This is a genomic window from Sphingomonas sp. PvP055, assembly GCF_040546365.1.
Lineage (GTDB): Bacteria > Pseudomonadota > Alphaproteobacteria > Sphingomonadales > Sphingomonadaceae > Sphingomonas > Sphingomonas echinoides_A.
Window position 1 is genome coordinate 1 of record NZ_JBEPNS010000004.1, and the last position, 56,934, is coordinate 56,934.

At 64.5% G+C, this 56,934-nt stretch carries 41 protein-coding genes and 2 pseudogenes; 27 read left to right on the plus strand and 16 right to left on the minus strand.

Going from position 1 to position 56,934, the window contains the following annotated elements; translation table 11 throughout:
• Both ABIC16_RS20765 and ABIC16_RS20770 read right to left on the minus strand, forming a co-directional pair.
• Positions 1–1,154 (minus strand): tetratricopeptide repeat protein (locus ABIC16_RS20765; RefSeq protein WP_354292817.1); only part of this gene is annotated, 1,154 nt, incomplete at its 3' end.
• 58 nt (positions 1,155–1,212) lie between these two features.
• Positions 1,213–2,301 carry a class I SAM-dependent methyltransferase gene (locus ABIC16_RS20770; protein WP_354292819.1) on the minus strand — a complete coding sequence of 363 codons (1,089 nt, stop codon included), beginning with the start codon at positions 2,299–2,301 and terminating at the stop codon, positions 1,213–1,215.
• Positions 2,302–2,662: 361 nt separating this feature from the next.
• Between ABIC16_RS20770 and ABIC16_RS20775 the strand changes: the two genes are divergently transcribed.
• Both ABIC16_RS20775 and ABIC16_RS20780 read left to right on the plus strand, forming a co-directional pair.
• Positions 2,663–5,503, plus strand: a complete 2,841-nt coding sequence (locus ABIC16_RS20775; protein ID WP_354292821.1) for a glycosyltransferase family protein — start codon at positions 2,663–2,665, stop codon at positions 5,501–5,503.
• 33 nt (positions 5,504–5,536) lie between these two features.
• A complete protein-coding gene (locus ABIC16_RS20780; RefSeq protein ID WP_354292822.1) occupies positions 5,537–6,454 on the plus strand; it encodes an NAD-dependent epimerase/dehydratase family protein in 918 nt (305 codons plus the stop codon).
• A 24-nt stretch (positions 6,455–6,478) separates the two neighbouring features.
• On the opposite strand, the gene ABIC16_RS20785 is transcribed toward ABIC16_RS20780, so the two are convergent.
• On the minus strand, positions 6,479–8,395 hold the full coding sequence (locus ABIC16_RS20785) for a glycosyltransferase family 4 protein (protein ID WP_354292824.1): 1,917 nt from the start codon (positions 8,393–8,395) through the stop codon (positions 6,479–6,481).
• Positions 8,396–8,590: 195 nt separating this feature from the next.
• On the opposite strand from ABIC16_RS20785, the gene ABIC16_RS20790 reads away from it, so the two are divergent.
• The 13 genes and pseudogenes from ABIC16_RS20790 (at position 8,591) to ABIC16_RS20850 (ending at position 27,017) form a co-directional block, all read left to right on the plus strand.
• A complete protein-coding gene (locus ABIC16_RS20790) occupies positions 8,591–11,086 on the plus strand; it encodes a glycosyltransferase (RefSeq protein ID WP_354292826.1) in 2,496 nt (831 codons plus the stop codon).
• Positions 11,087–11,158: 72 nt separating this feature from the next.
• On the plus strand, positions 11,159–14,119 hold the full coding sequence (locus tag ABIC16_RS20795) for a hypothetical protein (protein ID WP_354292828.1): 2,961 nt from the start codon (positions 11,159–11,161) through the stop codon (positions 14,117–14,119).
• 56 nt (positions 14,120–14,175) lie between these two features.
• Positions 14,176–17,040, plus strand: a complete 2,865-nt coding sequence (locus ABIC16_RS20800; protein ID WP_354292830.1) for a hypothetical protein — start codon at positions 14,176–14,178, stop codon at positions 17,038–17,040.
• 37 nt (positions 17,041–17,077) lie between these two features.
• Positions 17,078–18,067, plus strand: coding sequence for an FAD-binding oxidoreductase (locus tag ABIC16_RS20805; RefSeq protein ID WP_354292832.1), 990 nt, complete (start codon positions 17,078–17,080; stop codon positions 18,065–18,067).
• Positions 18,068–18,079: 12 nt separating this feature from the next.
• A pseudogene (locus ABIC16_RS20810) lies at positions 18,080–18,214 on the plus strand (NTP transferase domain-containing protein); the annotation flags it as partial.
• 319 nt (positions 18,215–18,533) lie between these two features.
• Positions 18,534–18,854: a sugar phosphate nucleotidyltransferase gene (locus ABIC16_RS20815; RefSeq protein ID WP_354292833.1), complete on the plus strand. Its 321-nt coding sequence runs from the start codon at positions 18,534–18,536 to the stop codon at positions 18,852–18,854.
• Complete coding sequence (rfbG, locus tag ABIC16_RS20820) at positions 18,851–19,957, plus strand: CDP-glucose 4,6-dehydratase (RefSeq protein WP_354292835.1); 1,107 nt, start codon at positions 18,851–18,853, stop codon at positions 19,955–19,957. The genes ABIC16_RS20815 and rfbG overlap by 4 nt, the downstream gene beginning before the upstream one ends.
• Positions 19,954–21,267 carry a lipopolysaccharide biosynthesis protein RfbH gene (gene rfbH / locus ABIC16_RS20825; protein WP_354292837.1) on the plus strand — a complete coding sequence of 438 codons (1,314 nt, stop codon included), beginning with the start codon at positions 19,954–19,956 and terminating at the stop codon, positions 21,265–21,267. Before rfbG ends, rfbH begins: the two co-directional genes overlap by 4 nt.
• On the plus strand, positions 21,267–22,190 hold the full coding sequence (locus tag ABIC16_RS20830; protein ID WP_354292839.1) for an NAD-dependent epimerase/dehydratase family protein: 924 nt from the start codon (positions 21,267–21,269) through the stop codon (positions 22,188–22,190). The genes rfbH and ABIC16_RS20830 overlap by 1 nt, the downstream gene beginning before the upstream one ends.
• 49 nt (positions 22,191–22,239) lie before the next feature.
• Positions 22,240–22,578: a tetratricopeptide repeat protein gene (locus ABIC16_RS20835; RefSeq protein WP_354292841.1), complete on the plus strand. Its 339-nt coding sequence runs from the start codon at positions 22,240–22,242 to the stop codon at positions 22,576–22,578.
• A 239-nt stretch (positions 22,579–22,817) separates the two neighbouring features.
• On the plus strand, positions 22,818–24,299 hold the full coding sequence (locus ABIC16_RS20840; protein WP_354292843.1) for a hypothetical protein: 1,482 nt from the start codon (positions 22,818–22,820) through the stop codon (positions 24,297–24,299).
• Positions 24,254–25,030: a glycosyltransferase family 4 protein gene (locus ABIC16_RS20845; RefSeq protein ID WP_354292845.1), complete on the plus strand. Its 777-nt coding sequence runs from the start codon at positions 24,254–24,256 to the stop codon at positions 25,028–25,030. The genes ABIC16_RS20840 and ABIC16_RS20845 overlap by 46 nt, the downstream gene beginning before the upstream one ends.
• Positions 25,031–25,106: 76 nt before the next feature.
• Positions 25,107–27,017 carry a glycosyltransferase family 2 protein gene (locus tag ABIC16_RS20850; protein ID WP_354292847.1) on the plus strand — a complete coding sequence of 637 codons (1,911 nt, stop codon included), beginning with the start codon at positions 25,107–25,109 and terminating at the stop codon, positions 27,015–27,017.
• 57 nt (positions 27,018–27,074) lie between these two features.
• Here ABIC16_RS20850 and ABIC16_RS21215 read toward each other — a convergent pair.
• A pseudogene (locus ABIC16_RS21215) lies at positions 27,075–27,260 on the minus strand (transposase); the annotation flags it as partial.
• Positions 27,261–27,582: 322 nt separating this feature from the next.
• On the opposite strand from ABIC16_RS21215, the gene ABIC16_RS20860 reads away from it, so the two are divergent.
• Entirely contained in the window at positions 27,583–30,795 is a 3,213-nt protein-coding gene (locus tag ABIC16_RS20860) for a hypothetical protein (protein ID WP_354292849.1), read from the plus strand.
• Positions 30,796–30,900: 105 nt separating this feature from the next.
• Entirely contained in the window at positions 30,901–33,159 is a 2,259-nt protein-coding gene (locus tag ABIC16_RS20865; RefSeq protein WP_354292851.1) for a tetratricopeptide repeat protein, read from the plus strand.
• Between the two features lie 214 nt (positions 33,160–33,373).
• On the opposite strand, the gene ABIC16_RS20870 is transcribed toward ABIC16_RS20865, so the two are convergent.
• Positions 33,374–36,097, minus strand: coding sequence for a glycosyltransferase (locus ABIC16_RS20870; protein ID WP_354292852.1), 2,724 nt, complete (start codon positions 36,095–36,097; stop codon positions 33,374–33,376).
• An 87-nt stretch (positions 36,098–36,184) separates the two neighbouring features.
• Entirely contained in the window at positions 36,185–36,847 is a 663-nt protein-coding gene (locus tag ABIC16_RS20875) for an ABC transporter ATP-binding protein (RefSeq protein ID WP_354292854.1), read from the minus strand.
• A gap of 119 nt (positions 36,848–36,966) precedes the next feature.
• On the opposite strand from ABIC16_RS20875, the gene ABIC16_RS20880 reads away from it, so the two are divergent.
• Positions 36,967–38,214 (plus strand): hypothetical protein, encoded by a 1,248-nt coding sequence (locus ABIC16_RS20880; RefSeq protein ID WP_354292856.1) that lies wholly within the window; start codon positions 36,967–36,969, stop codon positions 38,212–38,214.
• Between the two features lie 44 nt (positions 38,215–38,258).
• Entirely contained in the window at positions 38,259–38,444 is a 186-nt protein-coding gene (locus tag ABIC16_RS20885; RefSeq protein ID WP_354292858.1) for a hypothetical protein, read from the plus strand.
• A 707-nt stretch (positions 38,445–39,151) separates the two neighbouring features.
• Here the strand turns inward: ABIC16_RS20885 and ABIC16_RS20890 are convergent.
• The 6 genes from ABIC16_RS20890 to ABIC16_RS20915 all read right to left on the minus strand — a co-directional run bounded on the left by ABIC16_RS20890 (position 39,152) and on the right by ABIC16_RS20915 (position 45,062).
• Positions 39,152–40,321 carry a KpsE/RkpR family capsule polysaccharide export protein gene (locus ABIC16_RS20890; RefSeq protein ID WP_354292860.1) on the minus strand — a complete coding sequence of 390 codons (1,170 nt, stop codon included), beginning with the start codon at positions 40,319–40,321 and terminating at the stop codon, positions 39,152–39,154.
• Positions 40,322–40,379: 58 nt separating this feature from the next.
• A complete protein-coding gene (locus tag ABIC16_RS20895; protein ID WP_354292862.1) occupies positions 40,380–41,189 on the minus strand; it encodes an ABC transporter permease in 810 nt (269 codons plus the stop codon).
• Between the two features lie 53 nt (positions 41,190–41,242).
• Positions 41,243–42,538, minus strand: coding sequence for a glycosyltransferase family 4 protein (locus tag ABIC16_RS20900; RefSeq protein ID WP_354292864.1), 1,296 nt, complete (start codon positions 42,536–42,538; stop codon positions 41,243–41,245).
• Positions 42,539–42,805: 267 nt separating this feature from the next.
• Entirely contained in the window at positions 42,806–43,777 is a 972-nt protein-coding gene (locus ABIC16_RS20905) for a GDP-mannose 4,6-dehydratase (protein WP_354292866.1), read from the minus strand.
• A 2-nt stretch (positions 43,778–43,779) separates the two neighbouring features.
• Positions 43,780–44,796, minus strand: a complete 1,017-nt coding sequence (gmd, locus tag ABIC16_RS20910; RefSeq protein WP_354292868.1) for a GDP-mannose 4,6-dehydratase — start codon at positions 44,794–44,796, stop codon at positions 43,780–43,782.
• 41 nt (positions 44,797–44,837) lie between these two features.
• A complete protein-coding gene (locus tag ABIC16_RS20915) occupies positions 44,838–45,062 on the minus strand; it encodes a hypothetical protein (RefSeq protein WP_354292870.1) in 225 nt (74 codons plus the stop codon).
• Positions 45,063–45,357: 295 nt separating this feature from the next.
• Between ABIC16_RS20915 and ABIC16_RS20925 the strand changes: the two genes are divergently transcribed.
• Positions 45,358–46,674, plus strand: a complete 1,317-nt coding sequence (locus ABIC16_RS20925; RefSeq protein WP_354292872.1) for a polysaccharide biosynthesis/export family protein — start codon at positions 45,358–45,360, stop codon at positions 46,672–46,674.
• 643 nt (positions 46,675–47,317) lie between these two features.
• Here ABIC16_RS20925 and ABIC16_RS20930 read toward each other — a convergent pair.
• Both ABIC16_RS20930 and ABIC16_RS20935 read right to left on the minus strand, forming a co-directional pair.
• Positions 47,318–47,881 carry a recombinase family protein gene (locus tag ABIC16_RS20930; protein ID WP_354292874.1) on the minus strand — a complete coding sequence of 188 codons (564 nt, stop codon included), beginning with the start codon at positions 47,879–47,881 and terminating at the stop codon, positions 47,318–47,320.
• A 184-nt stretch (positions 47,882–48,065) separates the two neighbouring features.
• Positions 48,066–48,260, minus strand: coding sequence for a hypothetical protein (locus tag ABIC16_RS20935; RefSeq protein ID WP_354292876.1), 195 nt, complete (start codon positions 48,258–48,260; stop codon positions 48,066–48,068).
• A gap of 184 nt (positions 48,261–48,444) precedes the next feature.
• Between ABIC16_RS20935 and ABIC16_RS20940 the strand changes: the two genes are divergently transcribed.
• The 6 genes from ABIC16_RS20940 to ABIC16_RS20965 all read left to right on the plus strand — a co-directional run bounded on the left by ABIC16_RS20940 (position 48,445) and on the right by ABIC16_RS20965 (position 53,949).
• Positions 48,445–48,636, plus strand: coding sequence for a hypothetical protein (locus tag ABIC16_RS20940; RefSeq protein ID WP_354292878.1), 192 nt, complete (start codon positions 48,445–48,447; stop codon positions 48,634–48,636).
• Positions 48,637–48,671: 35 nt separating this feature from the next.
• Positions 48,672–49,127, plus strand: coding sequence for a 3'-5' exonuclease family protein (locus ABIC16_RS20945; RefSeq protein ID WP_354292879.1), 456 nt, complete (start codon positions 48,672–48,674; stop codon positions 49,125–49,127).
• Between the two features lie 413 nt (positions 49,128–49,540).
• A complete protein-coding gene (locus tag ABIC16_RS20950; protein ID WP_354292881.1) occupies positions 49,541–50,737 on the plus strand; it encodes an AAA family ATPase in 1,197 nt (398 codons plus the stop codon).
• A gap of 62 nt (positions 50,738–50,799) precedes the next feature.
• Positions 50,800–51,840, plus strand: a complete 1,041-nt coding sequence (locus tag ABIC16_RS20955) for a ParB/RepB/Spo0J family partition protein (RefSeq protein WP_354292883.1) — start codon at positions 50,800–50,802, stop codon at positions 51,838–51,840.
• 37 nt (positions 51,841–51,877) lie between these two features.
• Positions 51,878–53,077 (plus strand): replication initiator protein A, encoded by a 1,200-nt coding sequence (locus ABIC16_RS20960; RefSeq protein ID WP_354292885.1) that lies wholly within the window; start codon positions 51,878–51,880, stop codon positions 53,075–53,077.
• Between the two features lie 611 nt (positions 53,078–53,688).
• The gene (locus tag ABIC16_RS20965; RefSeq protein WP_354292887.1) at positions 53,689–53,949 is read left to right on the plus strand and encodes a hypothetical protein; all 261 of its coding nucleotides are present in this window, start codon (positions 53,689–53,691) and stop codon (positions 53,947–53,949) included.
• A gap of 491 nt (positions 53,950–54,440) precedes the next feature.
• Here ABIC16_RS20965 and ABIC16_RS20970 read toward each other — a convergent pair whose 3' ends face one another.
• The gene (locus ABIC16_RS20970; RefSeq protein ID WP_354292889.1) at positions 54,441–55,409 is read right to left on the minus strand and encodes a hypothetical protein; all 969 of its coding nucleotides are present in this window, start codon (positions 55,407–55,409) and stop codon (positions 54,441–54,443) included.
• Between the two features lie 21 nt (positions 55,410–55,430).
• Here ABIC16_RS20970 and ABIC16_RS20975 point away from each other — a divergent pair, with 21 nt between their 5' ends.
• Complete coding sequence (locus ABIC16_RS20975; RefSeq protein WP_354292891.1) at positions 55,431–55,655, plus strand: hypothetical protein; 225 nt, start codon at positions 55,431–55,433, stop codon at positions 55,653–55,655.
• 80 nt (positions 55,656–55,735) lie between these two features.
• Here the strand turns inward: ABIC16_RS20975 and ABIC16_RS20980 are convergent.
• The coding region (locus ABIC16_RS20980; protein WP_354292893.1) for a hypothetical protein at positions 55,736–56,934 on the minus strand (1,199 nt) is incomplete at its 5' end.

The window sequence follows — 56,934 nt, forward strand, 5'->3', positions numbered from 1 at the left end:
GCGGGGCGGGGCGCGGCACAATAATAAGCGATGACCGATCCCAGTTCGCGCCGCTCGGGCGCATAGTTGAGAATTGTGCCCGAGCGGGACGTCGCCATGCCTCCGAACGGCGAATGGAGCCGCAGCGCGCCATCCCGCAGGCACCCGAGTTGCAGCCGCCGGGCGGCGGCGATCAAAGTGAGGCGCTCGGCAGTGGCCGTGGTCATGAAACCGCGGTGCGCCACGCCCAGCGACAGCGGCAGATCGAAGCCGTCGAGAACCAGCGCGTCCGGGGTAACGAGGGCGGGGCCATAATGCGCCGCCGCCTCTTCGCTGCCGAGCGCCATCACCTGCGACGGCCGTTCGAGGCGCAGCACCTCGTCTAGATGCGGGGATGCGCGCACCGTGGCGGCGAGCGACGAATTGATGGCCTGCGCGGCGAATAGTTGCGTCCATAGGGCCCGAACGTCGCCCCTTGCCTCGAAAAGTGCGTGGAGTCGGCGGGCCTCTTCGTCGCCAGCTTCGGCATCCTCGGCCAGTTGCCGCAGTTGGCCGAGGGGCAGCGCCCGATTCGCCCCGATCGAGGCCTGTACCGCTATCTTCCTGAGGGCGCGCGCACCGGCCTCGTCGAGCGCCGGTTGCCTGTCAAGGAAGGCGAGGGTGCGGTCGCAGGCGTCGGCCGGGCGGCCGTGCAGCATTTCGAACAAAGCGGCGGTTTCTGTGACCGCCCCGTCATTGGGCAGGGACCGGGCAGCCCGATCGATGAGGCTGATCGCATCGTCCTGCCGGCCTTGGCCCCAGATGGCGTGGGCGAGGTGGACGAAGATTGGCGATGTGGCGAGACCGGCATCGACGGCACGGCGCAGGACTGCTTCCGCTCCGCTGCGATCACCGGTCTGCATCAGCGTCGCCCCGATCTGGAGGCAGGCGTCGGGCGAGGGGGCGGCATAAGCGAAAGCGGCCCGGAAATGGGCGTGGGCGGCATCCGGCTCACTGCGATCGCGATAATCGACGCCTGCTCGGATGTGGGCGGCCGCCATCATCGCATCGGGCCCATCGCCGCGACGGAGACGCCCTTCGAGGACCAGCCATTCGGGGCATTCGGGCGCACGGACGGTGGACGCGGCGCCAAACGCCACGTCCCACAGGTCCAGGAAGAGATCGGCAGGGGACATCGCTGCTGCCTAAGGTGAGCGCGACGGCGGTGGCAAGTCCCGCCGGCGGCCCACCGTCTCAGGCCGGAACGGAATGGAAGCGCGGGTTCACCCAGCCCTGCACGCCGTCGATGCGGGTGGTGGGCACGCCGTTCTCCAGGCTGAAGATTGCCGGTCGCTCGATCTCCATCCGCCAGCCATGGTCGAACAGTACGGTCATCAGCGCGCCTTCCAGCATGCGCGAGTGCGTGCCGATCAGGATGTGGCCGACCCGCTCCGTCAGCAGTTCGGCCGTTTCGTGGACGAGCGGGCCCTCGCCACCCTGGATGTCGATGTGCAGCAGGTTGATGAAGGGGCGGTCACCGATCACGTCGCGCAACGCGATCATCTCCAAGCTCTCGTAGCTGCCGTTACCGACGACTTCGTCGCGCTGCTGTTCGGTGGCACCGAAGATCGGCTCTAGCCCCCAATTGTCCTCGCCTTCCTGGCGCCGTGGAAAGAGGGCGATGCCGGACGAGCCTGCCGCCACGCCGCGCACGACATGATATTCGTCCGCCTCGATACCGTTAGACGCCATCGTCCGGTGGCAGAGATCGACGTGAAGGGGATCACCCTCGACGCCGATCAGTTCAATTTTCAGGCCGCGCCGCTTGGCCACGACGCCTGTGTTGGCCATCCAGCAGCCCCAGCCGCAGCCCAGCTCGATCATCGTGAACGTGTCCGTGGCCGCCTCGACCGGGCGGAGGGCGGCGGCCCATTCGGCCATGTCAGCATGATAGTTGGCCGGGATCGGTATCTGGTCGAGCGTGCCGCCGGTATCTGCCAGGAAGGGGAAGACCTCCACCGGCACGGCGACGCCGAGGAAATTGACGTTGTGCCCCGCGCGGGGCTGGCGGCTATGATCGATATTCCGCTCGACGATGCCGCGCACGTCGACGTTGCTGTTGTAGTGCAGCAGCGGATTAGGCAGCTGGAAACCCAGTCGAGACAGGGCTTCCTCGGACATCGCGATGTCATGCACCATCTGTGCGTGCGAGGGCTGGTGCATATGCCCCTCGAGCACCTCGCCGGGCACAGGTGCACGGCCGAGAATGACCCGATAGGCTTCGACGACGGCTTCCCGCTCCAGCGGCGGCGCCGCCTGGGCCGGGTCCGATACATGGTCCAACGCTGTTTCTCCTGATGCCAGGTGCGATCTGACAGATGGGCTGTCGCCTGACAATCTGCCAATTGCTAGACGGCGACAGCGGGCGTGCGCGATCTACCTAGGATAACAATTTCCATATCAACAATTTTAGTCTAGCCGTCTGCAGCCATTATCCCTTCCGCTTCTGGCATCGAAAGGCAGCAGGACGAAGATGACGAAGCGTGCCTTTTCCACCGGCACTTGCCGAACGGCCGATGCTGGCATTTCTCTCTGACACGATCGCTGCCATGCGATTTCGCCCGGCGCGACAGGCATGGCGGATATCGGGGCGCGGATATGCCATCCCTCGATAGACGCAACAAACCAACGGAGACTTCCAACTATGCGTCCTGCCTTTGCGCTGCTCCATACATGGCCGGATCTGAAGAATGCGGAATATGAGGTTCTCCAGCGCATCCTGAAGGCGGCCGATCATTGCGACGTGGACGTGGTGGTGATCGACAACAATGCCCGCATCTTGTGGTCGACCTCGCAGTTCAAGGCGATTCCGGGCGAGACGCTGGACGGCAAGGACGTCGATTTCCTCCTGTCGCTACACTTTGAATCGCCCCGGATGGTGGATGCTTATTCCTACTACACCCTCTGGCAGCCGATCAGCTTCTACATGGATTTTGGCTACCAGAAGAGCATCGACAAGATCTGCACGCACAACGACCTGATCTCCTGCGCGTCCGACATCGCCGATGCGCATGGCCTGAACCTGATGGCCGGCGTCGGCCGCCGCCCGGCCGAGCCGCTGCCGCGGATGTTCCACACGCTGCCGGAACCCTATCTCGAACCGCGCATCACCAAGGATGCGCGGCTGTTCTACATCGGCATCAACTGGGAACGGATCGGCCGGCCCAAGGGCCGCTTCCACGATGTTCTGATTGGCCTCGACAAGAAGGATCTGGTCGACATCTACGGACCCGAAAGCGTGCTTGGCGTGGCGCCCTGGGAAGGGTTCGACAGCTATCAGGGCGAATTGCCGTTCGACGGCGAGAGTGTGAAATATGCGATCAACCGCTCGGGCATCTGTCTGGTGCTGTCCTCGCTGCCGCACAAGACCACCGGCATCATGAGCAACCGCCTATTCGAGGGACTGGCCGGGGGTGCCGCTATCATCGCGACGCCCAATCCGATCATCGACAAATTCTTCCGCGACGCCGTCTATCTGGTCGACGACAGCCGGGGGGAGCAGCATCTCGGCCAGCAGATCCTCGATGCCGTCTGGAAAATCCGTAGCGATCCGGACGAGGCGCGCCGCCGCACGCTGGAAGGCCAGCGCATCCTGCGCGAGCATTGCCGGCTTGAGGACAGCATTCTCCAACTGGTGGCCGAGACGCCCAAGCGGATCGCGCGCCACGAGGCCAGTTTTCTGGCGGAAGCGCCGATCGGCGTGTGCCTGATCTGGCGCGGCGGATCGGCGGAGGCGCTCGGCAAGCGGCTGGAGGAGCTTGCCGCCCAAAAGCGCGTGACGCTCGACGTGCATCTGCTGTGCGATGCCGATTTCGCGGCCCGCGGCGGCAAAACCGTCCCCGGGCTCGCCACCGGCAGCATCGCCACGATCACGGTGCATCCGATCGCCCTGTTTCCGAAGGCCGAGACGTTCGACGGGATCGTGCAGCCCGCCGAACGGACCGGGCCGCAACTCGCGGCCGTCCTCCGTGCGATCGATGCACCCTATTTCGCGATCCTGAACGAGGAGGACGGCCTGTTCTCCGAGCATTTCGCGAGCCTCGCAAAGGTGCTGGAAACCGATCCGTCCGCCGCCTTCGCCTGCTCCGGCATGCTCGTCGATCAGGAGGATGCGATCGGCCTCCGTTCCCGCCGGGTCGAGGGCAGCGATTTCACCGCTATGCGGTCCATCCTGCTCGTCAACGGGGAAAGCCAGGCAGGCCGGTTCCTCTACCGGTCGAGCCTGATCGACGACGGTTCCGCCGATCTGCTGAACCTGCTGGACGGCGAGGAGCATAGCTATTTCAGGCTGGCCGCCTGCCTGGCCGGGCCGCTCGCCCAGACCGGCTATTCGACCTATCTCCTCGACCAGACGATCCTGTCCAATGGACAGCGGCCGTCAGAGACGATCGAGTTCCAGCGGCAATATATCCGCGACCGGTTCAAGCGGGATGCACGCTGGCTGGCGCGTCTGGCGGCAGGCGGCGATCTGCCGCAGTTCGTCTACGCCTATGGACCCGGCTCGCCGATCAGCTGGAGCGAGCAGGTCGCCCCGGCTCAGGCCCACCAGCGGATCCCGGCGAACCAGTCGCTGCCTACTAAGGCGGGCGGCCGGGGCGTGCCCTGTCTCGCGGCGGGTTTCTCCGCGCCCGAGGCCGATTACACCTGGGTCTGTGCGGAACGCGGCATCGTCGAATTCTCGATCCAGCCGGATGACGTTTCGGCCGATGCGAATTATGATATTCTGCTGACGATGTTCGGTCGCCGCTCGTTCGAAGCCGGGCGCGAGCAGCATTGCACCTTTGCCCTCAACGGCAAGATCATCGCCTATCAGCGCATCCCCGAAACGCCCGGTGTCGTCCGTCTGGCCGTGCCGATGCAGCAGATGGGCCGCCCCGTCCGCTTCCGGCTCGAACTGATCCCGGATCATGCTGAGCAAGTCTGCAATGCCGAGGGCAGGGTGATCGATGCGCGCCGATTGAGTGTGGCGCTGGCGAGCATCGAGGTTCGGCAGGAGATCGGCGCGAAGTTGCCTGTGCTGGGCGCGGGCGCCCTGCACCCCTGCCACGAGAAGGGCGCCGGGGTCGATGCGCTGTTCTCCGGCTTCTATCCGCCGGAGGGCGACTTTACCTGGATGGCGGGGTGCCAGGCGGCGCTGCGTTTTGTCCTCGATGCGGTGCCGACGCGCCCGGTTCTCCGCATCCGGATGGAAAGCCGCCCCGGCTTCGAGAGCAAGCAGCCGCTCGAGGCGATGTTTGTCCTGAACGGGACGAAGCTGGGAACATATCGCCTCGCCGAACCGGCCGAGCTTCTCAAGATTCGGCTGAGCGATGCGTGCGGCAGCGGCGGACTGATGCGGCTCAATATCGAGATCAGCCATGCCGAGGCAGTGTATGACGCTAGCCACCAGATCATCGACAACCGGCTGCTGGGTGCGGCCATCGTGGAATTCGGTATATTCAATGAAGACGAAGATAGCGACGATGTGTCTGAAATACTGGGATAATGTCGCGTCTACGCAAGGTGCGGGGGGAATAAGATGATAGTGGTAACCGGTGGCAACGGCGTGCTTGGCAAGGCCTTGTCTGAACAACTGGCCGAGGGAGGCGAGCCCGTCACCCTCGCTTCCCGTCATCGCGTCGATCTCGGTGATTCCGCAGCCACGCTCGCCTTCTTCAAGGCGGTGAAGCCGCGTCTCGTCTATCATCTGGCGGCGCGCGTGCACGGCTTGGGTGGCAACGCGCGCTACCCGGCCGAAATGTATACGGACAATATCCGCATCAATACCAACGTCATCGATGCCGCGCATCAGGCCGGATGCGAGAAGATCGTCGCAGTCAGCACCGTCGCCATCTATTCGTCAGATGCCCCAAAACCGGTCGACGAAAGCTCGATTTGGTTCGATCAGCCCCATCACGGGGAAAAGGCCTATGGCCATGCCAAGCGGGGAATGCTGGCCCAGCTGGAAGCCTACAACAAGCAATATGGCCTGTCCTTCGCCTATCCGATCATGACCAACCTCTATGGCCCGCACGACCGCTTCGATCCGGTCTACGGGCATGTTGTGCCGTCGCTGCTCGTTAAATTCCATCGCGCCATCGAGGAAGGCACCACGGTCGACGTCTGGGGCTCGGGGCGGGCGGAGCGGGATTTCCTCTATGCGAGCGATGCGGCGCGCGCGCTGCGCATGATCGCCGAGCGGCACGAGGGGCCGATCAACGTGGCAAGCGGAACGGTCTGGTCGATCCGCAACATCGTTGAGATGCTGCAGCGGCACACGGGCATCGCCAACGTTGTCTGGGACGATACCAAGCCCGATGGGGAATTGCTGCGCCGCTACAATATCGATCGGCTAAAGGCGATTGGCTTCGCACCCGAAGTTTCGATCGAGGAGGGACTGGCCCGTACCTACGACTGGTATCGGCAGAACTATCCGGACGTCCGCATGGTCGCCTGACGGCGGTCGCCGACGATCTGACCGTCAGGCCGACACGGCGACCTGACGGTAGTTTTCCAGCCCGCCCAGTGCCACCGCCTCGACGAAATCGAGCCGGGCGCGGGAATTGCGCGGATCGAAGACGAAGAAGCCGCCGAGGCCGACGCCGATCTCTCGCGGCTTGGCGGCGGGGGACGGTGTGTTGGTCTCGGTCACATGGCCGACGATGTGAATCGTGATCGCGGCCCTGGCCTCTTCCACTGCCGGTTCAAGCTCTAGGAACACCCATCGCCGCCCGTCGGCGGCGATCGACCCGGTCGAGGTTGTGGCCTGCCCGTCGACGGATACGGTGAAGCCCGTCGCGCGGCCCAGCAGGCCGTACAGTTCCAGCGCCAGACGCTGCGTGCCTTCGGGCAGCCGCATCGTCAGGGTGCCGCCGCCGGGGCGGCTCCAACAGCCGAAATCCTCCAGCCGCCACCAGCCGGTGCCGGATCGGAAGATTTCGGCCGATCCCATGCCGGCTATGATCTGCGTCTCGCGGTTGCGCTGCATCGGATAGAAGCCGGGGCGTGCCGTGACGGGGGCCCAGCCGGAATCCTGCGCCCCGGCCCGGTCCGCGAACAGGCGCAGATGAGCTTTGATGTCGCGAGCGACGTCCGCCCAGGTGCGGGATTTGAAATTGCGGGCGATCGCGGCCTCCTTCTCCTGGCGAAAGGCGGCGTCGTAGATCAGTCGTTCCAGTGCCGAGACGAGCGATGCGGTCGATCCCGTCTGGAACAGCACGGACAGGCCGGCGCCGGCCTGCGGCAGCGAGGAATTGTCGGCCGTCAGCGGCACCTTGCCGTAGCAGAGGGATTCGGTAACGGGCAGGCCCCAGCCTTCGTAATAACTGGGGTAGAGTGTGAAGAGGCACTGCTGGTAGAGCGCCTCCAGCACCGCATCGTCGACATGTTCGAGGAGGAGTACCTTGTCCTGCAGGTCGACGCTGGCGTCGCGCCGGGCGAACACCTCGTGGCTCCGGAAGCCCCGCTTGCCTACGCAGACGAGCGGTGGAACGCGATCCTTGCCGTGGAGGCCGATCAGCCGCTGCCATGCGTCGAAGGCACCCAGCTGGTTCTTGCGCGTCTCCAGCGTGGAGACGAACAGCACGAACGATCCCGGGGCGAGGCCCCATTGCGCCAGGATGCCGGGGGCGGAACCGCTTTGCCCGCCCCGCGCCAGATCCGCCTGGAGCGGCGTGACGGCAACGTCCTCGGGCGGGATCGTCCAGCCCAGCTGCGCGGCATGGCCGATCAGGTCCGCCTTGGTGGCGTCCGAATTGGCCAGGAAAAAATCGGCATGCTGCAGCACGCCCATCAGCCAGTCGATGAAGTCGTGCACGAGATCGGGGTGGCATTCGTTCGGGCGCAGGACCGGGATCATGTCGTGGATCAACGGCACGTAGCGGATGCCGTGATCGATCTTGGCCTTGCGGATGTACATGAAATAATTGGGCAGCCACCAGGACGTGCCGAGATTGACGAGGAACGCGCCCTGCGGAAACGCAAGCGCCGGCTGGTGCGCTACGGCGCGCTCCAGTTCCGCGCAAGCCGCCCGCCAATCGGCGGCGGTGGGATCGCCGCCCGCCATGCTGAGGCGGCAGACCATGCGGAACGGCGCCGCCGGCACGCCCACCCATTCATCGCGTCCCTCGACGAAGCGGACGAGGCCCACGCCATGCTCGTCCGCCAAATCGAGAACGTTCAGGATGACGCTAATCTGGACCCGCTGTACCCCCGTCGGCAGGCGGTTGTCCGGGAAATATCCGAACATGTCCGATACGTCGAACAGCACGGCGTCGCCCGTCTCGCCGCCGGGCTTTACGGGGCTGATCCCGCTACCGATCGCATCGAGGATCCGGTGGGCAGCGTGCAGCGTATCGATGGCGTCGGTGGGCGCCCCGGTCAGGATGCCGCTGTCCAAGCTCAGGGATACGTCGCGGATCGATCGGCGGGCGCGGTCAATCGCTTCGGCAAGTCCCTCGTCGGGGAGAGGGGCGGAATCTGGTATCATCTCTGTCTCGCTCTCAATCGGCCGGGGAGGGGTTCTGCGGGAATTGCCGAACAGCGGCGGAAACTCAAGAACACTCTTGTCAATCGGGCAGGTCCGCTACAACAGATGGGTCGGTCGCCCCGATCGGGCGACGGCGATCAGGCGATCGGGCACAGGGGTGCGGAACGGAACGGGATCACTTCAGTCATGCTCGGCATCAAGCGAATGAAATCGGCGGGCATCACGGTTTCGAAACCCGTTTACAAGGCGATCGGCCAGGGCAATCGGGCGCGCGATGCGTGCAATTGGTCCGAAGCCGTTGCCGCCTACCAGACGGCGCTGGCGCTGGCGCCCGATCTTTACCACATCTGGATTCAGATGGGCCATTCCGCCAAGGAAGGCGGCTATATCGAAGAAGCGCAGACTGCCTATGCGCAGGCCGGCCGGCTGCGGCCCCAGGGCGGCGAAGCGCAGCTGCTGCTGGCGCAGCTCCACAAGAATAATGGTCACCCGCGCGTGGCGGCATGTGCATTCATGGCGCTGGCGGTGACCGACGCCCATCGCGACGAGGCGCTGCGCGAACTGGTCGCCCTTGCTAGCCCCGTCGCTGCTCTCACGAGCGATCGGATCCGCGCCGTGCTCGACCGGGCCGAGCAATTGCCCGCACCCGATCTGGCGACCACTGTCACTGCTCTAGACGACGTACTCGCTAGGCTGCCCGACGGCGGCGACGACGCTGGCACGATCACGGCCGCGCGCGCGCTGATCGCGCGGATCGAGCGTGGGGAGGGGGTCGATCCGCACGCCGGCGATCGGGCCGGGGATCGCACGCTTGTGTTTGATATCAGCGATCTCGTCGCGCATTTTCGCCATCATCGTCTGCCGACCGGGATCCAGCGCGTACAGATCGAGATGCTGGCGGCGGCGCTGAAGGCGCAGGGCGCGGACGGGATTGGCATCTGCTGCTTCATCGACGGGCGGGATTACTGGATCGAGATTCCGGTCGAGCGCTTCCTGGCCCTTGCTTATTTGTCGAGCGGCGGCAGCGAGTCCGACTGGCAGGTGGCGCGCGACAGCCTGTTCTTCCATCTCGCCATCGACGAAGCCTATGACCTGCCCGATCGGGCGATTCTCATCAACCTCGGCACGTCCTGGTGGATCTACGATTATTTCCGCCTGATCCGGGAAGCGCGTGCCGCCAAGGGCATCGCCTATATTCCGATGGTCTATGATCTCATCCCGATCCTGGCGCCGCAATATTGCGTGGCGGGCATCACCGGGGATTATGTCAGCTGGGCGGTCGGCGTGTTCCAGCATGCCGACGGCTATCTGGCGATTTCGGAATCGACTAAGCGCGATCTCATCACCGTCGCCGGCCACTTGGGCCATGCGGTGCCGCCGAAGAAGGTGCAGGTCATCGCGCTCGATGCCGACTTCCGCCGGATGGCGGCCGCGCCTTTGCCGCTGACAACGCTCCGCCGCTGGCAGCTGGAGGACGTGCCCTACGCCCTGTTCGTCTCGACGATCGAGGCGCGCAAGAACCATAATCTGGCTTTCGATGCCTGGGCCGAGCTGATCCGCATACATGGGCGCGAACGGCTGCCCCGGCTCGTCTGCGTCGGCCGCAATGGCTGGCTGAACGATCAGGCCTTTGCGCGTCTTGCCACCAACGATGATCTGCGCGAGCACGTCACGATCATTCACCAGGCGTCCGACGAGGAACTGGCGTTGCTCTACGGTGCCTGCCGCTTCACCGTCTATCCGAGCCATTACGAGGGTTGGGGCCTGCCTGTCACCGAATCCCTCTGCTACGGGCGCGTGCCGGTCGTCGCGGACAATTCCTCGCTGCCGGAGGCGGGCGGCGATTTCGCCCTGATGTTCGAGCCGGATTCGGTCGATGCGCTGGTCGAAGCGGTCGAGACGGTCGCCTTCGACGATGCCTGGCGCCTCGCGCGCGAGCAGCGGATCGCGGCCGAATTCCGCCCGCGCCGGTGGAGCGACCTCTATCGCCAGAGCGCCGAGGCGGTGCGGCGCTTCGCGGCCGAGCACCCGGTCGACATCCCCGCGATGCGCGCCGTCTCGTTGGGCACTTATTATCCGACCACCCTCTATCGTGATCGGCGCATCTGGCGGTCACTTGCCAGTGGCGAGATCTTCCGGGCGGGCGAAGGATGGTTGTGGCCCGAGACCGACGGATGCCGGACGACGCTGGCGGGCGGCGACCTGCGCATGACGGTGCCCGAGGCGGGCCAGTCTTTACGCCTCTATCTGCATCTCCGCGGCCTGTCGGAGGTGCCCTGCCCCTTCTCGATCATAGCCGGCGGAGAGACAATCCTCTCCGGAACGCTGCGTGCCGGAGAGCGGCGGTGGGTGATGGCGGACCTGCCCGCCCTCGCCAGCCCCGAGGTGGCGGTGACCGTGAAAGGCGAGGCGGCCGAGCGGATCGGGATGGCGACGGGCGGCACGATGAAGAGCGTGCTGTCGTCGCTGACCGTCCTCGGCTTCGCGCTTTGCCACCGCGACGACGAGGAGGCCCGCATCCGTTTTGTCGAAGCGCTGGCGCTGGGTGATGTGGACGACGTCAACGCCTATCGTCAGCCAGCTGCCTTGTCGGCTCGATAGGTCCGCCACGGGTGCTAAATTTATTGGTGGGCCGGCATCGGTCCTTTTGTTTTCGAGCGAGCAGGATTGAGCATGGTGGACGGTGATAGTGTGCCGCCTCGGCCGCTTGGGGATGTTGTCGGTGAGATCGCGGCGGGGGGCTTGTCGCTGGATGCGCGGTCCGTGTGCGTGCTGATCGAGGAGCGTCTAGCGGAGTATGTGGGGCATCGTCCGGTGGATCCGGCGGTTCTGCGCACGGTGATCCGGGCGGCATATTCGATCCGTCATTTCGGCCTGATCGCGGCAATCGGCGAGGGGCTGGACGATGTCTATTGGGGTCTGCCGATTGATCGGGAGACGGTTTCGCTGATCCATCATGTGGGGATCGTGTGGCGGTCATCGGGCGGCGGCGTGACGCTGTATGCTGGCGCACCGGACGGATGGTGGACGGCGGCGCTCGAGGCAAAGAGCGAGGCGCGCCTACTGCGCGCGCTGGACGGGGCGGTGCGTCCGGGCCGAGATCTGGACGATGTCGAGATCGTCCGGCTGGTGGGCATCGTGGCGCTGGCGGGAGCGCTGGGGTGGAGCGCGGGGTTTCGCCATGGGCAGCGGCTGCTGGTAGCTGGGGTGCCGGAATCGGGCGTGGCGGCGCTCGATCATGGCTGGGTGATGTTCGGCCTGCCTGGCAAGGGTCTCGCTTCGCTGGGCGCGCAGGTCCGGCGCGGGATCGAAGGGGCGGCGGCGGAGCGGGACTGGGGGCATGCGCTCGCCGCTTTCGGGGATGCGGCCGACATGGCGTCGGCCTCGGCGGTGTGGGATCTGGCCGGGGCGCAGGGCCGCCTTTCGGTGCTGCTGGGTGGTGCGCCGCTTGATGGCGTGGATCGGGCGGCGCTGGCGGGGCGGGTGACGGCGGCGGCGGTGCCTGCGGCGGCGGATCCGGTCTGGATCTACATGACGTGGCGGGAGGGGGCGGACAGGCTGATCGGTCTTGCGGCCTGTTATCTGGAGACAAACACGCGGTTCGTCGTGTCGATCGGGGCGGAAGGGCGACCGGCGGATCTGGCGCTGGCGTCGGCGCTGCTGCTGGCGGATCGGGCGCATATGATCGCGCGGCCGGTGGTGACGTGGGGTGGTCCAAAGTTGCTGTTCCAGAACCTGTTGCCAGTAATGGCGGCGTTCCATGCGCGGACGGGGGGCAAGGCGTGGCTGTCGGTGGTGTGCGACCGCTCCTTCCCGCTGCACGGGCTGGGTCGCTTCGCCGACCGACTGTCCGACCGCCGTGTCATGGCGCGGTCCGGGCCGCTCCCGGCGCCGCAATATTGGCATGCGGAATGGGATGCGGCGACAGTCGAGGATCTGCCGGCCCTGTTTGGCGATGCCATGGCCGAATTGTTCGAGACGGGCGGTGCGCAGAAGCTGGTCGGGCTTGTCGGGCCCAATTCCAATTATTATCCCCGCGACGATTTCCGGCTGATGGGATGCCATCTCAACTTCTCGCGCGAAGCGCGGGCGATCAACGGCGAGCATCGCTTTGCCGCGCAGACCTATTCGGTCTCGCCATATGATGCCGATTTCCGCTGGATGTCGCTCGCCCGGCTGTCCGAATTTGTCGATACCGCGACCGAAGGCGGGCCGACCTATGCCCGCTCGCATCATCCCTGGATGGTGCGCTGGATCCACAGCGTGCTGAAGACGCAGGACCTCCACGTCGGCGATCCTTTTTTCACCGCGTCGCATGCTTATGCGAACTGCCTGCTGACCGATCCGGAGCGGTTCGCTCTGTTCGCCGCCACCGGTGGCGGCATGGGGCCGGAAATGACCTTCTTCGACACCTATGCCTATACGCATGGCCTGCTCGACGATTTCCGGCACCTCTATTCGCGTCAGCCGACCGAGGTGGTGGGGGCCGCCTTCCTCGACCCGGTGCTGGACGATGGCGATGCTTCCGGCATTCAGTTCGTCCGCAAGGTGGCGGCGGACCCGCGCGACGAGCTGCTGAACTTTCTGGCGCGGCGGGTGATCGACGACAGCGGCTGGGATGGGTTCCACTGGGTGGCGGCGGGCCCGCGCGACGCCGCAGCGGCGGCCGATCCGCTGCCGGTACTGGACGCCGAACTGATGGCGGCGCTGGTCGGCGTGCGGCTGACGCTGCGCGACCTGCTCGACCGCGATCGCCGCGCCGCGGTGCTGGAGGCGGACGGTACGGTCATGGGGGCGGACGGGCCCTTGGGCGAATGGGTCTATGGCGAAAGCTGGCTGACCATCCGCTTCCATGACCCGCGGCTGGGGGAAAAGCGCTATTGCGGCATGGGTGCGAACCGCGACCGGCTAACGCTTGTGCCCGACGAGATCGTCGACGCCTATAACGGCTGGAGCGTCTTTCTCGATTTCCCGCTGGCCCGGATGCCGCAGGCATCCGGCCCGGTCGCCACCCTCGATGCGGCGGCGGCGCTGGCGGACGGGGCGCGGCCCTGGGTTGGCAGTCCCATGGCGGACAGCGCGATGATCGCGGCCTTCATCGATTTCGAGCGATCGACGCCGACACCCACCTTCCGCCATCCCGGCCGCGCGATCGGGATCCGCGGCACGGGCGGACACATGCTGGTGCTGGCCGCCATCGCCGACCGGCCCGCTCTGCTCCGGTTGCACGGCGCGGCGGCGGCGGACGGACGGACGGCAGCGCTGCTGTCGGTCGGCGATGCGGCAGACCGGGCGGCGTGGGACGCCTTGCCCGCAGCCCGGCCGGTCTTCGCGCTCCACACCGACGACCTACCTGGCCGGTGGCGCCTGGAGACGGTCGAGGCGGACCGCACGGTCAACCTGCACGGCGACGGGCGGATCACCGACGAGGCGGGCGATCTGCTCGGCCACTGGCGTCGGGCGTCGGGCGGCCTCCGCCTGTTCGGGATCGAGGGCCTCCGCATCGCGCTCACCACCCAGGCTCGCGTCCGCGACGGCCGCTGGCGCTTGACCGGCTGGGGCAACCCCACCATGCGCGAACAACAGAGCTTCGCCCTCGCGCAACTTCCCGTCTGCTCCGGCACCGAAGTTTGACGGCCATACCGCCTCGGCCGCTTGGGGATGTTGTCGATGAGATCGCGGCGGGGGGCTTGTCGCTGGATGCGCGGTCCGTGTGCGTGCGGATCGAGGAGCGTCTAGCGGAGTATGTGGGGCATCGTCCGGTGGATCCGGCGGTTCTACGCACGGTGATCCGGGCGGCATATTCGATCCGTCATTTCGGCCTGATCGCGGCAATCGGCGAGGGGCTGGACGATGTCTATTGGGGTCTGCCGATTGATCGGGAGACGGTTTCGCTGATCCATCATGTGGGGATCGTGTGGCGGTCATCGGGCGGCGGCGTGACGCTGTATGCTGGCGCACCGGACGGATGGTGGACGGCGGCGCTCGAGGCAAAGAGCGAGGCGCGCCTACTGCGCGCGCTGGACGGGGCGGTGCGTCCGGGCCGAGATCTGGACGATGTCGAGATCGTCCGGCTGGTGAGCATCGTGGCGCTGGCGGGAGCGCTGGGGTGGAGCGCGGGGTTTCGCCATGGGCAGCGGCTGCTGGTAGCTGGGGTGCCGGAATCGGGCGTGGCGGCGCTCGATCATGGCTGGGTGATGTTCGGCCTGCCTGGCAAGGGTCTCACTTCGCTGGGGGCGCAGGTCCGGCGCGGGATCGAAGGGGCGGCGGCGGAGCGGGACTGGGGGCATGCGCTCGCCGCTTTCGGGGATGCGGCCGACATGGCGTCGGCCTCGGCGGTGTGGGATCTGGCCGGGGCGCAGGGCCGCCTTTCGGTGCTGCTGGGTGGTGCGCCGCTTGATGGCGTGGATCGGGCGGCGCTGGCGGGGCGGGTGACGGCGGCGGCGGTGCCTGCGGCGGCGGATCCGGTCTGGATCTACATGACGTGGCGGGAGGGGGCGGACAGGCTGATCGGTCTTGCGGCCTGTTATCTGGAGACAAACACGCGGTTCGTCGTGTCGATCGGGGCGGAAGGGCGACCGGCGGATCTGGCGCTGGCGTCGGCGCTGCTGCTGGCGGATCGGGCGCATATGATCGCGCGACCGGTGGTGACGTGGGGTGGTCCAAAGCTGCTGTTCCAGAACCTGTTGCCAGTGATGGCGGCGTTCCATGCGCGGACGGGGGGCAAGGCGTGGCTGTCGGTGGTGTGCGACTGCTCCTTCCCGCTGCACGGGCTGGGCCGCTTCGTCGACCGACTGTCCGACAGCCGTGTCATGGCGCGCGCGGGCATCCGTCTGGCGCCACAATATTGGCATGGCGAATGGGATGCGGCGACAGTCGAGGATCTGCCGGCCCTGTTTGGCGATGCCATGGCCGAATTGTTCGAGACGGGCGGTGCGCAGAAGCTGGTCGGGCTTGTCGGGTCCCATTATCCTCAATTGCCGAAGGACTTCCGGCTTAACGCGAGCTTCATCAACTTCGGGCATACCTCCCGTTCGATCACCGGCATCAAGAGCCTTGATGCGCAGACCTATTCGGTTTCACCCTATGATGCCGATTTCCGCTGGATGTCGCTGACGCGCCTCTCGCAGTTCGTTGATACCGCGACCGAAGGCGGGCCGACCTATGCCCGCTCGCATCATCCCTGGATGGTGCGCTGGATCCACAGCGTGCTGAAGACGCAGGATCTGCATGCCGGCGATCCCTTTTTCACCGCGTCGCATGCCTATGCCGAGCGCCTGCTGACCGATCCAGAGCGGTTTGCGCTGTTCGCCGCCACCGGTGGCGGCATGGGGCCGGAGATGACCTTCTTCGACACCTATGCCTATACGCATGGCCTGCAGGCGGACTTTCTTCACCTCTTTGCGCCGTATCGGCTGAGCGTGGCAGAGGGCGAGGCGATCGATCCGATCATCGAGGATGCGGATGCCTCCGATTATCAGTTTGTCCGCAAGGTTCCGATGGATCCCAACGATGAACTGCTGAACTTCCTGTCGCGGCGGGTGATCGACGACAGCGGCTGGGCGGCGTTCCATTGGGTGGCGGCAGGCCCGCGCGACGCCGCCGCGACAGCCGATCCACTGCCGGTACTGGACGACGAACTAATGGCGGTGCTGGTTGGCACGCCGTTCACCGTCCGCGACCTGCTCGACCGCCACCGCCGCGTCGCGATCCTGGAGGCGGACGGCAGGGTCAGGGGGCTGGAGGGTTCGCTCGGCGAATGGCACTATCAGGCAGGCTGGCTGACCATCCGCTTCCATGACCCGCGGCTGGGGGAAAAGCGCTATTGCGGCATGGGCGCCAATCGCGACCGGCTGACGCTCGTACCCGACGAGATCGTCGACGTGCAGAACGGCTGGAGCGCGTTCCTCGATTTCCCGCTGGCCCGGATACCGCAGGCATCCGGCCCGGTCGCCACCCTCGATGCGGCGGCGGCGCTGGCGGACGGGGCGCGGCCCTGGGTCGGCAGTCCCATGGCGGACAGCGCGATGATCGCGGCATTCATCGATTTCGAGCGATCGACGCCGACACCCACCTTCCGCCATCCCGGCCGCGCGATCGGGATCCGCGGCACGGGCGGACACATGCTGGTGCTGGCCGCCATCGCCGACCGGCCCGCTCTGCTCCGGTTGCACGGCGCGGCGGCGGCGGACGGACGGACGGCAGCGCTGCTGTCGGTCGGCGATGCGGCAGACCGGGCGGCGTGGGACGCCTTGCCCGCAGCCCGGCCGGTCTTCGCGCTCCACACCGACGACCTACCTGGCCGGTGGCGCCTGGAGACGGTCGAGGCGGACCGCACGGTCAACCTGCACGGCGACGGGCGGATCACCGACGAGGCGGGCGATCTGCTCGGCCACTGGCGCCGGGCGTCGGGCGGCCTCCGCCTGTTCGGGATCGAGGGCCTCCGCATCGCGCTCACCACCCAGGCTCGCGTCCGCGACGGCCGCTGGCGCTTGACCGGCTGGGGCAACCCCACCATGCGCGAACAACAGAGCTTCGCCCTCGCGCAACTTTAACTGCCACACCGCCAGATTGTCTTGTAAGCAGCCGCCCATGCATCTCGTCACGCTGAACAATGGCCGCACGTTCACAGCGGATCCTTCCCTCTCGATCCTCGATGCCGCGCGCAATGCCGGGATCGTGCTGGAGTATAGCTGTCGCACCGGGCGCTGCGGAATCTGCAAGGCACCCGTCACCGCAGGCGAAACCGCCCTCCTGCGCCCGGAAGACGAGAGCTTGCCGCCTGAGGACGCGGCGACGGGCCTGATCCTGACCTGCTGCCGCGCGGCGGCAGGCGATGTCGTCCTCGATATCGAGCCGCTCGACCGGCTTGCCGGGCTCACTATCAAGACCATGCCGGCGCGGATCAGCATGATCGAGCGGCTTGCGCCCGATATCGTCCGCGTCGTGCTGCGCACCCCGCCCGCCTCGCCGATGCGCTTCCTTGCGGGCCAATATATCGACGTGCTCGCGGAAGGTGTGCGCCGCAGCTATTCGCTGGCCAATGCGCCGCGGGCCGACGGGATGCTGGAGCTGCTTATCAAACGGTATCCCGGCGGCGTGCTAAGCCAATATTGGTTCGAAAAAGCGGCAGTGAACGATCTCGTTCGCATCGAGGGGCCGTTCGGCACTTTCTTTTTACGCGAGGAGGGGCCGACCAACATCGTCTTCCTCGCCACCGGCACCGGCATCGCACCGGTCAAAGCACTGCTCGAGGAGATCGCCACCGATCCGACGCGCGCCGCCCGGCATCGTCTGTCCGTCTTCTGGGGCAACCGGGAGCCCGAGAACTTTTGCTGGGATCCCTCCGCCTTGAGCCTCGACATACGCTTTCATCACCTACTATCGGGGCTTGATGCCGCTTGGGCGGGGGGGCGTGGCTATGTGCAGGAGGCCGCCGTTCGTGACGGGATCGACCCTCAGGATACGGTGGTCTATGCCTGCGGCTCGAGCGCGATGGTGGCGTCGGCGCGGGCGGCCTTGTTTGCGCTCGGCTTCCCGTCCAAGCGTTTCTTCGCTGACGCATTCGTCAGTTCGAGCTGAGGGAGATAGCAAGTGAAGGCAGTAATCCTGGCGGGCGGGCTTGGCACCCGTTTCGCGGAAGAAACGAGCGTCCGCCCCAAGCCGATGATTGAGGTGGGGGGGCGCCCGATCCTGTGGCATATTTTGAAGATCTATGGCGCGCATGGCATAAACGATTTCGTGATCTGCTGCGGCTATAAAGGGTATGTCATTAAGGAGTATTTCGCCAATTATTTCTTGCACATGTCCGATGTTACCTTCGACATGTCGCATAATGAGATGATCGTTCACCAGAAGCGGGCCGAGCCTTGGCGGGTGACGCTGGTCGATACCGGCGACGACAGCATGACCGGCGGCCGCCTGAAGCGCGTGGCCGATCATGTGAAGGACGAGGAACAGTTCCTCTTCACTTACGGCGACGGCGTGGGCAACATCGACGTCACCGCCTCGATCGCCCTATCATCGCCGCCACGGCAAGCTCGCCACCATGACCGCCACTTATCCCCCGGCGCGCTTCGGAGCGCTGGAAATCACCGACGACGGGCAGATCACCCATTTCCTCGAGAAGCCGCAGGGCGAGGGCGGCCTCATCAACGGCGGCTATTTCGTCCTCAGCCCCAAGGTGATCGATTATGTCGAGGACGACGCGACGACCTGGGAGCAGGAGCCGCTGCGCGCCTTGGCCGACGACGGCGAGCTGATGGCGTTCGAGCATCGCGGCTTCTGGCAGCCGATGGATACGCTGCGCGACAAGCATCACCTGAACGACCTCTGGACCAGCGGTAAGGCGCCGTGGCGGGTCTGGTGACGAAGGTGGCACCGGGATCAGTCGACCCCGCCTTCTGGGCGGGCAAGCGCGTTTTCCTGACCGGTCATACCGGCTTCAAGGGGGGCTGGACGGCGCTGTGGTTGCAGCGGATGGGGGCCGAGGTTACCGGCTTCGCGCTGGTGCCGCCGACCGAACCTGCCCTGTTCGACGTCGCGCGCGTGGGGGCGGGCATGACCTCGATCATCGGCGACATCCGCGATCGGGAAACGCTCGTACGGGCCCTCGTCGAGGCCGATCCGGAGGTCGTGCTCCACATGGCGGCGCAGCCGCTGGTGCGCGCCTCCTACGACGATCCGGTTGGCACCTATGCCACCAACGTGATGGGCACGGTGCATTTGCTGGAAGCCGTGCGGCAGGCCTCGTCCGTCCGAGCGGTCGTCGTCGTCACCACCGACAAATGCTACGAAAACCGCGAATGGGTGTGGGGCTATCGCGAGGACGAGGCGATGGGGGGCTATGACCCCTACAGCAATTCCAAGGGCTGTTCCGAACTCGTCACCAGCGCCTATCGCCGCTCCTTCTTCGCCGGACAGCGCGGCGCCGCGATTGCCTCGGGCCGGGCGGGCAACGTCATCGGCGGTGGCGACTGGGCAGCCGACCGCTTGATCCCCGATATCCTGCGTGCGATCGCCGCGGGCGATAAGGTGCTGATCCGCAATCCGCTGGCGATCCGCCCCTGGCAGCATGTGTTGGAGCCGGTCGCGGGCTATCTCGTGCTCGCGCAGGCGCTTTGGAACGATCCCACGGCCGCCGAGGCGTGGAACTTCGGCCCGCGCGACGAGGATGCCAGGCCAGTCCAGTGGATCGTCGAAACGATGTGCGCTCTATGGGGTGGTGATGCCGGCTGGATCCACGACGACAGCACCCAGCCGCACGAGGCGCGCTACCTCAAGCTCGACATCTCCAAGGCACGCGCCGGGCTCGGCTGGGGGCCGCGCTGGTCGCTCGCCGAGGCGCTTGCCAGCATCGTCGCCTGGCATCGTGCCTGGACGTCCGGCGCCGACATGCACGATCACTGCCTCTCCGAAATCGCACGCTTCTCCGGCGCTGACGCCGCTCCTGCCACATGGGAAAACCAATGACCGCTGACAACCTTCGCCAACAGATCCGTTCGCTCGTAGGCGAATATGCCAAGGCGCAATTCGCGCCGAAGCCGTTCGTGCCAGGCGAAACCGTTATCCCGCCGGCGGGCAAGGTAATCGGGGCGCCCGAGATCGAGTTGATGGTCGAAGCATCGCTCGACGGATGGCTGACGACGGGCCGCTTCAATACCGAATTCGAGAAGGGACTGGCTAAACTGACCGGCGCGCCCTTCGTGCTCACCACCACTTCGGGATCGTCGGCTAATCTGCTGGCGCTCTCCTGCCTCACCAGCCACAAGCTGGGCGATCGGCGCCTGAAGCCGGGTGACGAGGTGATCACCGTTGCCGCCGGCTTCCCGACGACGGTCAACCCCTCGATCCAGCACGGGCTGATCCCCGTGTTCGTCGATGTCGAACTCCCGACCTACAATATCGACGCCTCGCTGATCGAGGCGGCGATCACCGAGAAGACGGGCGCGATCATGATCGCGCACACGCTCGGCAACCCGTTCAACCTGGCCGAGGTGCGCCGCATCTGCGACGAACACGACCTGTGGCTGGTCGAGGATTGCTGCGACGCGCTGGGCGCCACCTATGACGGCAAGAAGGTGGGCCTCTGGGGCGATGTCGCCACCCTTTCCTTCTACCCGGCGCACCATATCACGATGGGCGAGGGTGGCGCCGTCTTCACTCGCTCGGCGGAGCTGCGGCCGATCATCGAATCGATCCGCGACTGGGGCCGCGACTGCTATTGCGCGCCGGGCTGCGACAATACCTGCGGTTCGCGCTTCAGCCAGCAGCACGGCACGCTGCCGTTCGGCTACGACCACAAATATGTCTATTCGCATCTCGGCTACAATCTGAAGATCACTGACATGCAGGCCGCCTGCGGCTTGGCGCAGCTAGATCGCGCCGAAGGCTTCGTGGAGGCGCGCCGCCGCAACTTCCGTCTGCTGACCGAGCGGTTCAAGAGCCTGGAAGAGGTCTTCATCCTGCCCAAGGCGACGGCCAATTCGGATCCGTCATGGTTCGGCTTCCCCGTGATGTTGCGTGAGGGCGTGGACGCCAAGCGCGTGGACATCACCCGCTTCCTCGATCAGAACAAGATTGGCACGCGGCTGGTTTTTGCCGGAAATCTTACTCGCCAGCCCTATTTCCAGCATGTTGAGCATCGCGTGGTGGGCTCGCTCGCCAACACCGATCGGGTGATGAACGACAGCTTCTGGCTGGGCTTGTTCCCGGCTCTCGGCGAAGAGCATTTCGATTTCGTGGCGAGTAAGCTCGAGGAGTTCTTCGGGTTGAACTTCTGATGCCGGAAGTGGCCGGGGCCGGAGCCGTGCGGATTCTGCTGACGGGCGGCACCGGCTATATCGGGCGTCATGTTGCAGAGGCCTGCCTCGATTGCGGGTGGGAGGTCCACCTTCTCACCCGGCCTGCCAGCATCCTTCCCCCGGCCCTCGATGGCCGGGTCGGACGGCACGATCATCAGCCGACGTTCGAGAGCCTCAATGCCGTGCTGCGGGCCGTGCGACCGGAGTGTGTGGCGCATCTGGCGAGCGCCCCTGCCGGCGCCCGCGATCCCGAGCAGGTGCAGCAGACGATCGAGACGAACGTTACCCTGCCCACGCTCCTCCTGGAGGCGATGGCGGCCAACGGGATCGGCCGGTTCGTCAACACCGGTACTTTCTGGCAGCATTACCGGGGCGAGGCGTTCTGCCCGGTCGATCTCTATGCGGCGGCGAAACAGGCGTTTCAGGACGTGGTGCGCCATTATGCCGTCAACCGCGGGCTTGTGGCAATCACGCTCAAGCTGTTCGACACCTATGGGCCGGACGATCCGCGCCGCAAGATCGTGACCCTGCTCGTCGATGCGGCGCGAAAAGGCGGCGATCTGGGCATGTCGGGGGGCGAGCAGATCCTCGATCTGACCCACGTCGCCGATGTCGGCCGTGCCTTCGTCCAAGCGATCGCGTTGGCGCTGGCGGCGCCGGGCGGGCACGAGGCCAGCTATTTCGTGAGTGGGGAGCGGATGTCCCTGAAGGAACTGGCTAGGATCGTCACCGCGGCCGTCGGGCAGCACTTCGCCCCGCGCTTCGGGGCGCTGGCCTATCGCGAGCGTGAGATCATGGTGCCGATCGATCCCGGTACGGACCGGCTGCCCGGCTGGGCGCCCAAGCATCGCGTCGGCGACATGATCGCGACGCTGCTGCCCGGCGGCCCGGCTGTCGCCTGACCATGGGGCAAGTGGCCATCGGCCCGTTCCTCTCGCCCGGAGACGAGATATGGGCTTGATCGCAGACCGCCTGCGTCGCCTGTTGGTGGCACTCGGCATCCGCCGGCGCCTGACGCGCAGGGCTGATCGTGCCCGCGACGCCCGCGCGTTCGCTGAGGCCGCGGCGCTGTACGAACGCGTGCTCCGCCTCACGCCGCAGGATGCGCGGATCCACATCCAGGCCGGCCATATGGCCAAGGAGGCGGGCGATCCGGTCGGGGCAGAGCGGCATTACCGGGCGGCGATCGCCGCCGCGCCCGAGGATCGCGACGCGCGCCGCTCCACCTTGCCCATCTCCTCAAGAACAGCGGCCGCCTGCGCGAAGCTCATGCCCATTTCTGGCGCCTGAGCGCGCTTGATCCTGCGGCGGGGGATGTTGCGGCGCTGGCCGACGAAACGCTGGTCGCAGGCTCGGGCCTGTTCGATCTGGATGTCTATCGCCTCCGCAATCCAGACCTAAAAAGCGGCGATCTCTATCGCCACTTCATCGACCATGGGCTGACCGAGGCCCGCCCCGCGTCCCTGCTGTTCGACGTGGAATGGTATCTCGCCCGCTACCCGCAGGTGCGCGGGGCCCCCGGCGGGCCGATGCTGGACTATCTGCGCCACCCCCAAGGCACGCGCGATCCCAACCCCTTCTTCAGCAACCGCGCTTATCTGGCGGCGCTCGGGGGCCGCGATACGGGCGGTCTCGCCCCGCTCGTCCATTATCTCGAACAGGGTGCGGCCGAGGGCCTGCCGGCGTTCGATGTGGCGCATCCGGCGTTCGATGCGGTGTATTACGCCGGAGTTTATCCCGACGTGCGCGCCTCGGACCTACCGCCGCTCGCCCATTTCCTGCGCATCGGCCTGGCCGAAGGCCGCTACCCCAAGGCGCGCCCGCCGAGCCCGATCGACCTGTTCGACGATGCCGCCATCGCCGCGCCTGTCCCGGCCCCGCCGGAGCGGATCACGGACGAGGCGGAGGCGGTCCGCTTCCTCATCGCCCTGCTGCGGGCGCGGCCCGATCTGCGGCAGCGTTTCCCGGATGCGCTGTCGGCCGGGGCGGAGGGGGCGTTCGCCGTCTGGCTTGCAAAAGAGGGCGCGGTCGAACTGGGTCTGTCGGGGAAGGCGCTCGCCCCTATCGCCGCCGCCTTCCGCGCCGATCCGGGCGCGCGGATCCGCCAGATGCGCCTGATCCACGCCGATGTCGCCCGCGCGCATCTGCTGGCGCTGACGCCGGCGGGGGCGGGCGATCTGCTGGCGGCGGTGGCGGCGGACGGCACGCTCGGCGGCGAACCAATCGATCTGGCCCACCTGTGGTGGTTTCTGCTGACGGTGGCGGAAAAGCCGGCGGACGGCCTGGTCGAGACCTTCTTGTTCACCCCCGTCTGGCAGAGGCTGTTCCCCGACGGGGTGACGGTGTTCGGCCGCCGCAGGCTTGGTGAGTGGCTGGTGGCGAGCTTTGGCATTGCCGGGGACTGGACGGAGCCAGCCCGCTGGCCCGAACCGTTCACCTCCGCCGAACAGATCCGCATAGCATATGCGGCGCGGGCTGACTGGCGGGCGGCGTACCCGGCACCTTTCGCCGATACAGCCGCGGCAGAGGCATTCCTTGTCTGGCAGGGGACGCCGGCGGCGGGGCTCGACGAGGAGGCGACGGCCTGGCTCGTCCGGCAGGACAGGGCCGCGCTCGCCACGGAGCTGGCGATGCCCGGCTTCAACATGCTTGGCCATTTCTGCTACGCCTCGGGCCTGCGCACCTCCGCCGAGACGCTGGTCGAGGGTTTCCCCGCCGCACAGGCGGCGCCGTCTCACTCCGCGACGTGTGGGTGCAGGGGCGCGGCGACGAGGACCGGCATGCGGCTTATGTCGGCCTCGAGGTGTATGACGTCACCATCATCCATACCCAACCCGAGCCCTTGTTCGACGTGGCCTATGACCGCGCTGGCCTCGCCCCGCGGACCCCGCGCACCTACCGGATCGGCTATTGGTACTGGGAGCTGGAGACGATCCCCGCGCACTGGCAGGCACAGGCTGATCAGGTGGACGAGATCTGGGCGGCGACGCGCTTCGTGGGCGATGCGCTGAAAGAACGGTTCGACCTGCCGGTCCACGTCATCATGCCGGGCCTCGAACATCCCGTGTTCGAGCGGAGATCGCGCGCTCATTTCGGTTTGCCGGAAGGGACATATCTGTTCCTGTTCACCTTTCACATGGCCAGCATCATGGAGCGCAAGAACCCGCTGGGGCTGATCGAAGCGTTCATCATGGCGTTCGGAAAGGACAATGGGGTCGGTCTCGTCCTCAAGACCTCGTTCGGCCACATGTATCCTGAGCAGTTGGCCGAGCTGCAGGCAGCGGGTACAGGCTACAACGTTATCATCCTCGACGCCATCTATGCGCAAGGCGACGTGCTGGCGCTGATGGATGCGTGCGACGCTTACGTCTCGCTTCACCGCAGTGAGGGCTATGGCCTCACGATGGCGGAGGCGATGCTGCTCGGCAAACCAGTGATCGCGACCGCTTATTCGGGCAATCTGGATTTCATGACCGAGGAGACGAGCCTGCTCGTGCGCCACGAGCTCGTCACGCTTGATCGCGATTATCCGCCCTATAGAGCGGGCACGCGCTGGGCGCATGCCTCACTGACCCATGCCGCGGAATGCATGCGTAAGGTCCACGACAATCCCGAATGGGCGCGCGCACTGGGCGCAAAGGCTAAGACGGATCTGGCGACGCGCATGTCGTTCGATGCGTCGGGGCGTAAGGTGGCGGCGCGGATCAGCGCGATTGAGACGATGCGATCTCAAAACGCATAACGGGCCTCCCGCCCTGCTCCTTGGGCGGGGCGGCGTGCTACAGCGGATAGACCCTTATCCATTCTTCAGGAGACTTATGCTGTTCCTTTCCTGGCTTTCGCCCCTGAAACGGGCGCGCCGTGCGGCGCGGGCGGCGCAGTGGGCAGCGGCGGTAGCGGCCTATCGCGCACATCTGGCGCGGCGCCCGACGGACGGGGCGGCTTGGGTCCAGCTCAGCCACAGCTTGAAGGAGACGGGGGCGCTAGAGGAGGCGGCCGCCGCCTATCGCACCGCGGCAGCGCATCTGTCGGAACAGGCGGAGGTATGGATCCACCTCGCCTATCTCGAACGTCGCCTCGGGCGACGCGAGGCGGCGATCGCAGCGTTGCAGGAAGCTCTCGCGATGGCGGACGGTGGGAGCGCGGCGCAGGCACTCATCGAAATGGGCGCGCGCGAGCGACTGCCGTCGGCGGCGCAGCAGTCGATCGAGGCGCAGAGCGGTGATTATGCCCTGTCGCGTTATCCGGCATGGACCAGAGCGGGCAGGCGCCCTTCCCTGCCCTTACCCACCGGTGCCCAGGTGCTGGCCCTGATCGACGCGCGTGGCGCAGACCCTGCCCATGTCGCCATTACGCGCGAGACGCTGGGGGACATTCCCTGCCGTGTGATGACAGAGGGCACCGCGCTAGTCACAGCGGCGGGGGCAGACTGGCTGCTGCTGATGGAAGCCGGCACGCGGCTCGCCCCCGATGCGGCCGGGCAGCTGCACGCCGCCGCCACAGGCACCGGCGCCGGGGCGGCCTATGCCGATCACGATCACTGGACCGCAGAGGCAGACGGGATCGCGCACCACGATCCCTGCTTCCAGCCGATGGCTGATCCCGTCTGGTTTGCCCGCGCCGCGGTGCGTCCGCCCGTCCTGCTGCTGCGGGCAGAAGCGGCCGCAGCAGCAGATGATTGGGAGGCACTGGTGGCGGGCCGGATGGAGTTGCCCCTGCGCTACGCCCATGTGCCGCTGGTGCTAGCAAGCCGGGCGGAACCCGCGCTCGTCGATCTTTCTGCCCCCGCCACGCCAGCAGCAGCGGCGGACCCGGCCCCCATCCAGATCATCATCCAGACGCGCGATGCGCCGGCCCTGCTGACGGCCTGCATCAACAGCCTGCGCCGCACCGCGGCGCATCCGAATACACTCGATATCGTCATAATGGACAATCGCAGCGTGCTGCCCGAGACAGCGGCGCTGCTGGCGGGCTGGCAGGCCGAGGGTATCGCCCGCCCGATCGCGCATGACGAGCCGTTCAACTGGGCGCGGGCCAACAATTTGGCGGCGGCGCGGGGCAATGCGCCGCTGTTGCTGTTCCTCAACAACGACGTGGAGATGGAGACGCCAGGCTGGGACGTTGCGCTGCGCGACGGCCTCGCCCGGCCGCGGACGGGCGCCATGGGCGCGCTGCTTCTCTATCCCGATCGGCTGATCCAGCATGCCGGCGTGATCTTCGGCATGGGCAGGGAGGGCGGCGCGGTTCACGAGGGCGTGCTCCACCCGACCGAGCCCGGCGGCCCGGCCGCGCGCTGGCGGCACCCGCGCTGCGCTTCTGCCGTGACGGGGGCGTGGCTGGCAGTGTCGCGTACGCTGTTCGACGCGGTCGGCGGGTTCGAGGAACGGCTGCCAATCGCCTATAACGACGTGGACTTCTGCCTGCGTATCCGCGCTGCGGGTGTCCATGTCGTGCAGGCGTCCAATATTGTCGCGGTCCACCGCGAATCCGCTACGCGCGGCAGCGTCATGTCCACCGCCGAACACGCCCGCGACCGGGCGGACTGGGCGTGGATACGAGAGCGCTGGGGCGCCGCACTCGATCTCGATCCCGCTTTCAACCCCAATTGGGCGCGGTCCGGGCAGCCTTTTGACGGCCTGCGGCGGCCCCCGGCCGAGGTGGTGGCGCAATGGATCGAGGCCAGCGTGCGGCCCGATCCATGGGCTGTCGTGCCCACGGCTGAGGGTTAGAGTCTGATCCACTGACCTGGATGCGGCACCTACAGCATGATGACATAACGTCGACCTGTATCCGGCATTGATGAGGTAGTTGCGGCACTCGTTGGATGTGAGGATGTCGGGCAGAGCTCCGACGCGCCGCCAGGTGCGTTGGTGTGGTCGTTCGGCAGCATTTCGCATCAGATGCTTGAGCTTGGCAAAGACCTGTTCGATCGGATTCAATCCAGGCGAGTATGGCGGGAGGAACAGCAACCTGTCCTGCGTTGCGCCGGACAGGACATTGGAGCGGTGTCCACCCATCCAGGCCGGTACGGCACTGCCCGTGTCACGACAGCGCCGCATTCACTTGATCGCCACGCACTTGGCGAAAATAGGAGGCGGTCTGAAACAAGTTAAGCCGGTAGATCAATGGCTTGTCGCCAGAGGTGGGATCGATGTATCGCCGTAGTGGAAGATGAAAACAGCAGTCGGATTGGCAGTATTCGGTAACTAGGGTTGGACTGGTGATAAAGCTTGGCATATCCAAGGTAAGTCTCCTGTCTGTCAGGGGTAGACTGCTGACCCAAGGCCACAAAAGATGAATGCCAATCTTGAGCGACAATTGCAGGACGCTCGATTATGGTTGGCTGATCCAAATCAGGATATTATTCTTGCGTATTTTGCAAGATTTACACTGCCATCTTGCAATCTCATAATGCTTTGTCAGCATCTTTCCGACGAAGAAATGGCGCTGTTTGCATCGAAGAAGTTTGATGTCGAGCAGCATGGGAAGGCAATATCAATTGCCCTCTTTGCTGTCGCCAAGCGCCTGCTCGCCGATTTTAATTTCGTGTCGGCACAGGAAGTCCTGCGGCATCCGCTGCTGCGCGATATCGATACGTCCGAGCTGCGGCTGGGCCTGATCGGCCATACCTATCATTTGCTGCCGGCGGACGAAATATTCGAAATACTGGCGCCCACCAGAAACCGCCTGTTTGGATCAGTCGACAGCTTCATCCTGCATCTGTCCTGGCTGGTCTGCGCCGCTTTTGCCGCTGGGGAGCTTGGGTTCGCCCTGAGCGTAGCCCAAGCGATAGGGGATGCCAGAGACAGGGATCCCCCCGCAACACCGCCTGCGCAAGCCATCGTCCGGCGTCTAATTCTGCTCGCCGGGTGGGATGGGATGCCTGACGACGATGGCGCGGCGGAGCCGGATGACTGGGACCGCGTGTCGCGCGACTGCCTGCTTCGGCTCGATGAATGGTCGATGCTTCAGGGGCTGTCGCAGCTTTCGCGCCTGCCGCCGCCGACCGCCGACCGGGCCGTCCGCAGGATCGCCCTGCTGGCCGCGACGACCCGCGCCGAGAGCTGGGCTATGGCCTATCGATCGGTGCTGGATCTCGCCGCCGGTGCCATCGCCGCCGGAATGGCGGAAGCGGACCTGTATGATGCTGCCGTCCGTCTGGGACTGTCGGGCGAGACGTTTGTCTATGCGGGGCGACGGGCCCTGCCGTCTGCTGACGGGCCGGACCCGCTCGGTGATCTGGCCGCCTTCAAGGCCGCCCCGTCGCTCGCCTCGGCGAGGCGGATATGGGCCGGCATGGCAGGCCGAGGCGACGCCGAGGCGATCATCCGGTACGCAGCACTCGACGAGGCCGAAATGGAACTGGCCCGTCTCGCTGTCGCCACGCGCGACGCTGCCGTCGAGACGGTGCCGATCTGGCTGTTCATGACCTGGCGGGATCACGTGCCCCGCCTGCTGTCCAACCTTGCCAACCTCCAGTCGCGCAAGGGCCGGATCATTGTCTCGGTAGGGGGATCGGGCCATCCGGCGGGAATCGAGCAGGCCAGCGCAGCGATGCTGGTGCCGCGCATATTCTTTCTCAATCGCGCGCCGCTGACATGGGGCGGGCCGAAGCTGCTGTTCCAGACGGTTCTGGAAATCATGGCGCTGTTTCGCGCCATAGCGCCGGAGGGCAGCTGGATGCAGGTGATCTGCGACCGCACGGTGCCGCTTCGGCCGATGGACGAGATCGCGCATCTCATGGTCAACCCGAAGAACCTGGCGAAGCTGAGCCGCTATCAGGGGGTCATGCCGGCCTGGGACGGGGAATTTCACCCCCATCAGGTCGATGACCTTCCCAGGCTGCTGGAGCGATCCATCGACAGCGTGTTCGAATCCGTCGACACGGCCGGATTGCAGGATATCGCCGGGCCGTTCCCCTATCATCCGGGTATGCGCCCGGATCACCGCCTGGATTCGTTCAGCTTCAATTTCGCGGGCACTCCGCGTTCGGCGCAGACGAACCCGAACGGGGATGATCAGATCTACGCCGTCTCCCCATATGACGCCGATATGCGATGGATGTCGTTCGCGCGTCTTCACGAATTTGTCGATGTCTCTCCCGAGACAGCCATAACCTATTCTCGGCGCATGCCCCCGGCCACGCAGGCGTGGGTTCATCGCACTCTCCGGAATCAGCGGCTTTGCAACGGCTCACCGTTCGTGTTCTTCAGTCGCGTCTATGCCGACGCCCTCCTGAACCGGGAAGACTTCTCCGAGACCTTTGCGGCGATGAACATGGGCTTTGGCCCGGAAATGAACTATTTTGACACGATGGCCGCCACGATGGGCGCCGGCGAAAATTTCATGCACAATTATGCCACCATAGAGGGGGGCATTTTCGAAGATCGTCATATCGCCGCAGTGTCATACAGCGTCGATGCCGAAGACTATATGTTCGCCCGAAAGAGCGAGCCGAACACCGGAGCCGAAATCCTGCGACATTTCTCGGATCGGCAATTGCTGGCCGGGGACCGGCGCGAAACCCACTGGGTCGCCGCCTTCAGTTCGGGGCCTCATGGCGCGGACCTTCTGCCCGCGATCGACGGCGAGCTGATCCGCAGCCTTGTCGATCGCGATTTCCTCTGCCGCGACATGCTCGGGCGGATGAAAATCAAGATGCAGCTCCGATCCGACGGCACCGTGTGGTCCGAAGAAGCTGGGATCGACGGAACCTGGTCTCTGGAGCCCGGGGCGCTGACCGTCGAGTTCGGCCGGAGCGATTACGGCACAAAGCGCTATGTCGGCATAGCGGCCAGCGCTGATCGACTGGTGCTGGCACCGGAAGAACTGGTCGGCCCGTTCAATCGCTGGAGCCTGTTCCTCGATTTTGCGCTGGACGGTATCAGCCATTCCTCGGATCGCCTGACGATCGGTACAGGCGTGTCGGTTCTTGCGCCTTGCAGATGGTATGGCAGCAGCAATTTCGATACTTGCGTGCTGGCTCCGTTCGCCCAAGGCGATGGGGCACTGCCGATCCCCGTGCTGGCCGAGGACGGATGCATCCTTGAGTTTCGCGATGCCGGACCCTTCTGGCTGGCGCTGGTGAGGATCGCCGGGCTGCCGTCCTTGCTCCGGCTGCGCGGCGCGGCCTATGCTAATGGGCAGACGCTGTACACGTTTACAAAAGCCAGCGAGGATGAGGCCCGCGGTTGGGACGCGGCCTTGCCCAACTCCCCCTATTTTAGGCTTTCGGCGGAGCAGATCGGCGGCCGCTGGCAGCTGGAAACGCTTGAAGGCGAGACGGAACTCACGTTCGAAACCGATGGAGCGATCCATGCGGGCGGGACGGCCGTCGGCCGCTGGATCTTGCGTACCGATGGCCTTCAGCTGTTCGGGATCGAGGGCCTTCGCGTAGGTCTTGCCAGCCAGCGCCGGGTAGAGGACGGCGCATGGCGTCTGTCCGGATGGGGATATGCACGGATCGGCAAGAAGGTGTCGTTCGCGCTGGCGCAGATCGCTTCGTGAAGCCGCTAGACGACAGCGGCGCCGGCGTAGCACATTCCGCATCCCCGCCGCGCCGAAAGTCTGACGGGGCCCCGGCCCGGGATGCGTTTGGAAAGGCTTTCGCCGTTGCTTAGCGCCGAGCAGCTTCTCGAGACACTCTGGTGGGCGTCGGTCAGCGGCAAGCCTCCCGATCCCGATCCCGACGACGCACCGCATCCTGCCGTCTCGATACTGGCCCAACGCATGTTTGCCGGTGCGCCGCCGGACTGGCCGTCGGCGGCGATCCATATCGAGGTGGGCACGCGGCGGCAGGCGGCAGGCGACACTAGCGGCGGGCTGATTGAGCTTGGCGCCGCTTATGCGTACACCGCCCCCGCCACCGCATGTTTCCTGCAGATCGCCTCGCTCTATCTGGCAGGCGGCCAATATGATCTTGCGGAACGCTGGCTCAGGCGCAAGGCAGGCCAGGTCGATGGCGGCAGCGACGCCGATACCTGCATCCATCTCGCGCATGCGATCTGGGGGAGCGGCCGATATGAGGCGGCCTTGGCGGTCTGCAACCGGCTGATCGAGCGGCACCCCCTGCATGTTTCCGGCGTCGAGACCGCGGCTCTGATGCATATGGAGCAGGGCGACCCGCGCATCGCCATGGATGCCTGCGTCGCGCTCCTCACGGCGCTTCCCGATGACCATCCGGTGCCGGTGGCGCTGGCCCATCGTGCCGCCTCGGCCGCGATCCGCGTGGGCATGCCCCTGCCCGAACCGATCAAGACCCGGATCGCCGAACAGGCGGCCAGGACGAACGACGTCGCCTTGACTAAGCTCGCGCGCCGGATTGATATCTGCGGGGTCGCACAGCGGGGCTGGTCAAGCCTGTTCGGCGATCCCGTGCCGGCGCGTGCGATGGAAGACCTGATCCTGGCCGACGACGATATCGACGTTCTCGAAAAGCTGTTCGCAGCCGAGCTAGCGGTGCCGGTCGTCGGTTGGAGGGAATTCACCGGCGCGGGGCCAACGGAGGGTGCGACCCCTGCAGGCTCCGGGCCGGCGGCCCCCGACGTTTCGCAGGAAAATGCCGAACGCGCTGCATCGGCGGCGGATCTTTCGCGCGGGGGCATCCTAGCGACCCAGTTGCACATCGTCGAAGCGAGCAGCGTGGTGCTCCTGTCCCCCTATGGCGGGGTCGTGACATCGTCGTCGTCGTTAATCCTGAACTACCACCCATCCCTCCGGGATTGCGGCTCGGTGATCGCTTATTTCATATCATCGCCCAGACCGCTGTTCATCTTCTTTGCAACCGAGGACAATTGGCCAGTCGCCTGGTATGATCCGCTGTCCCATCTCATCATCTGCCATGATGGCGTCATCGATCTGTTCAGAGACTATCTGCAGGATCGGGTCCGGGAACTAAAGCTGGCGTGTCTGGCGGATCCCGCCGCCACGCGAACCTATTTCATGGGAGAGGTCGCTCGTCGCACGGCGCCGCCATCGCTCATGTCGGGTATGCTGAACTATATCAGCACGCATCTGTTCTCCGATCTCCAGGGCCTGATGCGCTTTGCTGAGCATCTACCAGCATCGGCGATCGACTCCCTGATCGTCGCGGCGCCCGAGCCTTTCGGCCCCACCGAACATCTGCTGCCGGAATTCCGGGACGTGCCTGTCATCCGCGATCTTCCCGACCATGCGGTGGCCCTCAACCACCGCCTCTGGAAAGAGAACCGGATGGTCGTCCGCGTCACTGGGTGCGTCGTCGAGCAGCCTTTGGCGGACAGGGTGATGATCCATGCCGAACGCCATGCCGATCCGGCGTGGCGCCGCGAAGTCGATGCGCTGGTCGCCGGCGGGGGGCCGGTACTGTTCCTGTCGCTGCGCGCGCATGGCCGGCGCTGGCTGGCACCGCCATCGGCCATGGGCCAAATCTTCAACAGGCTCGGGGCCGAACATCCGGGTCTCGCCGTGATCTTCGACGGGCATTGCGTCGGCGCCTCACCGCTTCCGAAAAGTCTGACGGATCAGGAGGATGCGATGATCTCCGGGATTGTCGACCATCTCGACGGAGGGGTGCGCCATCGCGTGTCGGCGGGCAGGTCGATGCACGATTCCATCTATGCCGCTAGCAAGGCTACGCTGCATCTAAGTTCGCAGGGGACCAGCGCGACCAAATCGGTGCTGATCGCCGGCTTACCAGGCGTCGTCATCGGCTCGCGCCAGTTCGGCTGGATCGTCACCGCGTTTCGATCGCCGTGCCCCGAAACCATCCTGCTCTCCAACTACGCGATTGACGCCGAGGCGGGAAATATCCAGTGCGATTTCACGCTGGACCCCGAGCGCGTCCATGAGGCCTTGAACAGCGTACTGAAATCCGCCCGGACGCCGTCTTAGGGTCTGATCCCGCAAAGCCGGAACAGGCGGCGGCGCTGGCCCTGATTCGCTCGACGATCAGTTCGCGCGCAAATTCGGCAAGCCCCGAGAAGATTGCGAAGGCCACCCAGTCGATCGGGCGTTTCCATCGACGTTGCCGACACTGCCTTGAGTTTGACGACGACGATGATCGGCATGGATAGTGTTTTTCGGACAGCTGGTAGCCTGCAAATAGCTATCTGATATCCCGGCCAGTATCCTGCCATGGCCACGGCACGCGCGGATCGGCGGCATAGGCGAAGTCGATGCGGGCGAGATCGATGTTGGGCGAATAATGGGGATCGCGGTCCAGCACGTCCGCCCAGCGCCGGCGCATCCAGGCGGCCTCCTCATCCAGCCGCTGCGCGCGCTCGCCATGCTTGTCGCTGCCGCGTGTGCGGCTTTCCTTGTGGATAAGCGTGATGTCCGGATCGGCAAGGATCCTGAGGCCCTTGGCGCCGATCTTCAGGCAGAGGTCGACGTCGTTATAGGCGACGCGCAATTCCTCCTCGAAACCGCCCACGGCCAGGAAATCGGCCCGGCGTACGAACAGGCAGGCGGCGGTGATGGCAGAGACTTCCTGCAGCAGCCGCGCCTTGCCGAGATAGCCGGGCAGGTGGCCGTCCAGCCCCAGATGCGGAATGCCCGCCACGCGATGCGTGCCCATGCCGAGCGCGATGCCGAAATGCTGGAGCGTCCCGTCCGGGAACAGCAGCCGCGCGCCCACCGCGCCGATCTCGGGCAGGCTGAGGAAGGTGCGCGCCCGGTTTAGCCAGTCGCCCGAGACGATTTCAGTATCGTTGTTGAGGAAGCAGAGAATCTTGCCCGTCGCTGCCTCGGCCGCCAGATTGTTGATGCGCGAGAAGTTGAAATTGCCCGGATCCGGGAGAATGCGTACGCCGTGGCGCTCTGTCACTTCCTCGAACCAGGCGAGCGTCGCCGGATCGTCCGATCCGTTGTCGACTATGAGGATTTCGGTGCCGGTCGTATCGTGCGCGAAGATGGCATCGAGGCAGGGCTTCAGCAGATCGAGGCCGTTGCGCGTGGGGATGATGATCGAGACGGGCGTCTCGAACGTCCGTGTCGGCTTTACGCCCGCGCAGCCGGCAGCGAAGCCCTCGACCGAGCGGAGGGGGAGGCCGGTCCGCTCGAAATGGCCGTTGATAGCATGCTGGGCAGCGACAACCGCATAACCCTTCTGGTCGACCGACATGGCGGTGGAACCCGGTATAATCCGCCAGTGATAGAGGATGTGAGGAATGTGGACGATGCTGTCCCACCCCGCCGCCTCCAGGCAGCGCAAGGTCAGATCATAATCCTGGCTGCCTTCCAACCCCAGCCGGAACCCGCCGACCCGCTCGACCAGCGACCGACGATAGACACCGAGGTGGCTTACCATATTGTGGCCGTACATCAGAAAACGATTGAAATCGCTTTTGAAATAGGGCTGCACCCGATGGCCGTCGACCGTCACCTTGTCTTCGTCGGAATAGAAGATGTCGGCTTGCGGGTGGCGATTGATATAGTAGGTCAGCACGAATAGCGCATAATCGGGCAGCAGGTCGTCATGATCGACCAGCACGATGAAATCGCCCGTGGCGAGTTTCAGCGCGCTGTTGCTGGCGGCCGAGATATGGCCGTTAAACGGCCGCGCGACGAAGCGGACGCGTGCATCGCGCGCGGCATAGTCTGCCAAGATCCGAACCACTTGCGGATCGGACGATTTGTCGTCCGCAACGCAGATCTCGAAATCGGCCCAAGTCTGCGCCAGCAGCGAATCGAGACACTCGGCGAGCAGCCGCGGCGGCGTGTTGTAGGTGGGGATCACGAAGGAGAAGCGCGGGCGGATCGGAAAATCCGCCGCCATCTCCGCCATCCGATCATAATCGGCGGGGCGGGGGCTGCCGTTGCGCTCCAGCCAGTGGCGATAATCGTGGCTGAAGTTGATCGCGCGGGCCAGATCGAACCCCAGCGCCAGCGCATGCGAGGGGAACTGCGGCTGCGTCTCGTCGCGGGCTACGGTGGCGCGCAGCAAATCGAGCAGCCGCCCCATGTCGACATCGGCCGGGGCATCGCGCCGCACGGCATCCTCGATCGCGGCGAGATCGGGCAGGGGGGTGACGGTGATCCGCGGCAGCGTCAGCAGGCCCGGCCGCTCGTCCGGATCGAACCGGATGCGGCGGAGGCTGGATGGATTGACCAGCAGGATCGTCGCCCGACCGTCTGCGGAGAAGGCGAAATGTGTGCTGTCGCGCTCGTCGAAGCCTTTGCCGCAATCGACATAGATCTGGGCGACGGGCGGCGCCTTGCTGTCGAGCGCCTGCATCTCTATCGTCAGGAGTGCCATCGAGGTCGTCGGCTGCGCGCCTTCGGCCCATTCGAACAGGATCCACGGATCGTGCGACTGCGCCTTCAGCCGGTCCGTGCCCTCGATCGCCACGTCCTGTGCGTCAGTGGGCCGCAAGCCCGGGGCCAGCCGACCGAGATCGGCGAGGAGCGGGGCAGGGGCGGGATCGCCTCGTGGGCTATCGCCCGCGACATTCTCGCCTAACAGGGTGTATAGATCGCGCCTGGCCTGCACGCTGCCGGCGACGGCCGCCGCGCGCAGCCGTTCGGTACCGGTCCGGGGATTGCCTGCTGCCAGCAGCGCATGGCCCAGATGGAGTAGCAGATCGGGATCGCCGGGCTGTAGCTCCAGCGCGCGTTCATAGGCAAGGAGCGCGTCCGAGCGGCGCCCGATCTCCTTCAGCATATGGCCCAGCTGGATCCAGATCGGCCCGTCTTCCGGCCTGAGCAGCAGGTGGCGGCGATACTGGTCCGCCGCTCCTGCCCAATCGCGTGCATCGCGCGCCTGATTGCCGGCGATGCTGAACCGTGACCGGGGGCGACGGCGTTTGCGGAGGGCAGGCAGACCGAACATCGTGAGGCTTCTCTTACGGGGCGGCGCCGAGGCACCCGATGACGGCTGTTAGGCCGGATCGATTCCCACGGCCAGCCCTCGCCGCCCTCAGACCGGGCGGCCCTGAAGGCGGCTGTGGACGCCCCACGCCTCGTTCACATCGTCGAAGTGGATGAGCGAGCCGCCGTAGAGCACTGCTCCGCGCGTGCAATAGGCGTTAAGCGTGTGCTGGTCGTGCGAGATCATGATGAGCGTGCCCTTCTCGCGCCGGGCGACGAGTGCTGCCTCCGACCGCGCCCGGAACCGCTCGTCGCCAGCGGCAGTGATCTCGTCGACGAGGTAACAGTCGAACTCGATCGCTAGGCTGACCCCGAAAGCGAGGCGAGCGCCCATGCCGGCGGAATAGGTCTTCACCGGCTGCCGAAAATAGGTGCCGAGCTGGGCGAAATCCTCGACGAAAGCGAGCATCTCCTCCTCGGGCTTATCGTAGACGCGGGCAATGAAGCGGGCGTTATCGGCCCCGGTCAGGCTCGATTGGAAGCAGTTGGAATAGCCAATCGGCCAAGACGTGGTCATCTTGCGGACGACATTACCCGTCGTCGGCTGCTCGATCCCCGATATTAGGCGCATCAGCGTTGATTTGCCGGCGCCGTTGGCCCCGCAGATGCCGATCGCCTCGCCCTTGTTGATGGTGAAGTTGAGCCCTGAGAACACCCGCTTCTCGAACTTGCGGCCGTGGTAGGTCTTGCTGACGTCTTCGAAACGAATCACGCGAATGCATCCTTGATGACGCCGCGTATATAGCGATGCAGCCGCCGAATTCCATCCCGAGCGGCGCTCGGATCTGCGCCCTCGATTGCGTCGGCCTGTAAAGATGCTAGGGGGGCGCGATGAGCCAGACGATGGAAGCCGCAGACGGCGTCGAAGCCCTGCCGCTGGATCCGTTCGGAGCGCATCCGCAATGGGCGAGCCGGATTGTAGGGTTGGGCGGCCCGGAGCCAGCCCCCGATCCTGCTTATCTCTTCGAAACGCCCGACAGCCGCCCTGCGCTTGGCCTGAACAAGGCGGTGGTGCGCTTCCACGATCTAGTGATCACGCATGGCACCTTGTTGTTCGAGGTGCGGGTCCGTTCCGCGGTGCCGGGGGCTGAACAGATCCGCCTCAAGACGATCCCGCTGGGGGGGGCCGAGCTGATCGCGGCAGGCGGCGTCGTCGAACTGGAATTCGAAAGCTATCGCAACGCTTTTTATGCGATCGCCTGCGCCATCAACGGCGAAACGGACATCGCCGCCTCGGGCCTGTCGGTGGCGCTCGACCGGCAGGCGGCGCCGGACCATCATGCGCGCGCCTGGGACTGGCCGGCGGGACAGAAGGCGCCGCGTCGTCCGGGAACCGAGGCGGCGCTCGTCGCCCGGACGCTGACGGACCTCGATCTGCCGACGCTCGAACTGCCGCAGTCGCAGGTCGGTACGCCCCAGCAGTGCCGCGAGCCCGCGTTCAGGAGCGCGATACAATTGCTGTACCGCGATCCCTTGGGATCGTTCGAGAATTGGTCGCTCGCTTATGTCCTGCGCGCGATCGACCGCTTTGCCGACGACGGGCCAAAGCGGATGATGGGGTTCGGCGAGGCGCAGGCGCCGCTGCTGTCCTATTTCGGCGGCAAGGGAAACGAGCTTGTCGGCATGCGCCATGCGATCGATCCGCCGCCGTTCGATCCGGGGCGGGAACTGGGCGAGATGCGCATTCCCGAACTGTGCAGCGAGCGGGATTATTTCGACAATGTGCATCTGACCGTTGAGGACGTCCGCCAGACAAACCCGACCTTCCACGGCCGGTTCGACATTCTCTGGTCGATCGGCGCCAACCGCCTGATGACGCAGACCGAATTCATCAGTTTCGTGGTCAACGGCCTTGCCCATGCCAAGCCGGGCGGGTTGGCAGTGCACGTGTTCGATTATATCGAGGATCATGACGGCGAGCACGGTAATGCCCTGACCCGCCATGATATCGAGCGGATGGCCGTCCTGGCTCTTTCCCATTACAACGATGTAGGTCGGTTGCGGTTCGTCCATGGTATCGAGACACCGGCGCGGGGGGCGGTTCTGCCCTTCGGCATGGTGCTGATGCGGGGCGGGTGACAGGACGGCTGACTGTTTCGCCTGCCGAACCGGAGGATAGGCCTGTGATCGGATATGTCCTGTATGCGCTGCTCGCCGTCGGGCTGACGTTCCTGCTGAGCGCGTCCTTTCGCCTTCTGCGCCGCGACGACGAGGTGATCGCGGCACCTGATGAAGACGAGGCATTCAACCGTCGGATGGAGGCGATCGAGCGGCAATATGGCCGGGATGCGACCGACCGGCGGCGGTAGGCGCCGTTGCACGAAAGCTTTCGCTTTGGGCGGAAGGCTGGCGCATGGCCGCGCGCTGACAAGAACCCGGGGCCGTGATGATTTCAGCAACGGCTGGTCTCCGGCGCGCCGGAGCGGATCTACAGGCTGGCGGCGAGCCTGTTCGAATATCGCGAGACAGTGATGCAGCCGAGCCGCGCGGCGGCCGGCACCCGTCGAGAAAGGCAAGCAGCAGCCCTCTGTGGGATCGCGCTGTTGAACGGTCATACCGAAAGCCGCTCAACATCGCCGGGGTCGGACGCGCGGCTGTTCATAGCCTGGCGCCCGCCGCACAGCCGGCAATCGTCAATTTCGACGAGACATGGGCGCTGCTGCCAGTGCGGCTTCCGGGTGGCCGAGCCTGAGGAGCTGGATTTCCTGGAGCAGATCGCCTTGTTCCGGAACGCGCGGATCGTCGTCGGCCAGATGAGGGCGGCGAGACCATAAGCCTGTTCTGTCACCCGGCGACCAGCCGGATCTATCTCGCCCCGCAGGGTTAGATCGAGCCCTTTATCTCGATCTCGCGGCCCTGGGCGGGCAGCAGTACAACATCTTGTTCGGCACCCCGTCGTGGAAGGAGCCGATCCACCTGTCAGATTTCTCGGTGCCGCTGGCGCCGCTCGACGAGCGGCTCGCTTTCATGGGGTTTGGCCGCAGCCTGATCCGGCAAGCCGGATCAGGCTGCGCGCTCAGGCTGCGTGTTCGCGGACGCCTGCCAGAATCAGCCATCCTATCGCATAAGCGAGGGCCAGCGCGAAAAAGGTTATCAGCACGGTCCGCCCCCGCTTAGGATACAGCGATTTCACCGGCATATTCGCATCCACCACGCGCACGATGTAGAGTTGCTGGCGGGCGGCATCCTCCTGCGCCTTGACCAGCCCGGCGGCGGCGGCGGTATAGTTCTTGGCGCCAAATTCCTGCTGCACGCGCAGATTCTCGTAGCCGCCGAGGTTCGACGCGATTGTCCGGCTGTTGCCGGTCAGTTCGGACGACTGGCTGGCTATGACGCTCTGAAGCGAACGTATCGATCGCTGAAGCGCGATGTATTGCGGGCTGGACGTACTAATGGTGCCCTTCATCGCGGCGAATGAGGCCTGAGCCGAAGCCAACTGGCCCTTCAGGCTGGAAACCAGGCGAAGCTGCGTTTCGCCCGAGGCTTCGGGATTGATATCGCGCCCCTGCTGGCGATAGGCGGTCATCCGCCCCTGGATCTGCGACACACGCTGCTTGGCTTCCGCCAGATGCGCCTGCGCCTGCGCCACAGCATCGCGATAGCGGCGCCGGTTCATGCGGTTGACCTGTTCTTCACCCAGCGCCATCAGCGCATCGGCGATGGCGTGGGCATCGGCAGGTCGAAAGGCATGAACCGTAAGCGCGATGATGCCGTCCTCCTGGTGCTGAACCTTCACCTTGCCTTCGAAATAGCGCTGCAGATCCTCAGGGGTGGGGTTGGACTTGCGCAGCCTGCTCAGGACATCGGCCTCGGGCCGGCGGAACATGGCGACGAGATCGAGCTTGCGTGACAGATCGGCGATGGCCTCGTGCGACGACAGATAGTCGGGCACGGCCATCGTTTGGTTCTGGGAGCCAGCGCCGCCCAGTCCGAACATGGCGCCGAAACTGCTGGCGCCGCCGCCGCCGCCCGAGGTATCGGTGGAGACGATGAAATGCGCCTCGGATTCATATTGGTCGGCGGCCACCAGATAGAAATACGCCGCTACGATCAGCGTCGGCAGAACGACCAGCAGCAGTGGATAGCGCCACGCTGAGGCCCCGTCCCACCACCGGCGCAGCGTACTGCGCTGGTCGAACTCGGGAAGCGCCTGCGCTTCGAACCAGTTGTGGCTTTGGTTGTTCATCGTGTCTGATCCGATTGTGCCGACGGGCCGGGCTGTGCATTCGAGGAGGACGTGACGGTCACGACATGTGGAGCCGCGGTTTGACGGCGCGGATAGCGATCAGGCCGAGCAGGTTCAGGACCGCGCAGACGCCGCTCAGATAGCCGAAATCAACATAATCCAGATTGGCTGTGGAGAATACGCCATATCGGATGATCTCAAAAATGTGCGGAATGGGATTGAACATCAGGTAGTATCGATATTTCTCCGGCACCCAAGCCACCATGAAGAAGGCCGCCGAGAGGGGAATCATGAAATAGCTGAAGGGATGGACCATGCGCTCTAGGAACGGACGATCATGGGTTCCCCCGGCAACCAGCATGCTCAATCCGAAGCACAGGATGAACATGTAGCCGATGCCCGCCAGCAGGAAGAGCGGGCGTGCTGGCACCTCGACGTAGCCGAGGCCGTAGCAGATGAACATCAGGATCGTGAAGGCGGAGGTGGTGCCCGCCACTTCCAACAGCGCCCGACCGAGCGTGATGTCGAACACCGTCACCATCCGGTGATAGAGCAGCGGCATGTTGACATGCAGCGACCCTTCCGAGCGGTTGACGATGCCGCGGAACATGATGAAGTTGGTATAGCCGGTCACGGTAAAGGCGACCGGATTAATCGCGCCGCCATGGCTGCCGGTGGCCGAGTGGAGGATCGCGATCACCGATCCCAGCATCAGCGGTTCGCAGATCAGCCATAGGTAGCCAATATTATCACGGCCGTAGCGAGTATGCAGTTCGCGCATGATGATTGCGCCGATCACGCGCGCCTGAATGGCAAGGCATTTGGCGAGGGAGGCACGCCGCGGTTGCGGCAGGGTAAGCTCAGACATAACTGCTGCCACTTACCACCCCGCCCCGAAAATGCCTATCCGCTTGTTGGAACTCACGCCAGCGCAGCGGCATACATCTTCTCCAATCGCGGCAGATAGGCTTGGGGGCTGAAGCGTGCCGCCTGTAGCGGCCCCGCTTCAGAGAGTGCTGCGCGCAGGCCCTCGTCGGCATCCAACCGGGCGATGCCATGGGCGATCGCGGCGGTGCTGTACGGATCGACCAGCAGCGCCGCCTCCCCCGCCACCTCGGGCAGCGAGCTGCCGTTGCCGGTGAGGACGGGCGTGCCGATCTGCATCGCTTCGAGCACGGGCAGGCCGAAGCCTTCGAAGATCGAGGGGAAGAGCACCGCGCGGGCCGCCCGCGTGAGGCGGAGCAGCGCCTTGCGGCCGAGATAGTCGAGGCGGATAATGCGCGGGTCGTTTGCAGGCAGGAGCGACAGCTCTCCCTCGCTCAGCCAGGCGCGCCCACCGACCAGCACCAGCGGCGTCTCGAGCCCTAGCCCCAGAAAGGCCTCCAACAGGCGGCCGATGTTCTTCTTCGGCTCGACCGCACCGAAGAACAGAAAGTAGCCGCGGGCGCGCAAGCCGAATAGGCCTTCCACCTGTCGGGCGCTCTCTTCCCATGTCTCGGCCTCGATCTCAGCGGGCAGCAACGCCGTCTGATACGTGTTGGTGATAAAATCGGGGGCGACCCCGCACTGGTCGATGATGTCGGCGCGGCTGAACTCGGAGACGGTGCAGAGATGGTCGCCTTCGCTTACGCAGCCCCTCAGCAGCCGCGCAAACTGCGGTTTGTCGCTGAGTGTCGTATAGGGGAGGCGGAGCGGCACCAGATCGTGGACGGTGTAGATATTGCACGCGCCTTCCAGCCGCACCGGCACTGGATAGGTCCAGTGCATGATCGAGGGCGGCCGCTCCATCCGAAGTGTCAGAAAGCGGCGATGTGCGTTGAAATAGCGCATTGCCAGCGGGAACAGGCCGGGGCTGGAGACGATCCGATCAAACGCGGGAAGCCGTTCGGTAAAGACTTGCTTGTCGACGCGATGGGTGAGAGGCACCTCCACAGCGTCCACCTCTAACCGCCGGTCGATCGTGGCGTGCCAGCTGCGCAGGCGCCGCTGCCACTTGCCGCCAAAGATGCGTTTTCCCGTCGCCTCCTGTCCGACGCGATCAAAGAACATCGTCTCGCGCAAGGCGGGATCATGGCCGACGTGGAGGCCGAACACGCCGGTAATGCTGTGCCCCGCCTCCTGCAGCACATGCCCCAGCGTGTGGCCGTATGTGGCGATGCCGGTGCCGCGAGGCATGGCGAGGTTGTAGCCGTCGATCCCGATATCAAGTCGCTGCATTCCGGAGTCCTTGAAGGGGAAAAGCCTCACCGGCCCGCAGTCCTACCCGTTTTTTTATAGAGTAAGCTGATTAGGGGGCCGGGCGGGTGTGTGGGCGGTGAAGCCCCTGATGTTGCAAAACCAGATCAGGCTGTAGGAACAGGCCCTGCGCCATGCAACTTGTGATCGGGCGGCGTCCGCCGGCCTTGGCATCGAATTGCCGCGCAAGATGATAGCTTCTGGCTACCATTGGCTATCCTGTCAGTAGTTCGGGCCGTTAATCCGCGATCAGCCGAGGCGGGCGCGCTGGTCCGCCATCACATCGGCCAGCATCATATTGATATCATGCGCGGGCGCCCAGCCCGTCACTTGCCGAAGCGCATCGCTGTTCATCCGGGCGCGGGGCACCTCGCTCGGCCGCATCCGCCGGGGATCCTGGACCACGCTGGTCGGGATGCGGCTCATCGCCCGTAGTCGCGTCAGAATGTCCGCGATCTGGATGGATTGGCCGGAAGCAATGTTGAATAGGTTGCGGTGCGGCAGGGCGGGGGCCGCCATCAGCAGCGCCAGATACGCCGCCACCACATCTCGGATATGGAGGAAGTCGCGTTCCGCATCGAGATTGCCGACGCTGAGAACCGGCTCGTCCCCCCGCTCGATGCGTGCGATCTGAGCGGCAAAGGCGGGGATGACGAACCGTTCATCCTGCCCCGGCCCACTATGGTTGGTCGGCCGTGCGACGATCAGCCGGGCGCTCTTGGGCAGCACGTCGGCGAACATGCTCTCGGCGGCCGCCTTGGAGCGGGCATAAGGGCCGTATGGCTGGAGGACGGAGGATTCGGTGACGCTGCCTTCGTTAAAAGCGAGGCCATAGACTTCGGCGCTGCTGGCAAGCAACACAGTGCAGTCCGGCACGGTCATGGCAAGCGAGCGGGCAAGCGCGAGGCTGCCGCCCAGATTGATCGACCAGGTGTCGGCCGCTTCTTCAAGCGACTGGTCGATCGACGCCTGCGCCGCCAGATGGACGACCAGATCCGGCTCGACCGCGGCGACCGCGCGGGCGACCCCGGCAGGATCGGTCAGATCGAACGTGATTGCCCCCTGTGCGGCAGACGCGGTGCGGGATGCGCTGATGATGCGGGCGCTGGCAGGTAGCCGGGTTGCAAGCAGGGGAACGAGATGGCGGCCGACGAAGCCGTCCGCGCCGGTTACCAATATCCGGCGGAACGGTAGGGGCGCTTCCGCTTGCTCGACCGCCATCTTCAGGGGTGGATTTCGGGCATCAGCTGTTCAGTGGGCGCCGCCGGGGAGGAAAGGCGCTCGATGTCAGCGTTGACCATTTCGACGATCATGTCGTGAAGGGAGGTCTCGGCCGCCCAGCCAAGCTTTTCGATCGCCTTGGCGGGCTCGCCAAGCAGTACGTCGACCTCGGACGGGCGAAACAGCTCGGGATCAATGACAAGGTAGCTCTCCATGTCGAGACCGACATGGTCGAAGGCGATCCGGCACATATCGCGCACGGTGGTGGTCACGCCGGTCGCCACGACGTAGTCGTCGGGCGTGTCCTGCTGCAGCATCAGCCACATCGCCTTCACATAATCGCGCGCATGGCCCCAGTCGCGCTTGGCATCGATGTTGCCGAGCTTCAGTTCGGAAGAGAGGCCGAGCTTGATGCGGGCAACGCCGTCCGTCACCTTGCGCGTCACGAACTCCACGCCGCGCAGCGGGCTTTCATGGTTGAACAGGATGCCGGAGGAGGCATGCATCCCGAAGCTTTCGCGGTAGTTTACCGTGATCCAGTGGCCGTAAAGCTTGGCCACCGCATAAGGCGAACGCGGATAGAAAGGCGTCGTCTCGGACTGGCGCTCCTGCTGGATCAGGCCGTACATCTCCGACGAGGAGGCCTGATAAAAGCGTGTATCCGGCTTTACCAAGCGGATCGCTTCCAGCACGTTGGTCACGCCCACCGCGGTGATGTTGGCGGTCAGAATCGGCTGCTTCCAGGAGGTCGCGACGAACGACTGGGCGGCGAGGTTGTAGACCTCGTCCGGCTGGACCTCGGTGACGATGCGGATCAGCGATGAGAGGTCCGACAGGTTGCTGTCGTGCAGGATCACGTTCTGGGCGATGCCTAGCCAGCGCAGGCGGTGATCGGCGACCCCGAGGTGGGAAGAGCGGCGCACGACACCGTGCACCTCATAGTTCTTACGGAGCAGCAGCTGGGCCAGATAGGCACCGTCCTGGCCCGTAATACCGGTAATGAGGGCACGCTTCGTCATTGTTGTTCTGTATCCTGGGGCGTGATCGTTAGGGGCGCGGCTTAAAGAAAATATGGGCGAATGCAATCGCCGTTCCAACGTCTGGTCGAGGATCGGCCGATCGGCGCATTGGGCGTGTAGTAGCTGCCGCTGTTGTTGCACGCGAAGGCGTTGGGGCTGACGCTTAGCGTGCCGTCCTCGACCGTCAGTTCGTGTTTCAGCAGGCGTTCGTAGATGCTGCAGAGTTGCTGCACCGACAGATCGCGGTAGTTGATATATAGCGGCACAGCATCCCGGTGGACTTGCTTCGGAAAAGTAGAGAGTTTTCCTAAGGTGAAAAGGCGAACTCGATGACGAAACAACGACGGTTTACAAAAGAAATTGAGGACGAGGCGGTCCGGCTGGCGGCCACCAGCGGCCGCACGCAGCGTGAGGTTGCGAGAAATTTGAGAGGTGGCTCGCGGAATCTGAACAGCGGGGATAAGCGCCCTCCGAGGAAACTCGGATCGCCCGTCGCGATAATGCGAGCTGATGACGATCTCATACGATCAAAATACGTTGTAGTCCTATTGTCGGCGCGGCGTGGTCCTGTATGGCGGCGCGCGTGTTCACTATGACGCGATCGATGAGGCTGGCTCGGCACACCACCAATTGCAATCTCGTAATCTCCAGACCACTTCCGTTAGCGTACCAATTGCCGCAGCTTTGATGACCAGAAAATCAGGACCAGATATGAAAATGGCGGTAAGTTCGTCCGATCTACGCTGTCGGTCGACCGCGATGCGTCTCGCGGCGTTGACATTAACGTTGACGTTGCCTGCCTGCGCCACCCTGCCATCGAACGGGCCCACCGCCCGCGCCGTCGTGCGCCAGGCGAACGGAGCAAAAGGCAGCGTGAAGTTCCGCATCGTCGATCTGGACCTGACGACGGTCAACCAATTGAGCAGTGTCAGTCAGCGAAGCACCGATATGCCGGGGTCGATCGCAACGCTTTCACAGGACCGTCGCGCGGATCTGATCGGTCCAGGCGACGTCCTGTCGATCGCGATTTTCGAAGTGGGCGTATCGCTGTTCGGCGGTAGCGGACGGGACGCAGTCGGTTTCGACCCGTCCGCCCGAGCCCAGAATTTCCCTGATACGGTAGTCGATGCGAGCGGGAGGATCCAGTTGCCCTATCTCGGCAGCATCGCGGTGGGCGACTTGACCGTGGCACAGGCTCAGACCAGGATCGCCGCGGCCTTCCGGGGCAAATCACAGGATGCACGGGCCTTGGTTTCGATCAAGCAGAACGTGTCCAATACGGTGTTCGTTTCAGGCGCAGTCAATCGCCCCGGACGCCAACCGCTGTCCCTTGCCCGAGAACGCCTGCTCGATGCTATCGCAACCGCAGGCGGCAGCGCGAATACATCGGAAGACACGGTGGTTCGCTTTGTGCGCGGCTCCGGTGTTGTGGAGCAACGGCTGGCAACGATCCGCGCCAACATGCCGGATGATGTGGTGCTGAACCCTGGCGATCGCATCGAATTGATCCGATCGCCACGGACCTATACGGTCTTCGGAGCGGTGGCGAAAATTTCCCAGGTGCCGTTCGAAACGGGTCAGGTCTCGCTTGCCGAAGCCCTTGCCCGCTCCGGTGGGCCGAGCGACGCGACCGCAGATCCATCGGCGATCTTCTTGTTCCGCTACACGGTGCAGCCGCAGACGGGAGGTGAGGAGCCGGTGATCTATCGCTTGAACTTGCTTAAGCCCGAAAGCTACTTCCTGTCACAGCGCGTTGCCATGCAGGACAAGGATGTGATCTACATCGCAAATGCAGCGGCGAACCAGCCGGCCAAACTTGTGAGCGTTATCAATCAATTGTTCGCACCGTTCGTCCTGGCGCGGCAGCTCGCCAACTAGTGGATGGATCGACAGAAAATCGTCCGGTATAGGATTCCTGACACACCGGTAGACTTCTGTTAAAAGCCGTAGCGTAAGCTTGGCTTATCCGCCCAGCAATCATCGCATGTAGGCATATAATAATCGACTGTCGTCGAGCATGCTGATCGGAGTGGGAGTGATCCAGTCGCCCCCCAGCATGGGGTAGGGACCGTAAAACAGGTCGCCGAGTGCGCGCCTGTAATGTGCATTCGTCCAGCGCCGGCGTCGATGCTCCGGGCCATCGTGGAGCATGTGGCAGCGCTGGCAGAGCGCAGCTAGCTGATGAAACGCACTGTCGCTCGGATCATGGTTGAGGTGCGCACAGGCCAGGACAACCGGTGTCCACCGGCCCTGTAGCAGGATGTTCTCCGTAGGCCTTCGCACCCGCCGGCCTCGGCCATTGCGCCAGCATTGTCGGTTCCGGTCCCACCACCGTCCGTCGCCTAGGTGGAAGACCTTCTGCTTGTGAGGACGTCCACAATGCTCGCAGTGTCCCCCTGCCCGCACGAAACGTATCTGGTGCGAGAGCTGGGCCCAGTCGATCGGGTACAGAAACACGTGCTCGAGGCGGATAGGCATCAGGCCTTCCCTTCCGAAGCGTCAGGTTGCGCAGTCCACCGCATTATCGAGTCACCGTCGCTGCGGTCAGCGCTCGATAGAGCGTCGCATGGTGGCATTTAAGCAGCTTGGCGGCTTCGCGCACTGATGTACCTTCGCCTATCAATCGTTCGCCGAGCGCGATCTGATCGGGGGTGAGCTTGGGCGGGCGGCCGAAGCGCACTCCTCTCGCCTTGGCTGCTACCCGCCCGCTGCTGGTGCGCTGGTGGATCAGCTCACGCTCGAACTCGGCAATGCCGGCGAACACGGTCAGCACCATCCGGCCCGCGGGCGAGGTCGTATCCGCCCAGGGCTCGGCCAATGAGCGCAGACCGGCGCCGACCTCCTTCAGTCTCTCGGCAATATCGAGCAGGTCGCGGGTCGAGCGAGCCAGCCGGTCGAGCCGCGTCACTACGACCGTGTCTTCGTCGCGCAGTTGCTCGATCATCTTGGTAAGTTGAGGCCGGTCACGCTTCGCGCCCGAGATCTTCTCCTCGAACGTCCGCTTGCATCCAACCTCCTTCAACGCAGCGCGTTGTAACCGGAGATCCTGGTCATCGGTGGACACACGGGCATAGCCAATCATCATGTCGCATAACTGTATCGAAATACGAAGATTATGCAACAGACTTTTGCAACATCGACAAACGAGAGAAAACGATTTTTGAGGTGCTGTTGCAAAACTTAGGACATTCGCGACAAGCGGGTGCCGAGCTTTAGGAATCCCCTGACCACCTGCGAAACGTTGATCGCGTAATTGCGCTCTATGAGGATCAGATGTGGCCGAGCAACGCGATCTGCTTGTGATCTTCACCATGCGGTTCGACGACACCCTGACTTTCCACGCACAATAGGAACTGGCTAGGGGCTTCGTGCACGCGCGGATGGCAAGGTTGCGTCAGCTCGCTGTTGTCATAGCCCAGCACCAACCAAGGCTGGCTGGCTTTTCGACCAAGGAGCATCGCCATTCAGTCGCCGGCTCGGCGGGTCACATTTTCGAGATTCCACACCAGTCGCAAAGCTCGGCGCCAAGGCATCCTTGGTCAGGGATGGGCCGACTGGCTCTCCCAGCAGCGCGGATGAGCGGCGGGAGCTCTGTCGAGAGCTGATGCCGATGTTGAGCGGCTTGCAACCAACTTGAGGAATGAAACAATGAAGATCTGCGTTCTCAATATCGAGATGATCCCCAACGCACGCGCCATGGCGGACGCGCGCTACACCCACACCGGCGAAGTCGCACCGTGGCCGCTCCACGAGCTTGCCGCCGCCTTGATCCTGACGGTCGAGCGAACCAACTGGGACAGCTCGGCATCAGCCTGCAAAGCTACTCGCGCGGTTTATTGAGCTAGCGCGGCATTGTCGCCTCCGTCGAGGAATGTGTGACCGATGCCGACGAAGTTACGACCTACAGTGGCAAAGCGTTCGACCTGCCGGTTCTGATCAACCGAGCCATCGCCAATGTCATTCCTATTCCGACGTTGGCGCGGCTCCATGACCGTGCCCGACCCGGCCTGCATGTCGACTTGCACGACTGTTTCAAGGGGACCGGTGCTGGCATTAGCCTCTCCCACCTATGCACGGGCCTTGGAATCCCCGTGAAGCAGCCTTGCGGCGATACGGTCGCTGACTTCGCGGCCTGCAGCGACTGGACGGCGATCGAGGATTATTGCGAGTCCGCCGTGATCGCTACGGCTGGCCACCCAGACGTGGTCCTTGCCCAGCGATCCGGAATTCGATTGGGACCGTTGGGCTCGTCTCTCTGTCGCTGGTGCCGCGAGACCCAGGGCGCCAACGCCCACCTCCGCGACTGGCCGCTTCCGCCGGCCATCAAATGAGAGGCGCGCAGTCGTGATCGACGAAGCCGGGCAAAGTTACTTCGGCGCCGGAGAAGGCGCGCGCGCCGCTATGTCCGATCGCGGGTACGGCGCAATGCGACAAGCGAGGCCCCGTGCAACGGGCTGCCGGCAGCCGCACCCTGCTTAATGGCGATCCCGATGAGTGAGAAGAAGCCTAGCAATAGCGTGAGCGCGATCAGGATCAGCACTTCATGGCCGATTCCAAGCTAATCTGTCTCAAGACGCCGCTATCGGCTTCGGAGGGCATATTACATTACGATGAATATGCACAAGCCCACGGTCAATCGCTCGATCGGACCGATATCGATCATCGCGTGCAACGGCCTTCCGCTTTGAAGCTAATGCACTTATAAACCATCTATCAAGCTTCAATCGCGCGATCGGACCGGTTCATGAATGCAATCGTCAACCACATCGGCGAACTGGCGGATGCGGGCGAACGGATGATCGAACGCCTGCGCCGCAAGGCGTTCCTGCCCGAAAGTCGCAAAGGACTCAACGTTCGCTTCGGGATTGCCGAGGCTGCGCAATTGCTCGGCTGTTCGACCAACCGGATCCGCATGGCGGAAGACGACGGTCGCCTCCCCCCTGCCCCGGCGGGCGAAAACGGGCGCAGGCTCGGCTATTCGGTCGAGGAACTGCTCCAGATGCGCGAAGTGCTCGGTGCCTCCCCGCAACGCGCGCCGCTCGATATTCCGGCGATCATCGCGGTGCAGAATTTCAAGGGTGGGGTCGGCAAGTCGACCGTCACCTGCCACCTCGCGCATTATTTCGCGGTGCAGGGGTATCGTGTGCTGGTGGTCGATTGCGACAGCCAAGCGACGACGACGACGCTGTTCGGCTTCAACCCGCATTTCAACATCACGCGCGAGGAAACGCTCTACCCCTATCTGTCGATCGACCCGACCCGAGCCGACCTGCTCTACGCGGTAAAATCGACGCCGTGGCCCAATGTCGATCTAATCCCGTCGAACCTCGAACTGTTCGACGTCGAATATGAACTTGCGGCAGCGGGATCGGACGGGCAGTCGGTCCTCGCCGCGCGCTTCCGCAAGCTCAAACAGGGGCTTGCCGATCTCGCACGCAATTACGACGTGGTGCTGCTCGATCCGCCGCCCGCGCTGGGCACAATCAGCCTTGCGGTGATGCAGGCGGCGAACGCCCTGCTCGTCCCGCTCGCCGCGACAACTCCCGATTTCTGCTCGACCGTGCAGTTCTTGTCGATGATGGACCAAGTGCTCCAGCAGCTTGCGAATGCCGGAATCGAGGTCGAATACAGCTTCTTGCGGCTAATTTGCTCCAAGTTCGACGGCAACGATCCCAGCCACGCTATGGTCCGCACTATCATGGAGCAGAGCTTTGGCCCTGCCCTGCTCCCGGTGCCAATCCTCGAATCCGCCGAGATTAGCCATGCCGCGATGCGCATGATGACGATCTACGAACTCGAACGCCCGATCGGCACGCCCAAGACCCATAAGCGCTGCCGGGCCAATCTCGACGAGGCGATGGGGCAGATCGAGCAGCTTGTCCGCCAAAGCTGGGGCCGGGTCGAACCCGCGCGCGAAGAGGATGTGCTGCATGTCGCCTGACCCGAAATTCATGCTGTCCTACAGCGCAACGTTCACGATATGTCTCGTGCCGGAGGTTTCGCATGGCGCGTAAGCAATCCGATTATCTCGCGGCCCTGCTGGCCGAGGACCCGACCGACGCCGACGCGGGCGCGCCCCTTGCCCAGCCCGCGTCCGAACGGACGCGCGGCAGTACGCTGCTTAACCGCGAGACCGCGCTCGCGCGCGTGACCAGCGGCGAAGTGCGGCAGGTGACGCAATTGTTGCTCGATCCCGTGCGCGTGCGGATTTGGCCGGGCAATGCGCGCAGCTACGGCCACTTGACCGAGGAGGGCTGCCGCGAACTAATCGACTCGATCATCGCCGAGGGCGGGCAAAAGGTCCCCGCGGTGGTGCGGCGCGTCGACGGCGATCCGGCGCATGACTTCGAAGTGATCGCGGGCACGCGGCGCCACTGGTCGATCAGCTGGCTTCGCGCACACTCCTATCCCGAAATGCAGTTCGTGGCCCAGGTCGCCAATCTCGACGACGAAGCGGCGTTCCGGCTAGCGGATCTCGAGAACCGTGCACGCAAGGACGTGTCTGATCTTGAGCGCGCGCGTAATTATGCCGAGGCGCTGAAACTTCATTACGGCAACCACCTGACGCGGATGGCGGAACGGCTCAAAGTGTCGAAGGGCTGGCTGTCGAAGATGGTCAAGGTTGCACAGATCCCCGACGCGGTGATCGCCGCGTTCGCCTCCCCCGCTGACGTCCAGCTAAAGCCCGCCTATGCGCTGGCCCAAGCGCTCGACGACAAGGATGCGGCCAAGGCGATCCAGAGCGCATCACGCGACCTCTCGCGCGAACAGACCGCGCGGCGCAATCGGGGTGCGGCCCCCTACCCGGCCGCCGACGTACTGCGGCGGTTGCTCGAGGCGCAGAACGATCCTGTCGAGACCGTGCCTCCGTTCATCTGGACCACGCCGCATGGCCGCCCCGGGCTTAGCGTCCAGTCGAGCAACCGTCAGGGCGTCACGATCCGGCTCCACGCCGGGTCAGGTGCGGGGACCGACGAACTGGTCGGCGCATTGCGTAAGGCGCTCGCGCATCTGGAGGCCGAAGGCCGGGGGCTGAAACGGTGAGCGTGTTTCCCCGGGGAAACATCGGGAGTCCCACCGCATGACGCGTACCGAGCGCCAGAGCGTGTCCGAAGAATTCAACCTGTTCCTCCCCTATCTTGTCGACATGCCGCTGCGCGACCAGCGCGAGATAATGGAACGTCCGTTCTTCAGCCTCGCCAAGTCGAAGCGCGTCAAGCCGATCGATTACCGCAGCCCCGATGGCAAGCTATGGGTCCATGTCTCGGGCAACCCTGACTACGGAATGGCGACGATCTGGGACGCGGATATATTGATCTACTGCGCAAGCGTACTTGCCGACATGGCGCGGCGCGGCGTCAATGACGTACCGCGCAAGCTCCATTTAATGCCCTACGACCTGCTCCGCGCAATCGGGCGGCCGACCACGGGGCGCGCCTATGAACTGCTCGGGCAGGCGCTCGACCGGCTAGTGTCGACCACAATCAAGACCAACATCCGCGCCGAGAACCGCCGCGAGGCGACATTCAGCTGGCTCGATGGATGGACTCAGCTGGTCGACGAGAAGACCGAACGGTCGCGGGGCATGACGATCGAGGTGTCGAGTTGGTTCTGGGAAGGTGTGATGATGCAGGGCGGCGTGCTGTCGATCGACCGGGCCTATTTCGACCTTACCGGCGGGCGGGAGCGCTGGCTGTACCGCGTCGCGCGCAAACATGCCGGCGGGGCAGGGGAGGTCGGCTTCGCGATCGCCATGCCGACGCTGTTTGAAAAATCGGGCGCGGAGGGGCAATATCGCCGCTTCAAGTTCGAGATCGCCAAGATCGTCGAGCGCAATGAGCTGCCGGGCTATGCACTTTCGCTCGAAGCCCCGGCCGGGAAGCGCGAACCGTCGCTGCGAATGCAACGCCGCAGCGATGTCGAGCGGCCAGTCAAGACTGTGGCAGCGCATGGGGGAGGGGGCGCTAAGCCTACCGCAAGGTCAAGCCCAATCAAGCCCGCTATTGCGGCCGGCGTAGAGGATGAGACGATTGATGTCGCGGCCCTGTTGCGACGGTCGCGCACCAGCCTAGCAACGCGCGCGACCGCGGGCGAAGTCACCGATGCGACGATGGCAACGCTACGCGCGGAATGCCCGGGATGGGATTACCAGACGCTGCACGCCGAATTCCGCACTTGGGTAGAGGCGGACAGTGCGCGAACGCCGGTCAGTTACCAAGCCGCGTTCATTGGCTTTGTCCGGCGCTATCATGAAAAGCACCGCCACGAACTTGGCCGCTAGCCGCATTTCGGCCCGAAGGCGTTTTTGCGCCAGGGATGCGGCGCGCCCGCGGATCGACAAGCTTTGAATTGTCATCCCCGCCGTTCCCGAAGTGTCGGGCGTATCCCCGCGATGCAAAGAGGGAGCCGTGCGTTCGACAGGATTGAACATATGCGATGACAAAGCCGGTTGAAGTAATTCAATTGCGCTCGGCGTTTTCGCTGTTCGGGCCTATCATCGACACTCCAGGAACACAGTTCGCCCTTTCGGGAACGCATGGTCGATCCTTCGGGAACGCATTACTCGACACTTCAGGAACGGAGCGACGACACATCCGGAACGCTAGCATCCCGGCGACTCACGCAATTGCGCCCCCTAGGAGGGCTCGAACGCCGACCTAACTCTCTAACCTAAGGAATAAACCCTCTAACCAGGTCGATTTCTATTTTTTCAATTATTAGAGGAAGAAGTAACCTGATATTTCGCATTCGGTTTGTGCCCAATAATCGATGGGATGCCGAGCCGCAGCAAAACGGCTGAGATGATCCGATGCTTGAACTCGATCGATTCCCTGCTGCAACCAATTAGCGCCTGCATCCTGCCGTTGTGCTCCGTCTTAAGGTAACCCTCGCGTGCTAGTTCTTTCGTCAGCAACGCTCGCACCGGAGCCGCACCGCTCGGAACCACTTGATCCGGTGTGCGCGGTCGAGGCGGCAATGGAAATTAACGGTCACACGCGCGCCGAACTGGCGGCGGTGATCGGCCAATCACGCGTGACCGAAATACTGGCGCGTCACCGTGCCCTTACACTACCCATGATCCGCAAGATTGCCGGGGTATGGCATGTACCGGAGAAAGTGCTGGTTCAGGACTACGCTTTGACCGGAGTGTAGTACCGGCGCTTCTGCGCGGTCCCTATCGAATGAGAGCGCACAACAACCCGCTGCACGCAATGGAATGCCCCATAAACGGTTCACTCGACAAGCTTTGAAGAAAGCGCTGCACGGGTAGAATCGCTGACCAGCGGATCGCTTGCAGCGGTGCGACGACGTATTGCCTAAACCAGGTTGGCCAGGCTGGAGATGATGGCGGCGATCGCGAAGCAATGGTGACCGGTAATCAAGTTTGGCGCCGGCAACCGCGACCTCCGCCGTCGCGTCGAAGACGTGGTCGGTCAGCATCTCGACCAGGCTGATAAGAAAATGGCCCGACCCCATTGCCGGGTCGAATATGCGCAGACCGAGGATCGCCTCGTCCGGACGCAACGTGGCGAGTGCATTCTTAAAGGTATCGCGCCGTACCGTGATCAACGGCTCCGCCGTTGCAACGGAACAGGATCGCCGCCACACCGCTGTTCGGGGCGCTGCCAGGCATGATGATCATGTCATGCGGCGATGGAGCCGCCCGCGATCCAGATCGTCTGCACGGCAAGACCAAGCCTGCGGTCGTCCTCGCCGAGATCCAATGACCGGGCCGATCGGGCCCCCTCAATATGGAAAGTCAGGACATGCAAATCCTGCAAGCCTTCGAACGGAATGCGTAGTTGCTGGTGATCGAGGCTTCGCCACAGCCAGCGGTCGATTTCCTGGCCGTTGAGGAAGACCGTCGCGATGATCGCCGGCGTACCGGGCGGTACAAACGCGCCCGCGTTCAGGAAGATATGCCCGGCCTGCATGTCGGGCGGCGTGCGGAAGATCAGGCTGCAGACCGGCGCGATCGACCAGCTGCCCCATTCCTCCGCGGCAAAACCGGACAAGGCGAGACCAGGCGGCATGTCGGATCGCGTCAGCCGGATCGGATCGAGGGTGAGGAGGGGGATGGTGATCGATGATCGATGCAGCGTCTCTACCTCGTCCGCACAACGTCTGGCGCAGGCGGCGATCCGGTCCGCCGACAGGACGTAGCGGTGGGCAACGAGCCAGTCGTGATAGCGCGTCTCGATCTGGCCGAGTAGGGCTTCCGGCAACTGGGCCATCGCCGCCGCATCGGCCCGGCCCCCGATATGACCGTTGTGGAGCAGCGTCTCCCTGTCGAAGACATCGAGGTTGCCGGCAGGCGTGTCTGAGGCGGGCGCCAGCCTTTCGAGGCGCGCCAGGACGGCAGCGATCTGTTCCGGTGTTGGATCGATTCCCATCGCTTCCGCGATCGAGGAAAGTATCTCGGCAGGGCGGTCGAGCAGCTTCTCATACGGGATCACCAGATTCGCCGACGCCTCCCAGGCATCCGCATCCTCGACATAGGCGTCGAGAAAGGATCTGAGGAGCGGCCAGTCTACCGTTGCCCATTTCATGCGGACGAGGGATCCCGCCACGGCGCGCAGATCGCGATAGGTCGACAGGATGACATCGCCCAAGCCTGCAGCGTCGCGGTGCCGGTGGACCTTGACGAGGTGGACGTCGGCCGGATCGGCGGGATCATAATCCCCGATCCAGCTGATGCGGACCGCCAATCCGGGATGAACTTCCTGCAACAAGGCATGAGCGGCATTCAGCTGCCATGTGCTGCCGGACCGGTTGAGCCCGGCGCAGAGGATGACTTTATGATCGAACGACATGCAGTGATGATGCGAAATGCCTGCGTCCCGCGCAACGACAACTGACGAAAACCAAATGATACAGGATTTACTGATGTTGTTCTGGTTCCCGGAGCCGCCCCGGCAACAGCGGGCATCGACCCGGATCAGGGGTGATCACGGGGCGGCAGGAATCCGATGGCGTCGAGCAGGGCATCGCAGATCACGGCAGGCGCGAGCCGGTAATCCGTCTGGATATCGCCTTCCACGACATCCTCTGCCTGCTCCCATGGTGTCAGCAGGAGCGGGGAGGGATCGCGGAAGGCCCGCACATCCCAGCCGAATTGCCGAGGACCGATGACGACGCCCGGACGGTTCGCGATCAGCGCACCCTTCGTCGTGCTCGTCCCCTGTTCGGACAGATGCAGGTCGCAGCGGATCGCGGCATAGATGGAATCGCTCATCGATCGTCCCGCCGAGCGGAGCGCCGGGACCGACAGGTGCTGGACGATCCCGTCGATCACCGCGGCTTCGTCGCGGAGGACGGCCGGATCGATCGGTCTGTCCGCCAGGGCATAGCCATCGAAGACCAGTGCAAGGTCGGGATGGACCGAGGCCACCCGATTGAAGAATCCCGCTATTTCCTCTCCTGACAAGCGCAGTCGGCGGCTGCGCGACCGGAGCGAGACGAACAGCAGCGGCCAGTGCGGGGCCCGCAGTCGTTCGATTTCGGCTATCCAGTCCGCCGTGGCCGTTGAGCGTGCCTGTGCCGCCACCCGACCCGTAAGGCCGTCATCAGCCATCCCGCCGGTGACGCGCACCGGGAAATGGCGCTGCCCGAACAGCGCCCGGTTGAGGGCGACATCGTCTGCAAAGACGCTGCGATCGATCGTCTTGCCCGCATATTCGGGCAGCAATGTCTGGATCGGGCCGAGCGGTTCAGGGGAGACGCAGGCGATCGCCGCGACATGGTCTATCGCCTGGTTCTCGACGATGACAAGCAGCCCCTGCAGTTCGGCGAACAGATGGGTGCTCAGATATTCGACGATGGCGGGATAGAGGATGGTCGAGCGCCGGTCGTCCGCCAGATAGTCGCGGACCTCCTCGGACAGGCGCAGCCAGACACGCTTCAACTCGACGACGCGATGCTGCAGATAGGTCTCGAACTCCGGCATGCTGTCGTGCCGCAAGATGACGTCGTCGACCGGATCATACCAAGCCAGCGGCCAGTGATCCTCGGTTACCACGAATACGAAGGCGGGGCGGGGCGCGGCACAATAATAAGCGATGACCGATCCCAGTTCGCGCCGCTCGGGCGCATAGTTGAGAATTGTGCCCGAGCGGGACGTCGCCATGCCTCCGAACG

Coding starts and splice junctions, on each gene's coding strand:
- ABIC16_RS20860 (WP_354292849.1), top strand. CDS start 27,583: ATGAATGCCAATCTTGAGCGACAATTGCAGGACGCTCGATTATGGTTG.
- ABIC16_RS20950 (WP_354292881.1), top strand. CDS start 49,541: ATGAATGCAATCGTCAACCACATCGGCGAACTGGCGGATGCGGGCGAA.
- ABIC16_RS20960 (WP_354292885.1), top strand. CDS start 51,878: ATGACGCGTACCGAGCGCCAGAGCGTGTCCGAAGAATTCAACCTGTTC.
- ABIC16_RS20805 (WP_354292832.1), top strand. CDS start 17,078: ATGCATCTCGTCACGCTGAACAATGGCCGCACGTTCACAGCGGATCCT.
- ABIC16_RS20930 (WP_354292874.1), bottom strand. CDS start 47,881: ATGATGATTGGCTATGCCCGTGTGTCCACCGATGACCAGGATCTCCGG.
- ABIC16_RS20955 (WP_354292883.1), top strand. CDS start 50,800: ATGGCGCGTAAGCAATCCGATTATCTCGCGGCCCTGCTGGCCGAGGAC.
- ABIC16_RS20790 (WP_354292826.1), top strand. CDS start 8,591: ATGGGTCGGTCGCCCCGATCGGGCGACGGCGATCAGGCGATCGGGCAC.
- ABIC16_RS20835 (WP_354292841.1), top strand. CDS start 22,240: ATGGGCTTGATCGCAGACCGCCTGCGTCGCCTGTTGGTGGCACTCGGC.
- ABIC16_RS20870 (WP_354292852.1), bottom strand. CDS start 36,097: ATGTTCGGTCTGCCTGCCCTCCGCAAACGCCGTCGCCCCCGGTCACGG.
- gmd (WP_354292868.1), bottom strand. CDS start 44,796: ATGACGAAGCGTGCCCTCATTACCGGTATTACGGGCCAGGACGGTGCC.
- ABIC16_RS20815 (WP_354292833.1), top strand. CDS start 18,534: ATGACCGCCACTTATCCCCCGGCGCGCTTCGGAGCGCTGGAAATCACC.
- ABIC16_RS20780 (WP_354292822.1), top strand. CDS start 5,537: ATGATAGTGGTAACCGGTGGCAACGGCGTGCTTGGCAAGGCCTTGTCT.
- ABIC16_RS20840 (WP_354292843.1), top strand. CDS start 22,818: ATGCTGGACTATCTGCGCCACCCCCAAGGCACGCGCGATCCCAACCCC.
- rfbH (WP_354292837.1), top strand. CDS start 19,954: ATGACCGCTGACAACCTTCGCCAACAGATCCGTTCGCTCGTAGGCGAA.
- ABIC16_RS20775 (WP_354292821.1), top strand. CDS start 2,663: ATGCGTCCTGCCTTTGCGCTGCTCCATACATGGCCGGATCTGAAGAAT.
- ABIC16_RS20935 (WP_354292876.1), bottom strand. CDS start 48,260: ATGGCGATGCTCCTTGGTCGAAAAGCCAGCCAGCCTTGGTTGGTGCTG.
- ABIC16_RS20795 (WP_354292828.1), top strand. CDS start 11,159: ATGGTGGACGGTGATAGTGTGCCGCCTCGGCCGCTTGGGGATGTTGTC.
- ABIC16_RS20905 (WP_354292866.1), bottom strand. CDS start 43,777: ATGGCGGTCGAGCAAGCGGAAGCGCCCCTACCGTTCCGCCGGATATTG.
- ABIC16_RS20830 (WP_354292839.1), top strand. CDS start 21,267: ATGCCGGAAGTGGCCGGGGCCGGAGCCGTGCGGATTCTGCTGACGGGC.
- ABIC16_RS20850 (WP_354292847.1), top strand. CDS start 25,107: ATGCTGTTCCTTTCCTGGCTTTCGCCCCTGAAACGGGCGCGCCGTGCG.
- ABIC16_RS20940 (WP_354292878.1), top strand. CDS start 48,445: ATGAAGATCTGCGTTCTCAATATCGAGATGATCCCCAACGCACGCGCC.
- ABIC16_RS20895 (WP_354292862.1), bottom strand. CDS start 41,189: ATGTCTGAGCTTACCCTGCCGCAACCGCGGCGTGCCTCCCTCGCCAAA.
- ABIC16_RS20900 (WP_354292864.1), bottom strand. CDS start 42,538: ATGCAGCGACTTGATATCGGGATCGACGGCTACAACCTCGCCATGCCT.
- ABIC16_RS20890 (WP_354292860.1), bottom strand. CDS start 40,321: ATGAACAACCAAAGCCACAACTGGTTCGAAGCGCAGGCGCTTCCCGAG.
- ABIC16_RS20880 (WP_354292856.1), top strand. CDS start 36,967: ATGAGCCAGACGATGGAAGCCGCAGACGGCGTCGAAGCCCTGCCGCTG.